A 46,964-nucleotide genomic window follows, 5' to 3' on the forward strand; every position below is an offset into this window, starting at 1 on the left:
AAGTCAAATAAGTTTGACTGCTATTACAATTATACAGTCATCAGTACGGATAATCAAATATCTCGCACTCAGGGTCAAGCAGCTCACGGCGTTTCCTGAATGCGTCAAGAACAGGTCTGTCCATGTACTGGGCGATGCGCAGAACGTGATAGACCTCTTCGCCCTTTATGCGCAGCTTGATGTTAAAGCGCTGTACCGTCATGCCCGAGATATCATCGGTCTCAATGTAAGGCCCCACATAAATTATGTCGCTGTTTCTGAAAACAAACTGGTTTGCGCCCATATCGCAGTAGATAGTGAAAATATCTCCCACATTCAGCATACGCATATCGCCTCGGAATATCTCGCCCTTGTAATAATCTGCGTTGAACTCATCACGGGAGCAGCCGCATTTGTCTATAAGCGCTGTGAGCCTGTCAAGATGACCCGTTTTTCCGACTGTAAGAGCATTGGGAGCAAGCTCCTTTTCAATAAGCTGCTTGGGGTCATTTTCCCCACGGTGAAAGGCATATGCCTCACGAACCTTTTCTGCTGTATATCTGGTCAGTGGATAGCTTGGGCTGTAAAATGTCTTGTATAGGTTTTTGAACATAAATAACATACATATTCCCACTGCAGTGCAAAACAGACCGAAGCCGATGCCGATATACACCGCTTTGATATCCGCATCGCCTGATTCATATACGCATATGCCGATGAAAACGCCGATACCTCCGCAGAGTATCATCAGCGACAGGGCAAGTATTCCCTTGAAAAGCGATGGTCTGTCCTTTAAAAGCACCCTCAGTCCCACGATTGCCAAAAGTATCGTAAGTATCACGCCGCCCACAAGCAGCTCAGAATTGCCCGATGAAATGTACTTTGATATTGATATGATGAGCGACAGCACCGATGCCGTAAAGCAGCCTGTCGGAATGAGCTTGCTGTTCATTTAAAATGTCCTTTCATGGTCACAGTAACAAAAAGCTCCCGAAGCCGCAGGGATTCGGGAGCTGATTTTTCGGGTGTGTCAGGTCATCTGATGTCAACGAAGCCGACCTTGCGGTAAGCCTTGGACATAGTTTTCTGAGCAATTCTTGTTGCCTGCTCTGCGCCCTTGGTGTAGCACTCCTTGATGTATGCCTTGTCAGCGATAAGGCGTGCATATTCGGTGCGTACAGGCTCCAGATGGTCAGCCACAGCCTCGCCTACAGCGGTCTTGAAGTCGCCGTAGCCCTTGCCGTCAAATTCCTGCTCTATCTCGTCATAGTTCTTGCCAGTGACAACGGAATAGATGGTCATAAGATTGTTTATACCGTCCTTGCCCTCAGCGTATCTTACCTTGGAGTCGGAATCGGTGATAGCCTTTCTGAACTTTCTCACAATGGTGTCCTTATCATCAAGAATGTAGATGCAGCCGTTCTGATTTTCGTCGGACTTGGACATTTTCTTGGTGGGGTCCTGGAGGCTCATTACCCTTGCGCCCTTTTCGGGAATGTAAGGCTCGGGAATCTTGAACAGCTCGCCGTACTTCTGGTTGAAGCGCTGAGCAACGTTTCTTGAAAGCTCAAGGTGCTGCTTCTGGTCTGCGCCGATGGGAACCAGGTCAGTCTGATAAAGAAGAATATCGCCTGCCATGAGCACGGGATATGTGAACAGACCTGCGTTGATATCGTCAGGGTGCTTTTCGGACTTTGCCTTGAACTGTGTCATTCTGGAAAGCTCGCCGAACTGGGTGGAGCATGAGAGCACCCAGTTCATCTCAGCGTGGCACTTGTTGTGGCTCTGAATGAAAGCGATGGACTTCTGAGGGTCAACGCCGCAGGCCATGATGAGGGCATATGCCTCGATAGTATGCTTTCTCAGCTGAGCAGGGTCCTGCTTTACTGTTATAGCGTGCATGTCAACGATAGAGTAGATGCAGTTGTAGTCGTCCTGGAGCTTGCCCCAGTTGCGGATAGCGCCGATGTAGTTGCCGAGGGTGAATGTGCCTGTGGGCTGTATTCCGCTGAAAATTATCTTCTTTTCCTGTGTTTCCATGGTTATTTATCCTTTCAAATCAAGATTTATCAGTCAAACATCTCGTGGGTGAGAGCGCCCAGTATCTTGCAGCCCTCAACAAGCTGCTCGTCTGTGGGTGTGGAGAAGTTCATACGGAAGCTGGTGGTGGGCATTGTGTCATCGGTAAGGAATGCGTTGCCGGGAACTACAGCTACCTTTCTCATAACGGCTTCCTTGCAGAATTTCTGCATATCCGCACCATCGGGAAGAGTTCCCCAGATGAACAGACCGCCCTGAGGCTTGGTGACAGTTACCTTGGGGGAGAAATACTTCTCGATGCTTTCAGCCATGATCGTGTATTTTCTCTTGTATATCTCACGGAGCTTTGCAATGTGAGCGTCGAAGTCGTACTCGGTGAGTATTCTGTGGCATATCATCTGAGCAAGGATATTGGAGTGAACGTCCGATACCTGCTTGCATACTACTATCTTGGAGATTATCTCGGGAGCAGCTGCAACGAATCCAACTCTCATGCCGGGGGAGATCACCTTGGAGAAGCTTCCTGCGTAAATAACTCTGCCCTCAGTGTCAAGAGACTTGATCGAGGGAATATCCTCGCCTGCAAATCTCAGTTCGCCGTAGGGGTTGTCCTCAAGGATAATGAAGTCATACTTGCAGGCAAGGTCATAAACAGCCTTTCTGCGGGCAGCGGACATACATCTTCCCGAAGGGTTCTGGAAGTTGGGGATAACATAAAGGAGCTTAACGTTCTTGTTTTCCTTAACAGCATTTTCAAGGTCGTCTGCCTTGATGCCCTCATCGTCCATTTCGATTCCCACAAGCTTTGAGTTGTAGGACTTGAATGCGTTAAGGCAGCCTACAAAGCTGGGGCTTTCGCATAAAAGTGTGTCGCCCTCGTTGAGGAATACCTTGCAGGAAAGCTCGGAAGCCTGCTGACCTCCCGATGTGATGATAAGCTCGTCCTTTTCGGGAACGAAGGAGTGCTGTGAAGCAAGTCTTGCCTTTACTGCATCACGCAGGGGAGCATAGCCCTCGGTAACGCTGTACTGGAGAGCTGCGATGGGGTTCTTTTCCAGTATATCGGCAGTAATGCGGCGGATCTCCTCCACAGGGAAAGCATCGGGGGCGGGATTTCCTGCCGCAAATGAGATTATGTTGGGGTCAGATGTCATTTTAAGTATCTCTCTTATAGCAGAGGGTTTAAGGTTTGATATCTTATCGGAAAATGTGTATTTCATAGAATATCTCCTTTTATCAGTATATGTATAAACAGATTATACCACATATTCCCGAAAAACGCAACATATATTTTTATATGGACTTGCTGTAGGGGCAAATTTTTGATGTTGTGACGTTTCGGGAGTGATAAATTGAAAAAACAAGGCTTTCTTTACGGTTCTGCCGTGTTAATGGTCTCAGCGCTGATAGTGAAGATAATGGGCGCAGTTTTCAGGATACCGCTGGCAAATATGCTGGGCGGTACGGGCATGGGATATTTTTCGGCGGCATACGGCATTTTTATGCCCGTTTATGCTGTGTCGGTAACGGGGCTGCCGTCAGCTGCGGCAAAGGCTGTGGCAGCTGCTGAGGCATCTGGCAGGCACAGCGCAGGGGAGATAAAATCTGCGGCGCTGAGGCTTTTCGGAGCTGTGGGAGCTGTGGGTACACTTATAATAATTATAGGAGCATATCCCTTGTGCAGATTTGTTTCGGGGGATATAAAGGCATTGCCCGCCGTTATGGCAATAGCCCCCTCGGTGCTGGCAGGCTGCCTTGTTTCCGTTTACAGGGGATATTTCGAGGGCATGAGAAATATGTATCCCACCGCCGTTTCACAGGTCATAGAGGGTTTTGCAAAGACCATATTGGGACTAGTCCTCTGCGGCGGCTGCATTTGGTTTGCCAAAAGTTACCCCGAGGATTTCCTCAGGCTCACGGGCTGCACGGGCAGGGGAGTGACGGCTGAGGAAGCGGCTGTGCCATATGCGGCTGCGGCTGCCGTTATGGGCGTAACGCTGTCCTCATTTGCGGGGCTTATCTATATAATGATAAAGGGCAGGGGAAAAGCTGACGTCCGCCGACGCAGGGAGATAGACCGTGAGCTGCTTAGAACTGCCGTTCCCATGGCGGCAGGAGCACTGGTCATAAACCTTACCTCCCTTATTGACCTTGTGACCATTATGCGCTCCCTCAAAACGGTCATTGCAAAGACACCGTGGGTGTTCTCACACCTTCTCGGCTCGGGGATATCTTATAATGATATGCCAAATTTCATTTACGGCAGCTTTACGGGGCTGGCAGTGACGCTTTTCAATCTGATACCATCGCTTACAAATATGCTTGGAAAAAGCATGCTTCCTGCTGCTTCTGCGGCAAAGGCTGCGGGCGATGACAAGCGGCTGGGTGAATGCTCCGCAGGGGTGATATTTGCGGCGGCTGTCATATCCGTTCCCGCAGGTCTGGGCATTTCCGTCCTTGCGGAGGAGATACTTACGCTCCTTTTCTCAGGCCGCACGGTGGAGATAGCCGTGTGCGCAGATGCCATGAGGGTTCTGGGACTTGCCGTGCCCTTTGTCTGCATATCGTCAGCGGCGTTTTCGGTGCTCCAGGCGGCGGACAGGGCGGATATCCCCGTGAAGCTCATGGGCATAGGTGCGGCGGTTAAGCTTGCGGGAAATCTTATCCTCACATCTGTCCCGGGACTTAACGTTACGGGAGCGGCTATAGCAACACTCATCTGTTACATTGTTATCTGCGTCATGTCCCTTTGGGCGCTGGCTTCCCACGGCGGTCTCAGACTGCGGCGGACAATGGGGATTTGTGCAAAAATATTCGCCGCAGGAGCGCTTTGCGCAGCGGGAGCGTTCATCACCGCAAAACAGCTTCCCACAGGCTCTCATATAATGATAAAAACCGCCGTTTCATGCCTTACGGGAGCAATAATTTACATATTAAGCACATATTTTTCGGGCGTAATTACGAAAAGTACGTTAAAAATGCTGATTTCTTGAAAAAATTCAAAAACCCACTTGAATTATTCGGATTTATCGGTTAATATATTAAAAGGACGGTTTCAAGCCGTTTGGGGCTTGAACTTTTCCAATCCCGTGAGAGGAAGTCTTTTAAAAATGGATTTTGAATTCAAGGACAGATATGACATAAACGATCTGCTTAGGATAATGGAGATCCTCCGTTCCGAAAACGGCTGCCCATGGGACAGGGAGCAAGATCATAAGTCCATAAGAAAGGATTTTCTCGAGGAGACATATGAGGTCTGCGAGGCTATCGACCTTGAGGACAGCGAGCTTCTCAGGGAGGAGCTGGGCGATGTTCTGCTCCAGGTGGTATTCCACGCAAGAATTGAGGAGGAACAGGGCAGATTTACATTTGCAGACTCTGTAAATGATGTTTGCCGGAAGCTTATTGTCCGTCACCCCCACGTTTTCGGCGAGGTAAAGGTGAAGGACAGCGAGGACGTTCTCAGAAACTGGAACGACATCAAGCAGAAGACCAAGGGTCAGGAGACCTATACCGAAACTCTCAGGAGCGTTTGCGGCGCTCTTCCCGCTCTTATGAGGGCGCAGAAGATAGGCAAGCGTGCGGAGCGTGCAGGCATGGATTTCCCCGATGCCGAGGCAGCTTTGAAGTCCCTTGAAAGCGAGATAGAAGAGGTAAAGGCAGCATCGGCCGAGAATGAGGCTGAGGAGCTGGGCGATATGCTCTTTGCGGCTGTAAACGTTGTCCGCAAAAAGGGCTATGACGCTGAGGAGCTGCTTACCCGTGCCGCAGATAAATTCGTTGACAGATTTGAAAAGACGGAAAATATGGTTCGCTGTGAAGGGAAGGATATGCGTTCCCTTGACATAGATACGCTGGACGCTTACTGGCAGAAAGCGAAAAATCAATAAATAAGCGTTTTATGCGCTAAATTTTATGGAGGTAAAGACAATGACAAAGGCAGATCTTATCAACGCAATCGCAGAGAAGAGCGAGCTTTCCAAGAAGGATTCCGAGAAGGCTCTTAACGCAGCAGTAGCTTCCATCACAGAGGCTCTCACCAACGGCGATAAGGTACAGATCGTAGGCTTCGGTACTTTTGAGGTAAGAGACAAGAAGGAGAAGGAAGCAATCAACCCCAGAACCAAGGAAAAGGTTCTCGTTCCTGCAAGAAAGTCTCCCGCATTCAAGGCAGGCAAGGCTCTCAAGGACGCTGTTGACGTTAAGTAATTGCAAACATATGCTCTGCGCCGTCTGAATAAAGCGGCGCAATTTTTTTTATGCGGAGGACTAAATATGAGACTGGACAAATATCTGAAAGTGACACGGCTCATCAAGCGCAGAACTGTGGCAAACGAGGCGTGCGATGCCGATAAGGTGCTTGTGAACGGAAAGGCTGCCAGAGCGTCATATGACGTGAAGGTGGGGGACATCATCGAGATCTGCATGGGCTCAAAGCCCCTGAAGGTCGAGGTGCTGAACGTTTCCGAGTATGCCACGAAGGAAAATGCTTCCGATAACTACCGTGTGATCGAATAAAAAAGATGGCTGCCGAGGCAAAGGTTTCGGCAGCCGCCTTTTTATATTATTCACAAGTATGCAAAAAAGAGGGTAAAAGTGACAGTAATCTGCATAATATTTTTCGTAAACCGTTATGCTTTTTAGTGGGGAACGTCAGAAATTTATGACGGGTTTATACCTGATTGCGAAGAATTGTCTGTCACATTGCTATAAAATGAAAATGCTCTCTTGTGCAAAACAACTATTTTTTTCGTATCTTGAATAAAAACCATTGACTTTTTGGTGAAACGGTTGTATATTTAAATCACTGGAAGCGAAAACGTTTAAAGCGTGTTGCGCTTAGTCAAGGTGTTCAGAACCTGTAAGATATGTGTCAGTAATGTGTGCATATTTTACAAACGGCTTCCGGTCAGACTTATGAACCGGGGTATCCTTATTATGGTTTCAATCAAAGATATTGCAGCGGTCTGCGGCGTTTCGATTGCTACTGTCAGCAAAGCGCTCAATGACCACAAAGATGTGAGCGAAACCACAAAGCGGACTGTGCAGGAAACTGCAAAGAAGATGGGATATTTCCCCAATTCCCAGGCAAGGGCGCTGAAAACGAACCGTACATATAACATCGGTGTTCTTTTCACAGAACAGACGAACAGCGGTCTTACCCAGAACTATTTTGCTTCGGTGCTCGACAGCTTCAAGAAAGAAGCCGAGTCCGAGGGGTACGATATTACGTTTATCAGCGGAAATATCGGCGAACGGAAAATGACCCCGTATGAGCACTGCATGTACCGCAATGTGGACGGAGTGGTGGTAGTCAGCGTTGATGATTACGTTGACAAGAGCACTCTTGATGAGCTTTTTGCAAGCAATGTTCCCATTGTCAGCATCGACCATGTGCCTCAGAATCACCTTTCGGTGGTTTCCGACAATGAAACGGGAATGAGGCAGCTTGTGGAGTATATCGCAGGCAAGGGCCATACAAAAATTGCGTATATTTACGGCGATCCTTCAGACGTTACCTTGATAAGAGTAAAGGCTTTCAAGGAAACACTGGTTCGCCTGAATATAAATATCAGGAGCGAATTCCTTTTGCAGGGGCGCTACCATGATACCAAGTGTGCCGAGCTTCTTGTAAAAAAGGTCTTGTCTTGCAGCGACAGACCGACGTGCATCATTCTGCCGGACGATTTTGCAGCATTGGGAGCATTGAATGCATTGGAGGAGCTGGGGCTGTCTGTTCCGGAGGACATCTCCATAGCGGGATACGATGGTATCGTGCTGTCACAGGCTCTGAGGCCGAGGCTCACAACTATCAGGCAGGACACCGATAGATTGGGATCCGAAGCGGCGAAAAGACTTATCTCACTGATAAACAAGGAGATCTCCGCAAATGAGCCTCCGCTCATAATAAAAGGAAATCTGCTTGAAGGAGCATCGGTCAGAGATCTGAACCGATAAAAACCACGCTATTATATTTTAAATTTTAAAATATAATATATCATTAAGGAGGAAAAACCAAATGAAGAATTTAAAGAAGACTCTTGCAATGATTTCATCTGTTGTAATGGCTGGTTCCATGTTCGCTGCTTGCGGCAACGACACAACACCTGCTACCGATTCCGCAGCTGATACTACCACTGCTGCTGCAGATGCTGCTGCTGACGATACTGCAGCTGCTGACGATGCTGCTGCTGATGATACTGCAGCTGCTGATGACACCGCTGCTGCTGATACAGCTGCTGACGGCGACAAGCTCACAGTTCTCTGCTGGAACACCGATGATATCGACCCCATGCTCGCTCTCTTCTGCGAGAAGACAGGTCACTCCAAGGACGAGTTCAATGTAAAGAGCTTTGGTTGCGGCGGCGGCGAGGCTGCTGAGAACTACGATGCTTACCTTGCAGACGCATCCAACGATGCTGATATCATGTTCGTTGAAGCTGACTGGGCTCTCAAGTACATCAATGATGACGACGCTACCAAGCCCCTTTCCGATATCGGATTCACCGATGCTGACTACGCTGACCTCTACGATTATACTCTTGAGATCGGTAAGTCCACAAGCGGCGTTCAGAAGGGTCTTTCCTGGCAGGCTGCTGCAGGCGGATTCTGCTACAGAGAAGACCTCGCTGAGAAGTACCTGAACGTTACAACTCCTGACGATTTCCAGGCTCTCGTTTCTGACTGGGATAAGTTCGTTGATACTGCTGCTAAGGTTAAGGACGCTTCCAACGGCGGAACAGCTCTCACCTCCACAATGGGTGGTGTATGGCAGGTATTCTCCGCTGCAAGAAAGACTCCTTGGGTAGTTGATAACAAGCTTCAGCTCGATGACGAGTGCAAGAAGTTCATCGACCTCGCTAAGTCCATGTACGACAACGGCTACGTTGTTAAGGATCTTGCTCAGTGGAGCACAGACTGGTATGCAGCTGGTCAGACCGATTCCACAATGGGTTACTTCGTATCCACATGGGGCTTCGGTAACTCCATCCTTACTCAGGCTGCCGGCGGCGAAGGCGGAGCTACATACGGTAAGTGGAAGGTAGTAGTTGGACCTCAGCCTTTCTACTGGGGCGGTACTTGGGCAACTGTTGCTACAAGATGCAACAACCCCGAGCTTGCTAAGGAATTCATCTCTTTCTTCACTTCTGACGCTGATACTGCTCGTGCATATGCAGAGTCCAAGGGTGAGTTCGTATCCAACAAGAAGGCAATGGAGGGTATCCTTGCTGACGGTACTTACGCAGGTGAAGGTGTTCTCGGCGGTCAGAACCAGTTCGAAGTTCTCAACGACGTTGCTGCTCAGATCGATATGGCCGGTGGTATCACTGAATACGACTCCACTATCAAGCAGGCATTCAACGACGCTGTAACTCAGTACTGCCAGGGTGCTTACGATTCTGTTGATGCTACTATCGACGGCTTCGTTGACAAGGTTGCAGGTTCTCTCCCTGAACTCGATTACTCTGATTTTGAATAATCGAAAAGCAAACTGTACAACTGCTTAAATAACTTTTTACATCAATGGGGCAGGCAGATTTGTCTGCCCCATAAATGTAAAAAAAGCACTTTATTTTTTATTTTGAGGGGAGAATTTTTATGGTATCAGGCTCAAACATGAAAAGTCGCTCTATAAGTTATGCTAAGTATGGTTACTTGTTCATCCTTCCATTCTTTATAATTTATGCGTTTTTTCAGATATATCCACTGTTCAATACATTTTATCTTAGCACACAGAGCAACGGTTCAGTTATAACCGAGTCGGTAGGAACTGACAACTTCAGAGCTATCCTGACCGGTCAGGGTCAGAAGACTGATGATAACGGAAACGTTTATTATGCCGAAACAAGACAGGCTAAGGCTGTAAGAAATGACTTCTTCAGAGTTATGAAGAACACTCTTATCCTCTGGTTCGGTAACTTCATTCCGCAGATCATTATCTCACTTCTGCTTGCAGCCTGGTTCACAGATGCTTACTTGAAAATAAAAGGTAAGGGATTTTACAAGATCGTTATGTATATGCCGAATATTATAACTGCGGCATCAGTAGCGGCTCTCTTCGTAATGCTTTTCTCCGATTCACAGTTCGGTGCTATCAATAAGATGCTTATGAACTGGGGTGTTGACGGCGCACCTTATCCTTTCGTAACAGGAAAGACCCAGTCCCGTGTAATGATCATGATTATTCAGACATGGATGTGGTTCGGTAATACCACCATCATGCTTATGTCCGGTATCATGGGCATCAATCCTTCACTCTTTGAGGCAGCAAACATTGACGGAGCTTCTGCTTCCCAGCAGTTCTTCCTCATCACTATCCCTCTTCTTAAGCCTATCATGCTCTATACAATGGTTACATCCATGATCGGCGGACTTCAGATGTTCGATATGCCTTATCTGTACAATATGGGTACTTCCCAGAACCCCTATACAGAGACTATCGCAGTATTCATCTACAACCACTTCCACAGCCTCAAGCCAAACTACGGTTATTCGGCAGCGGCTTCGGTACTGTTGTTCATCGTAACTGCACTTCTTGGCTCTATCTGCTTTGCTGTTAACAGAGACAAGGACAATAAGGTAAAGGAGCGCAAGGGCTCCAAGGCATTAAAGTCTAAGTTGGGAGGTCTGTAATCCATGAGTACAACTATGGCAGGAACCAAGAGCAATACCAAGGCCATAAAGATCAGAACAGGTCTTGTAACAGCTGTAATGATCCTTCTTGCGATCATCAGCTTGCTCCCTATATATGTCCTTATCGTAAACGCAACAAGAGCTTCCGTTGATATCACAGGAAGCGGCGTTTCACTTATCCCTCATCTCAAGCTTTTTGAGAACATCGGTACCCTGAACGAATGGGCAAGCTCCAATAAGGTACAGTACAATGCCCTTATCGGTTATAAGAACAGTGGTATCATCGCATTCTCCACAACATTACTTACAGTTCTTTTCTCCTGCATGACAGCTTACGGTCTTGTGGTTTATGATTTCAAGCTCAAGAACGTAGCTTACACCATTATCCTTGCGGTAATGATGATCCCCGTACAGGTTACATCAGTTGGTTTCTATCAGTTCATGTCCAAGCTCGGACTTACCGACAGCTACCTTCCTCTGATCATTCCCGCTATCGCTGCTCCGGCAGTTGTATTCTTCATGAGACAGTCAATGAAGTCCAACTTCCCGCTGGAGATCGTTGAGGCTGCAAGAATCGACGGATGCAATGAGTACAGAACCTTCTTCACCATCGGTATCCCCATGATGAAGCCCGCTATCGCAGTTCAGGCAATCTTCGCTTTCGTTGCTAACTGGAACAACTACTATATGCCCTCTATGATCCTTATTTCAAGAGAGCAGAAGCAGCTCACACTTCCTATGATGGTAAACACCATCATTTCCAACGATAAGCTTGCTGACTACGGTGCTAAGTACGCAGCTATCATGCTTTCCATTATCCCCGTTGTAGTAGTTTACTTCATCTTTTCCAGATTTATCGTTGAAGGTGTTGCACTGGGCGGCGTTAAGGAATAATTCACACAATATATGATTTTATAAAGAGCAGTCAGCTTTGGCTGCTCTTTTTTATTGTGTAAAACTTAACAAAAATATAACGCTAAATTGGCGTACTTGTTTGAAATGCTGAAAGTCTTGCAGGGCTATTGACAAATCTGTACAATAATACTATAATAAATCTATAAAATAATTATGAACTACTGTGGGAATCAATATCATAAGAAGTTTTTAGGAGGAATAATGATGGCAAGGACAACTAAGAAGGCTGCTGTTGAGACTGTTGCTGAGACAGCTGCTCCTGCTGCAGCAGAGGTTCTTACATACGAGGAGATCGTTGATAAGTTCAAGGCAAAGGTTGCCAAGGCAAAGGCTCCTGTAGATGCCAGAGTAGCAGCTCAGGTAAAGCTTTTCGGTTCTGTTGACGGCATCCTTTATATTCTTATTGCAAACGGCATTGCAGTCGTTGAGCCTTTCGATTACCGTGGCGCTGATATCGAGATCGATGCTGATGCTGATGTTTTTGCAGGCGTTATTGCCGGCAAGAAGGCTATTGAGACCGCTATCGCAAACGGTGACATCAAGATGCAGGGTAATGCGGGTAAGGCAATTATCCTTGCAAAGGCTGTTTTTTGATCGGATAAAGCAAAAAGCGGGTACGATATGTGCCCGCTTTTTTTCTTATGTAGGAGGGTGCTGTGCTTTATTGTAAGAGAATAGATGACAGTCACGACCGCAGAGCTGTACAGCACAGCGAGGGGATCAGCCTGCTGATAAATGCAGTGCGCAGTGAATACGGCATTATGATAACCGAGAGCGATATTTCGTATGGCAAGCTTGGAAAGCCATATCTGCCCGAGTATCCTCGTATATTCTTCAGTATCGCCCATTGCAGCGGTCTGGCAGCGTGTTTGGTATCGGATAAGGTCTGCGGCGTTGATGCCGAAGCGCTGCGAAAGGTAAGTGCAGGAGCTGTAAAAAGAGTGTTTTCTCAGGCGGAGGAGAAGCTTATATCCTCTGCTCCCGAGAGCGACAGAGATATTATTTTCATCACCCTCTGGACGCTGAAAGAAGCCTACTCCAAGGCAGACGGCAGGGGACTTGCAGCAATGGGTGAGGCGCACTTTTCACTCAACGGGGATAATATCATTTCCGACACAGCCCTTTATTTCAGGCGATTCTTCCTTGACGGATATGTGATATCTGTCTGCTGTTCGGAGAATACGGATATTCGGCTTAAAATTGTATAACAAAAAAGCTTTACAGGTTTGAGATCTGTAAAGCTTTTTATATCAGTTTGATCTTCTGTTCAGGATCACAAAGCTTATAATGTTGATGATAATTATAAGGCAGGCAATGCTCAGCGCCACAAGCCACTGTAAGGGGTCAAGCGCCATATGAGGATAAATGATGCTGCATATCACTGTTACGATTATGCCAGCTGCAAGGGCTATCAAACCTGTTTTGTAATGTGCAAACGGAATAAATCCGCCCACCAGGTCGTCCTTGTCGGTCAGAGACGATGCCGAAACTATAGCCATCATAAATACTGTGATAAGGAAAAGTCCCGTAAGCAGGGGAGCCGATTCGGTCGCCGTATCAGGCACCGAAAATGCCTGTATTGTGGTATCAACTTCTTCATAATAATCGTACTGATTAACAGTGGAATAATTGCTGTAAACGCTCTGGATAGGGAAGCTGAAAATAAAGAAGAATCCTATTATCACGAACATTATGCTGTTTATGGCGCACATTGACTTGTGCTTTTTGTCCCAGAGGGAAAGCTTTTCTTCGGTGAAGCTCTTGCCGCTGGGGCAGGCTGTCATATCGGAGAGAACCGCCGTCAGCACATATATCACCGCCAGCTGAATGCAGCTGTAAGGCGAACCTGTGCCGCTGACAATACATATGACCGATATTGTTCCCACGGATAATGAGGTTGTGAGCCTGATGACTGCCATATTTCTCAGGTATTTCATAGCCTCCGTGCTGTGGGTCACACGACAGGCTTTTTTGATAAGCTCCTTGCCGCTTGCCTTGAAGGTGCGTCCCGCTATTATGTAAAGCGAAGCGGATATGCTTTCCTTTGATGTTATGCAGGCAAGAAGCGTGCCGATGGATATCGCCTTTGACGAAATGTTCAGCAGCGGTATGTAGAAATCACCTGAGGAGAATACGCCTCCGTCCCTGACATACAGATTTATGAAAGCGTATGCGATGCCTGCCACAGCAGCCACCGTGCTTCCTATTCCGCCGATGTCGCCAAGGCTGCCCATTAGACGTGAATCAAGAGCTTTTTCGTTCTTTATCATCATATCCAGCGAAATTTCTCTTTTTTTCAGAAATGAATACTTGGTGATCCCGAAAAATATCACGATGAGCGCCGCAGCGGTCACATCTATCATATATCCGAGATCTTCGGAACCCATAAAAACAGCCACAGCTGCGGGTATCACAGACACCACCGAAAGCCACGTGTATCTGCTGTAAAATGTACTTGTCAGCGGTGAAAAGCTTTGCTTTTCGCTTTCGCCGTTTGTAGTATTTTCAGGCATTAAAAACGTCCTTTCCTTGTAGAATAAATGCGCATAGAAAAAAGAATTGTCTGAAAAAACAGGCTGTTACCTTGATGCACAGCATATTTATCCAAACATACATAAAAGATTATTTAATTATTATAACGTATTTTTACACTAAAGTCAATGGATTTGGAATAAAATCATTGACAAGCAGGGTAAAAAAGTATATAATTTATCATAAAGATGTCATTTGTAAAATTTGCATTTACAGAAATTTATCAAAATGATATCCGACATAAAGCAAATTATAAGGAGCAGTCTTATGAGTTTCAAAGAGCGTCTGAAAAGTATATCGGAAAATTCAAAGGTATGCAATATTATACTTGCCGTTATAGTAGTCTTGCAGATAATGGTGGTTTCCTACTATTTTATATTTGAAAAGGAAGGCTATCACAGCGATGAGGTCTGGAGCTACGGCCTTGCCAATTCCTTTTATGAGCCTTTTATATACGGCGATACCCTTTCTCAGGACGTTTCCAAGTGCCACAAGTGGGTGGACGGCTCTGACTTTCTACATTATCTGACCGTCCAGAAGGGCGAGCAGTTCAGATACGATTCCGTGTGGTATAACCAGTCCATAGATATGCACCCGCCCCTTTATTTTACATTGCTCCATACCATTTCGTCGTTCTTCCCCGATACATTTTCCAAATGGTTCGGATATGTGATAAATATTGCAGCCATGGCTGTTGGTCAGGTGTTCCTTTATAAGCTTGGAAAAACAGCATCAAGGTCAAAGGTATTCGGGCTGCTCCTGTGCGTGATGTGGGGATTCAGCTGCGGATTTATCAACCTGAATGTGTTCGTAAGAATGTATTCTCTGGTAACAATGTTCGGCATACTTTATCTTTACTATCACTGTCGCCTTTATTACGGAGAAGGCACGGTAAAATCGAATCTTATTAAAATAGGAATATTCGCATTCCTGGGTGCGCTCACTCACCATTATTTCCTTGTGGCTGCTTTCGGAATAGCTGCCTGCTACTGCTTCTATTACCTCTTTAAAAAGCAGTTCAAGATGATGTTTGCGTATGCCCTTACAATGCTGGGCTCTATCGGACTTTCTATTGCGGTTTTCCCCGCAACGATACATCACCTTTTCTTTATGGAGAATACAGAGAGCCGACTTGCCACAAAAATGCCCCTTATCCACAGCTTCAGAAGCTGCGCTTCTATCGTACTCAATGCCATAACCGGCATTAGCATTTCTCCTTTTGCCACATCATGGTATTCTTATGTGGTGGTTGCTGTTGTACTTCTGGCAGCGGTATGTATCCCTCTCGGCTTCCTTTTCCGCAAGGAAGAGTGGTTCAAAAAAGCCATGGGCAAGGCAGGAGACGCATGGAAATATGTAAGAAAGAACTTTGACTTTTTCTTCCTCTTTGCACTTATGGGCACAGCCTTTGAAATGATAGTCGTTTCTTTGAGCGTTAATATCAATGTAATGCTCTTACACACCGACAGATACCTTTTTGTGGTAATGCCTTGGGCAGCATTCGTTATCCTCAGAGCGGTGTGGTACATTGTAACATGGATAAAGCCCATAAAGAAGTTTGTGGGACCGATCACTGCCGTTGCCGTATGCCTTGCCATAGTCAGCAGCAATCTCCTCTGCACAAAGCGCTACCTTTTTCCCAGCCAGATGATGGGCGAGGGTCTGCTGGAGGATACCTGCACGCCTAACAGCGAGTACATTCTCTGCCTTAATTCCGAGTGGGTCACCACCTGCTTCACCGATAAGCTTATGCACAGCAGCAGAGTTTTCCCCACTACCAACTATTCATATAGATTTAATTTTGACGAAATGGCAAAAATGGACCTTACCAAGGACTGCTATATTGTCATTGACGCATCTCAGCTCAAGGCGGCGGACGTTTTCGATGATAAGAACGATGAGGGCAAGGTCACTATCGGCAATGCAACCTTTAATCTTGATGAGGGTGCTTTTGAGGACAGAATTCTTGAGCAGGACGTTATTGACGATTTTGAGCAGAAGGTCTTTCCGGGATACAGGCTCCGGTTCTATTCATCTGAGCGTGTTATGGGTTCTATTATGCACACTTTCAAACTGGTTCCCGAGGACGAATATGTTGACGTGCCCATAATTGACGTTGAGATCGAAGAAGAGCAGAAGGAAAAGGCTGAGAAAAATTGATATTTAAAGAGGTCAATGCTATGGATCCTATACTATACATAATAATTCCCTGCTATAATGAGGAAGAGGTGCTTCCCATTACCTGCGAGATGTTTCTTGAAAAGCTCACTTCCCTTATCGGAAAGGGCAAGATAAGCGATGACAGCCGTATTCTTTTCGTAAATGACGGCAGCAAGGATAAGACATGGGACATTATCTGCGGTCTGGCTGAGCGGGACGTGCATTTCAAGGGCATTTCCCAGAGCCGCAACAGGGGACATCAGAATGCAGTGCTGGCAGGGCTTATGGACTCTATCGACAAGTGCGATATGACAATTTCTATCGACTGCGACGGTCAGGACGATATCAACGCTATGGACGATATGGTGGACGCTTATCTTGACGGCTGTGATGTGGTTTACGGCGTGCGCAGCAAGCGTGATACGGACACATTCTTCAAGCGTGTCACTGCCGAGGGCTTTTACAAGTTTATGTCCGCCATGGGCGTTGAGACCGTCTATAATCATGCGGATTACCGCCTGCTTTCCAACAGAGTCATGAAGGAGCTGAGCAAGTATCAAGAGGTAAACCTCTTCCTGAGAGGTCTTATCCCTCTGGTGGGCTTCAAGAGTACTTCCGTTTATTACGAGCGCAACGTGAGAATTGCGGGAACTACCCATTATCCCCTGAAAAAGATGCTGAACCTTGCCATTGACGGCATTACAAGCCTTAGTGTAAAGCCGCTGAGACTTATAGCTTCTATCGGAGTTATAGTTGCTATCATAAGCTTTATAGGCGTTATCTGGTCGGTAGTTATGGCTCTTATAGGTCATACCGTTGCGGGCTGGGCAAGTATGACCAGTATCATCTGCTTTATCGGCGGAATACAGCTTGTCTGCCTTGGAGTTATCGGCGAGTATGTGGGCAAGATATATATGGAGGTCAAGCACCGTCCCAGATATATCATCAGCGAGCGCACAGATGAAAAACGTTCTTGACACGCTTTAAATAGTGTGATATACTTTTATTGTAAGCCGAGGTCATCTTCGGCTTTACAAATAGTATGCGGTTAGCTCTTGCTAACTGATAACAGCTGAAAGGGGAACATAATATGACGGCAGAAATAATAAGAGGTATCCTGATACCGTTCCTGGGAACATCTCTGGGAGCGGCGTGTGTTTTTTTTATGAAAAATGAGTTCCATATCTCCGTGCGCAGAGCGCTTATAGGCTTTGCGGCAGGAGTAATGACGGCGGCTTCCGTGTGGAGCCTGCTTATCCCGTCCATGGAGCAGTCGGCGGATATGGGCAAGGCGGCGTGGATCCCTGCGGCTGCGGGCTTTATGCTGGGAATTGCGTTCCTGCTTATCCTTGATAACATTATCCCTCATCTGCACATAAATGCCGAGCAGGCGGAGGGGCCTCACAGCAAGCTCAAAAAGACCACCATGCTCGTTCTCGCAGTGACGCTGCACAACATTCCCGAGGGCATGGCTGTGGGCGTGGTTTATGCAGGCATGGCAGCAGGAAACGGAACCATAAGCGCAGCGGGAGCGCTGGCGCTGTCTCTGGGAATAGCCATACAGAATTTCCCCGAGGGAGCCATAATCTCACTGCCCCTTAAAAGTGAGGGAATGTCAAAGGGCAAGGCTTGCTTTTATGGTATCCTTTCGGGAGCGGTCGAGCCTGTGGGAGCGGTGATAACAATACTTGCGGCGGGGCTTATAGTTCCTGTGCTGCCATATCTGCTCAGCTTTGCGGCAGGAGCTATGATATATGTGGTCGTGGAGGAGCTTATCCCCGAGATGTCCGAAGAGCCTCATTCCAACATCGGCACCATATTCTTTGCCGTGGGATTTGTGATAATGATGATACTTGATGTGGCACTGGGATAATATCCATATGTACAAAGCCTGCAATGTGAGTTTGAAATAAGCTCCGTTGCAGGTTTTTTTATTGACATTATCTCCCGATATGATATAATAATGATAAGAACCCGTCTTCACAAGCATATGCGCACGTCTTTTCGGCAAATTTTGCCGCAGACTGCGTTAAAAATCCTTGCCGGGCGAAAGCCCGCCTGCGGATTTTTGCCTACTCTGCAACAAAATTATGCTCGAAAATCCGCACACTTTTCTTATGAAGACAGGTTCTAAAAGTAAACTTGCGGAGGTAAATAATATGTCATCTGAAAAAGCTCTTGTACTTTCAAGCGGAGGTGTTGACAGCACTACACTGCTGGCTATGGCGTGCCACAGATACGGCAAGGAAAATGTGGTGGCTTTGTCTATATATTACGGTCAGAAGCACAAAAAGGAAATGGAAGCTTCGGACGATGTTGCAAAATATTACGGTGTTGAACATATAAAGCTTGACCTTTCAACTATTTTCCGGTATTCCGACTGTTCGCTGCTGGCAAACTCCGATGTGGAGATACCCCACGAGTCATATGCTGACCAGCTCAAAAAGACCGATGGTTCTCCCGTTTCCACCTATGTTCCTTTCAGAAACGGACTTTTTCTTTCCACAGCCGCAAGTGTAGCGCTTTCCAAGGGCTGCACTCTGCTGATGTACGGCGCACATGCCGATGATGCCGCAGGCAACGCATATCCCGACTGCTCTATGGCATTTGTTGAGGCTATGAACACTGCCATTTATGAGGGCAGCGGAAAGCAGCTGAGAATTGAAGCTCCCTTTGCGGGAATGAACAAGGCGGCAGTTGTTGCCGAGGGCAAGAAGCTTGGTGTGCCTTATGAAATGACATGGAGCTGCTATGAGGGCGGCGACGAGCCATGCAAGGTATGCGGAACCTGCCGTGACCGCCGTGCGGCCTTTCTTGCAAACGGAATTGATCTGTACTGATAAAAGCAGGTGATGATATGAACACCGTCTGCATGATGATAAAAAAGCAGACTGTCCCCAATTTCATAAATCTTGAAACAATGCTCAGGACATATGACCGCAGCGCCCTTGTCTGCGGCGCTCCCGCATGGAGATATGCCTATCATATGATACATTCGGCGGATAAGTGGTTCATTGACCCCTTTGACTTCACCGAGCCGCAGTTTCACGAGGAGGGCATGGACAATCCCGATAACCCCTGCGAGGCGGAACTGAGCGATGAGCTGCTTCTGGATTATGCGGCTCATGTCCGTGACAAGACCCTTGCGTATCTGGACAGCCTTGATGATACCATGCTGAATGAGTGCCCGAAGAACTGTCCTTACACCCGTTTGGAGCTGATACTTATGCAGTTTCGGCATCTGTCAGTGCATATAGGCATGATAAACGGGCTTACTATAGAAAAAACAGACAGATTCCCCTTGTTTGTGGGTGCGGACGGCTTTGATAAGCTGGAAAAAGGGCTATTTGACGAATAAAGGAGAATTGCGATGAGCAAATTCAGAACTGTTGTATCAGTAATAATTATGATAATTGCAGGCTTCGTTGGCTTTATTGCAGGTGCTTTCCTTAATGACGCTATGGGCGGAGCAATACTTTTTTCAATGATATCGGGTATCGCCTGCATAATCTATACTTTGGATAATCCCCGAAAATAAACCTTGAAAGGACAGGATCATACAATGGAAAGAATAAACGTATTTGAAAACGGCATTTATATGACCCTTGAGATAACAGACAAAGATCAGCTGAAGCTTCTGCATTTCGGCGCAGAGCCTTTTGACGAAAGTAAGATAAAGGCAAAGGACTATGATAATGCCTTTAATCTTACCGAGATATCACTCTCGGGCTTTGACCGTCCCTATGAGCGCCACGGAATAAAGTACATAGTCACCGCTCCCGGCTATCGCATGAAATATCACGACAGGAAAGACTACAGAAACGACCTTGGCAGGGTGCTTGAATTTGTTACCCGTGACGAGGAGACGGACGTTTTTGTTACCGTGAAAATTCAGTTTTACGACGGCATTTCCGTTGCCCACTTTGTTACCGAGGTGGAGAACAGGGGAGCGGAGGAACAGACCTTGGAGTATGTTTCCCTTTTCAATTACACAGGCATTGAAAAGGAGGGACTTCTTCCCCGTGACGAAAAAATGCTGGTAAAGGTACCTCACAACTCATGGCAGCGTGAGATGGACTGGCAGACCTATACTCTCCCTCAGCTGGGTCTGGGTCAGTCTCAGAAAACCAGCGAGCAGCGCTCCTCAAAGGCTGCAAACTTCACCAACACGGGCAACTGGTCAACCAAGGAATACCTGCCTATGGGATATATCGAGAACACCGAGACGGGCACATCACTCTTTTTCCAGATAGAGCACAACGGCTCATGGCACTGGGAAATATCCGACCAGTCTGCACATATGTACCTTGCTCTCAGCGGCCCCAACGAGCAGCAGTCCCACTGGTTCAAGACACTTAAAACAGGGGACAGGTTCACCACCGTTCCTGCGGCTGTGGGCGTTTCCCACGGTTTTGACAGCAGCATGGCTGAGCTTACCCGCTACCGCCGAATGATACGTCGCAAAAACAAGGATAACGAAAGCCTTGCCATCATCTTCAACGACTATATGAACTGCCTTTGGGGCGACCCTACTGCGGAAAAGGAATATCCCCTTATTGACGCTGCTGCGGAGGCAGGCTGCGAGTATTTCTGCATTGACGCAGGTTGGTACAGCGCAGGCATATGGTGGGATAACGTGGGCGAGTGGCAGGAGTCCCGTGAGCGCTTCCCTGAGGGCATGAAAAAGGTTACGGACTATATCCGCTCCAAGGGGCTTATCCCGGGTGTGTGGCTTGAAATAGAGGTTATGGGCATCAACTGCCCCAAGGCAAAGAATGTTCCCGATGACTGGTTCTTTATGCGCCATGGCAAAAAGGTATATGACCGCTCACGCTATCAGCTGGATTTCAGAAATCCCGAGGTTGTCGCTCATGCCGACGAGGTTATCGACAGGCTGGTTCGTGACTACGGCGTGGGATATATCAAGATGGACTACAACATAGAGCCTGGCATCGGCACTGAGATAAACGCCGAAAGCGTGGGAGACGGACTTTTACAGCACGAGCGTGCATACCTCTCATGGCTTGACCGTGTATTTGAAAGATATCCCGATCTTATCATAGAAAACTGCTCCAGCGGCGGAATGAGAATTGACTATGCAATGCTCCAAAGGCATTCTATCCAGTCAACCTCCGACCAGGACGACTACAGAATGTATGCCACCATTGCCGCAAACTCTCCCACAGGACTTTGCCCCGAGCAGTCGGCGATATGGAGCTATCCTCTCACCGAGGGCGACAGGGAAGAGGTAGTGTTCAACATGGTAAACGCCATGCTGCTGAGAATACACCAGAGCGGACATCTTGTATATATCAGCGACGAGCGCAAGGCTCTTGTAAAGGAAGCACTGGACTGCTACAAGAATATCCGTGGGGATATAAGGACCGCCGTGCCTTTCTGGTGCCTTGGACTTTCGGAGTTCTCCGACCCATGGGTATCGCTGGGACTTAAATGCGAAAACAAGCTTTATCTTGCTCTCTGGAGACGAAACAGCGAAAAGAGCGGCATAGTCCTTGACCTGGCAAAATATACCGATGGCAGAGGTGGAGAAGCAAAGCTTATTTATCCCTCTTTCGGTGAGTGTGAGTTTGAGTACAACTCCGAGCTTTTCCGCCTTACAGTGAATATGCCCCGTGAATATTCCGCAAGGCTTTTTGAGATAGAGCTTGACTGAAAAGGTGTGACAATATGAGAAGATCAGACCGTGAAATAACTTTCATAGAGGAAAAGCTTGCCGTAATCGAAAAAAACAAGGTAATGCGCCTTGCCATGGTCGATAACGGCAGACCCTATGTTGTGCCACTGAACTATGGATATACCTATGAAAACGGCACACTTACCCTTTATTTCCACTGCGCCGCTGAGGGCAGGAAAATAGATATCCTGAAAACCAATTCAGATGTGTGCTTTGAGATGGATGGCGAGCATAAGCTTATTGAGGGAAAAATCGACTGCGCCTATGGATACAGCTTTGAAAGCGTCATAGGCAGCGGAAAGTGTGAGTTCATCACCGATGTCGGTGAAAAAATAAATGCTCTGACCCAGCTTATGAAGCACCAGACGGGTGTGGACAGAAAATATGAGTTTGCCGAAAGCATGGTCGAAAAAATATGCGTCTGCAAGATAACGGCGGACGAATTTACGGCAAAAGCAAGAAAATAAAAAAGTCGGACTGCTGCACACTGCAACAGTCCGATTTTTATATATTTACTCAGAACATAATTACGATTATGCTATAAGCGACATTATAATGCTGTCAATGGCGCTGTATTCATCTTCGGTAAGGTCATAGCTGAAAAGGCTGCCGTCGGTCAGCAAGAAGCAGATGTAGCTGCTGCCAATGTAGATACGCAGAGAATTTCCCTGATCGTCTGCCAGATCTACAATGTATCTGCTGTCGGACGGAACTGCTGTTACTGACGATGCTGTCTGGTCTTCGGTGTAGATGTAAAGCTCTTTTTCAAGGCTGTCCAGATCCTTTATGCCTCTTACCTTTCGGGAGGAGTAGGAGGTCACGCTGCCGTTTTCATCGTCATATCCGCTGACAGAGGGGATTATCACTGCGGAGGAAGATGCTGCCTTAAAGCCGCTTACTGCTTCCTTGGCGGAGAAGTTTTCTGCCCTTGAAAAATCGGATACCAAAGCTGCGCCCATATCGTCGCCGCTGCCGCTGACACCTTCGCCTGCTTCGGGAAGCGAGGGGGATAACTCACTGTCGTCTTCGGTCTCATCTTCGTTGTCGTGGATATCGGAACCTGTGTAGCTGCCTGCGGGGGGAGTGTATTCTGCGCTTTCCAGCTCAAGCTCTTCTTCGACAGCTTCTTCAGGCTCGGCTTCCTGAGCTACGGCATGTGTTTCAGCGGGTGGCTGAGGCACGGGTTCAGCCTTTTTGGCAGGTTCGGACACCTGTGCGTCATGGAACTCGCCGACAACACTTGCTGCTGTTGTAACGGGAGCTTCAAAAACAGCTATAGATGCTTCGGTAACTTCGGAAGCAGTCTCGTCATGTACGGGTTCGGTAAAATCGGGTATGGGAATGCTGTCTGCACTTGCGATGCTATATTCGTCAACTGATTCTGCCTCGGGAATGTCTGCCTCGGGAATGTCTGCTTCGGGTGCTTCCTGAACGGGAGCCTCTTCTGCGGGGATATCTGCGGTTGTTTCCAAAGCCTGAGTTTCTATTGTGTCTGTAACGATAACTGCGGGGTCTGAATCCTTGTCAAAAACACCTGTCCTGTTGAGCGAGAAAGCAACGGCTACGCAGGCTGCTGCGGCAGCTATTACCGATAAGCTTCTGTAAAGCCTGATATAACTGCGCTTCGGAGCATTTTCCGAGTCTCTCAGTTCTATCATCATTTTCTCGGTCCGCTCCTTGAAATCAGGGGAGATCTTCATTTCCTCCACAGCGGACTTGTATTTATTAGAAAAATCTGACATATTAAAAATCATCTCCCAGCTTTTTCTTTAAAAGCTCACGCCCTCGTGCCAGCTGAGTGCCCACGGTGGCTGAACTGATATGTTTTGTGGCGGCTATCTCCTGGATACTCAGTCCGCTGTAATAAAACAGGTGGATCACTGTGCGGTATTTTTCGGGAAGACTGTTCACAGCTTCCAGAACCGCACGCTTGGTATCATCGAGACCGCTGTCCTCCGTCTGTAATGCGGAGTCTGACAAATTATCCTCTAAAGGTACTGTTTTACTGACCCAGCCTGATTTCAGGTGATTTTTGCACTTGTTCACCGCCGTTCGCAGCAGCCAAGCCTTTTCGTGGTTATTGTCCGTAAAGGCGGGCTTTCGTCTGATAAGCTCAAGAAAAACGTCCTGAGCGATATCCTCGGCATCGTGCATAGTCTTCACATATGAATAACACAGCCTGATTATCAGGTCGGAGTAGGTATCAAGCACATATCGGATGTATTCGTCATCAAAGGTACCGTTTGAACCCGAATACATTGTTCCCGTTTTCCTCCTTATTCAGATTTTTGAGGTATGCAGATAGTCTGCACAAGTGCTTCTATATTATAAACAATTCAGAAGCACGATATTTTTCATTTCATACAAAAAATATTATATCAGATACAGGAAATTTTTGCAAGGGCTTGATTTTTTCCGATGGGTATAAAAGTGGGGCTGTTACAGCATGACGCTGCAACAGCCCGAGACTATATTACTTAACGGGAATTGTAAGGTCGCCTATCACCACTGCCGAAATATTGTCGGGGTCGATCACATCAAGACACAATATATCAAAATGCTGGCTGTAGTATCCTGCGTCGTTTTGGGCAGGAACTTTAGTGCTGTAGGACGAAACAGAGTCAGGCGATATGGTCTGCCCGTCCGTCATAACTATGGAGGTATCGGCTCCGAAAATAAAGTTATTGCTGTTATCCTTTGCAAGATAATTTACTCTTACAGTCAGTGCGGATATGCTCAGACTTTCGATTATTATATTCTTTTCGGCAGTATAAGGCTTGCTGCGGTCACGCAAAACAGCAGGACTGCCTATCTGTATTTCCTTTGTAAGCTTTGGCACATCTTCATTTACGGTCATATCCGCACTGCCTATTTCGGTATGGCTGTCAGAGCCTGAAAATGCAAGGATTATATTGTCCCCGGCGTTTATGCCAAGAGCGGTTGATATTATCATACAGTGTGTTCCGTCGGAAATAATGCTGTTTTTCGTACTGTATCCAAATCGGGTTGTATCGTCGTTTATCTTTGCGGAATGGTAGAACAGCCGTTCTGTTATCTCTTCATCAAACGTTCCCGAAAGCTCGTAGTTTATTATAAGCGACTGACCGTCAGATACCGCATCAAGCAGCCTGAAATCCATATCAGACGGCGCATTTTCGCCCTTGTTCAAATGAACATCTTTCATGCTTACATCGACCTGTGCAAAGGCATCTTCGGAATATGAGGCAGTACCCAACAGATCGTTCAGCCAGCCAAACTTTACCGCCGATACCACTGTTGTGCACATTACCGCAGCCGCACATATGGCAGCAATGACCGTGCCGTATCTGTGTGAGTGTTTTACGGTGCTTTCCGCACGTCTTTTGGCGGAAGCTGCGATATCCTTGTCTGTAGTAATGGTGTCCATTTCTGCTTTTATAATATCTTTCAGTTTATTCATAGTCATATTCTCCCTTCAAAAGCTCTTTCAGCGCCTTTCTGCCACGGGAAAGCCTTGTCGTCACTGTTGACTGCGGTATCTTCAGGAGACGGCTTATCTCACTGCTGCTCATATCGTCGTAATAGTAAAGCATTATTACCGTGCGCAGCTTTGTCGGCAGAGAGTGAACGGCTTTTATGATGTCCGAGCGGTCGCTGAAATCAAAATCCACTGCTGCCGCATCAAGCTCATTTTCGCTGTTGTCAGATATGAATTTGCGCCGCCTGAGCTGCTTCAGAGCTGCATTTACGGTAACTCGGATAAGCCATGCCCTTGCGTGTTCATCGCTTTCAAACTCGGGCTTTCGGCGGTAGAGCTGATAAATTGCTTCTTCGGCAGCGTCCTCCGCATCATGCTTTGAGCCGAGCAGCATAAAGGCGTTGGCATAAAGCCGCTGCATATTATCTTTTGCTATGCTGTCAAGATCACTGCACCCCATTTTTTCACCTCCGAGCGTGCATTTGAAAGTACTTTCATAATATAAATCCTTGAAGGGAGTGATTTGTCTCATTTTTTATAAAAAAACGGGAGCAATTTTTTTGATTGCTCCCGTTGGATATTATATTTGCAGAATTTACTTTACAGCCTCAAGAAGCTCAGCTGTCTTGTCAGTCTTTTCCCAGGCAACGCCCAGATCCTCACGGCCCATGTGACCGTATGCAGCCAGCTGTCTGTACTGAGGACGGCGGAGGTCAAGGGTCTTGATAATAGCAGCGGGACGAAGATCAAATACCTTGTGAACAGCCTCGCTGAGCTTGTCATCGGAAACCTTTCCTGTACCGAAGGTATCGACCATTACGGAAACAGGCTTTGCAACGCCTATAGCATATGCAAGCTCGACCTCGCACTTGTCGGCAAGACCTGCGGCAACGATGTTCTTTGCAACATATCTTGCAGCATAAGCGGCACTTCTGTCAACCTTTGTGGGGTCCTTTCCGGAGAAAGCTCCACCGCCGTGACGTGCATATCCGCCGTAGGTGTCAACGATTATCTTTCTTCCTGTCAGGCCGCTGTCGCCCTGAGGGCCGCCGATAACGAATCTGCCTGTGGGATTTACGAAATACTTAGTGTCAACAAGCAGCTCAGCGGGGATAATGGGCTTGATGACCTTTTCGATGATATCTTCTCTTATCTTGTCAAGAGATACCTCGGGAGCATGCTGAGAGGATACAACAACAGTATCAACTCTTACGGGCTTGCCGTCATCGTATTCAACTGTTACCTGAGTCTTTCCGTCTGGACGGAGATAGGGGAGAACGCCTGTCTTTCTTACCTCGGTCAGCTTCTTTGCAAGCTTGTGGGCAAGAGAGATGGGCATAGGCATAAGCTCGGGAGTTTCGTTGCACGCATAGCCGAACATCATGCCCTGATCGCCTGCGCCTGTCTCGTTGTCATCATGAACATTGCTGTCACGGTACTCGAGAGCCTCGTTAACGCCCATTGCGATATCGGGGGACTGCTCGTTTATGGAAGTGATAACGGAGCAGGTGTGACCGTCAAAGCCGTACTTTGCACGGTCGTAGCCGATGTCGATAACTACCTGTCTTACGATCTTGGGGATATCAACGTAGCAGCTTGTGGAGATCTCACCCATGCACATTACGAGACCTGTGGTGGTAGTGGTTTCGCAGGCAACTCTTCCCATTGGGTCCTCTGCCAGTATAGCGTCAAGAACAGCGTCAGAGATCTGGTCGCAGATCTTATCGGGATGTCCTTCTGTAACTGATTCTGATGTAAAAAGATACTTTGACATTTAAAATCCTCCTATTTTGGCTTTTATAATTTTCGGAAACTTCTTCCGCCTATTAACGTTAGCATTATTTTTCATCAAAAAAGCGCCTGTGAAAAGCTTCACAAGCGCCTTATCATTTCGATTCTGATTTTTTCAATGTGATGAAAAAAATCCTCATCTCTCGGAATTCTCCGCAGGAATTAGCACCTTTTTCGTTATATCCCGAAGGATAAACAATCAGGTTGCCGGGCTTCACAGGTCCAGTACCTCCGCCGCTCTTGATAAGGCATTATCATTATAGCATATAGTTCAGTCAATGTCAAGGGGTTACAGAAAATAACAATTATCAAATATGTTACGAAAAAATCCGCTCCTGAAATTATCAGAAGCGGATATAGCTTAGTGAGGGATAATGCTCAGGAGAACGCCCGCTGCAACTGCGGAGCCGATAACACCTGCAACATTTGGTCCCATAGCGTGCATGAGCAGGAAGTTTGTGGGGTCTGCTTCTGCGCCGACCTTCTGGGACTGCCTTGCAGCCATAGGAACGGCAGAAACGCCTGCGGAACCGATAAGGGGATTTACCTTGCCCTTTGTAACAAGGCACATGAGCTTTCCGAAGAGTACGCCGGAAGCAGTACCAACGCCGAATGCTACTACGCCAAGAAGGATTACCTTCAGGAATGCAACGGATATTACCTTTTCGGCAACGGTAGTTGCACCAACGGAAACGCCAAGGAAAATTGTGATGATGTTCATCAGCTCGTTCTGAGCAGTCTTTGTGATACGATCAACAACGCCGCTCTCCTTGAACAGGTTGCCCAGCATCAGCATACCTACCAGAGGAGCTGCGGAGGGAACCAGAAGCGCAATAATAATTGTAACTGCAATGGGGAAGATTATTTTTTCGGTCTTGGAGACCTGTCTGAGCTGGGTCATTCTTACAAGACGCTCTTTCTTAGTGGTGAGCAGTCTCATTATAGGAGGCTGGATAAGGGGAACCAGAGCCATATAGGTGTATGCCGCAAGGGCGATAGTTCCGACTTCTACCTGATAGCCGCCTGATTTCAGCAGAAGGCTGGATACGTAAATGGAAGTAGGACCGTCCGCACCGCCGATGATAGCGATGGAGCCTGCTTCGTTAGCATTGAAGCCCAGAGCAGCCGCACCTATAAAGGTGAGGAAGATACCTGCCTGAGCGGCAGCACCCAGAAGGAAGCTCTTGGGGTTTGCAATAAGGGGGGCAAAGTCGGTCATACATCCGATGCCGAGGAAAATAAGCGCAGGATATATCTGCAGCTTAACGCCCAGATACAGCATATCAAGCAATCCGCCGTTATGAAGTATATCGCCGAAATTCAGCTCGTGGCCTGCGTCGATATTCCACAACTCGGGGTGATAAAGACCTGTGTTGGGAAGGTTTGTAAGGAGCATACCGAATGCAATGGGGAGCAGCAGCAGAGGCTCGAACTTGTGCCTGATGGCAAGGTACATGAACACAAATGAAATAAGTATCATTACCACATTCTGCCAGCCAAGAACGGCAAGACCTGACTGTGCTGCCAGATCCTTTATGGTATCAATAAAAAGTGAAAACATACAGACATCCTTTCTTCAGAAGATCACGCTTAAAAAGCACGTGTACTTTCGCCTGCGGCAGCTCTTGCCCAGGCATTTGAACGCTTGGAGACAGCCGAGCGCTTTATGCTGTGTATTCTGAGAGGAGTACCGTATTCCTCACTCATGGCAGCCACTGCTGCGGCAATGACGGCGATAACTTCGCTTTCGTCATCAGCGGCGGGTGCAGCTGTTATATTGACGGGTGCGGGCTTGCTGCTTTCAGCGGCAGGAGCTTTCTTAGCATTTCCACCTGATTTTTTTGCGTTTAATTTGTCGAAGATCTTACCCATTATCCATACAAGGAAGATAAGAATGATAAGAGCAGCGAAAACTATTGCCAGACCTGAGATAACTACAGCTCCGACATAACTCCACTCCATCTGCATATTATTTCATCCTTTCTGTGAAAGCGAGAACACGCTTCCAAAATAAATACTTATCTTATTATACAATATTTGACTTAAAAATGCAAGAATTTTTTGGCTGATTTGATTTCATTATTTTTAACATATAAAAAATTTTTTGAAATCATCACCTGTTACCCAACTGCATAAAAGTGATATATATTGTAGTATGTGCATATTTATATCAAGGACGAAAATTTTCGGAGATATTTCAGAAGAAATTTCTGTACAGCTGTGTGCATGAGGAAGCGGCGACATGCCGAAACTCACGAAAAGGCTTAAACGAAATATGAGTTACCGAGCTGCAAACTAAAAATTTATTGCTGTATATTCCAGCGAGGTGGCAACAGCGACACGCTGCTTGACTTTTAGGGAGAAAAAAGGTAAAATATCAGTAGAAATAAAATATAAGCAAAGATCTTTTCGGAGGTAATTATTATGTCATTTAAAGAAGTATCGGTTTACGACCTTTCCTTTAATCCCTTTACCAAGATAGGCAAGGAGTGGATGCTCATTACATCGGGCGATGAAAATAAGTGGAATACCATGACAGCCTCATGGGGATTTGTGGGCGTTATGTGGAATAAAAACGTTATTGAGACGGTTATCCGCCCCACACGCTACACCATTGAATTTGTGGAGAAGAATGACCTTTTCACCGTAAGCTTTTTCGACGAGGAATACCGCAAGGCACTACAGTTCTGCGGCGCTCATTCGGGAAGAGACTGCGACAAGGCAAAGGAAACAGGTCTTACACCAATTTTCACCGACGGCACAACAGCCTTTGCCGAGGCTTCCATGTATTTTGTCTGCCGCAAGCTTTACGCACAGGATATGGATATCTCACTGCTTGACAAGGAGTGCCATAAGTGGTACGATAAGGACGCAGTGCATAAGGCGTTCATCGGCGAGATAGTTAAGGCATACGTAAAAGAGTAAACTTATGACCCTGTACAGCTGTGCAGGGTCATTTTGTCTGCAAAGAGCATTACGCTTCTGCGCATTTTACAAATTCACACTTCTCAGGGTCAAGATTTGGGTGTGTTTTCAGATACCGCCTTACATATGTCAGCGAGTAGAATTTTTTTGCCAGCCCCTTGTTTACCACCAGAAGCTTGCTGCTGTAAACAAATTTCTTTTCTCCGTCAACGTCCACCTGAATGATATAATACATATTATGTCTGCCTTTCTGAATATATTATGTAGATTATACCATTTTGCCGTCTGATTTGCAATGAAAAGCGTCCTATTGGCCGATTATTGGCACTAAAAGAGTTAAAGGGCGTTAATTTTTCATAAATTTCCTATAATATGAACATTTTAAAAATAAAAAAGAAAAGCCCCGATTAGCGTCGGGGCTTTGGCATATGCGGACAGGCCGCACAGCCTTAAATAAAACAAGGAAGATTACGAGTTGTTCTGCTGTCTGCATCAGCAAAACGAGGATATATCAAAATTCCAAAAGTGGAATATGATGTCTTAAACTTCGGGGAGACCAAATTCAAATCCCGCCGCACGGATATTGTCTATCACTTCTGGGAGAATCTGGCAGTTGGTCTCGGAAACGCTGTGGAGAAGATAAATTGCACCCTTGTGAGCTGCTCCCGATACCCTTTCAAGGCTCTGCGCCCTGTCAGGCTGGTCGTTTACGTTCCAGTCACAGTATGCAAAGCTCCAGACAAGCGTTTTGTATCCGCAGCTTTGTACCTGAGCCAGCGCTTTTTCCGAATACTCGCCGCAGGGCGGTCGGAAATACTTCATCTCATAGCCGTAGGTTTCCTTAACATAATCATGGAGCGACATTATCTCTTCCCGTGCCTCCTCATCGGAAAGCTTTGGGAGGGAAGCATGCTTCATGCCGTGGTTGCCGATGATGTGCCCCTCATTGATCATTCGCTGCACAAGCTCCTTGTTCCTCTTGGCGTAGTCACCAGTGAGGAAGAAAACCGCCTTGACGTTTTTCTCTTTCAGAGTGTCAAGTATTGGTGCTGTGAAGCCGTTTTCATAGCCCTGATCGAATGTCAGGCATATCTTGTCGCCGTCGGTAACGGCATATGCACTATAGCTGCCGAACTGTTCATTGAACATCATTGCACCAACGGGGCAGTTATTTTCATCTACCTCACGACCCTGACCGTATCCGCAAAGGGTATTGTCAGGCTCCTGAGCCGAAACAGCACTGCATGGCAAAAGCATCATTACCGCAGACATAAGGGCTGCTGTCGCCGAACGTATCTTCAATACGCATACCTCCTTTCAGGCAGGATATCTATCATAATAACGCATAAGCGTTTGATAGAAGTATTCCCGCAGGAGGGGACGGATAACCTCGGAGCATTTTGCTTTTACAAGATTATTATACCATCTTTAACGTAAAATACCACTACAATTCGGTTACATTTTGGAACAGATAATTTTGCCTGTTTTAATGCCGTTTTATGGTAAAAACAAAAACGGCGCATGAAAACCATGCGCCGCAAGCTTTCTTTTACGCCCCGAGATAGGACTTAACAAGCACCTGCAAAAGCTCATCTCTGTCAATATGACGGACAAGGCTTCTCGCATTGTTGTATGTAGTTATATAGGTAGGGTCTTCGGAAAGAATATAGCCTACGATCTGATTTATGGGATTGTAACCCTTTTCTTTAAGTGCATCGTAAATAAGCGTAAGCGTCTTTTTAAGCTCAGCCTCTTTATCCTCATACACGGAAAAAGTCATGGTCTGCTCATTATTCACAGGTCAGCACCCCTTTCTCAAATCTAAAAAATTTTATACTTGTATTATAACCTAAATTTCTGCAAAATACAAGAGCTTTTTATAAATTTCATATTTTTTTAATGCGCTTCTAATTCTTTCCGCATTACATTATATTCGCCTTGACGGCAGATATTCATATAACTTCTTTAAGAATAAGATATGCTACCGTTGCAAGGGAGTGAGCCTCAACATAATCACGGTCGATGATATAATTGCCTGTTTCAAGCATCTTTTTAAGCTCGGAAACTCTCTCAAAGCCCTCAAGAGCCTTCTGCTTGTCGGGGATAACGAAATAGGACTTCTGCATGATGTGGCGTATCTCTGTTCTGATGCCGTGGGGGATAGGCACTGCGTTGGGATCCTCACTGAATACGCAGGTCTCGGGCATATCGTCCTTTTCAAACTTCCTTGTGATATCCTCAGCGGCTCTGTGACCGAATACCAGCGCTTCAAGCAGGGAGTTGGAAGCAAGACGGTTGTTTCCGTGAACGCCTGTGTGAGAGCACTCGCCGACAGCGTAAAGACCGTTTACGGAGGTCTCCGCATTGATATTTACGTTTATGCCGCCCATAAGGTAGTGCTGGCAGGGGAAAATGGGGATAAGATCCTTAGACATATCAATACCCTGGGTCATAAGGAAATCGTATATCATGGGGAAGCGGTTGCTCAGGTATTCCTTGCCCTTGTATCTGATATCGAGATAGAACTCGTCGCTGTTTGTCTTTCTGCTTTCGAGAATAATGGAGCGGGAAACAACATCTCTGGGAGCAAGCTCAAGGCGTTCGTCATAATTGTGCATGAAGCGTTCCTTGTTGCAGTTGAGCAGATATGCGCCCTCGCCTCTTACGGACTCGGAAATAAGGAAGCACTCTCTTGACTCCTTGTTGTTGTATGCGGTGGGGTGGAACTGGATAAGGGAGAGATTCTTTATCTCAGCGCCCATTTCGTATGCAATAGCGATGCCGTCTCCTGTTGCGATGGCGGAGTTTGTGGTGTAGTCATATACTCTTCCGATGCCGCCTGTTGCGAACACTGCAAACTGACAGGTGTATTCGGTATGAACACCGTCCTTCAGGATATCAACCGCAAAACCGCCGTTTACCTTCTTTGCACGGCAGAGAAGAGCGTTGTCAAGAACGGTAACATTGCTGCGCTTCAGAACGGCAGCTCTTATCTTTGCAGTTACCTCTGCACCTGTGGAGTCCTTGTGGTGGAAGATCCTTCTGCGGCTGTGACCGCCCTCGAGGGTGCGGTTAAGCTCACCGTCAGCGTCCCTGTCGAAATCCACGCCGATGTCAAGAATGTGCTGTATCTCCTGAGCAGCCTCGGTAACAAGCACCTTTACGGAGTCGGGGTTGTTCTTGAAGCCGCCTGCAATGAGAGTGTCGTTTGTATGAAGAGTGATATTGTCGTCGTCCACGGGCTTGTAAACAGCAGCGACGCCGCCCTGTGCCAGTGCGGAATTGCACAGCTCAAGCTCACGCTTGCTTATAACAAGCACCCTGAGGCTTTCGGGCAGGCAAAGAGCGGTATAAAGTCCGCCTACACCTGTACCTGCGATAATTATGTCATAATTATTGGGAAGTTCCATGATCTTCATCTCGTTTTCAAGAGAAAACGATACTCCTTTCAATATGGTAAAAGCTGTAATACTGAGCACCGAAGTTTTATTGATGATCGGTATAAAACGACAGCTGCCTATAATTGTTGATATTATACCATATAAATAGATTTTTTTCAATTACATTTTACACGTACTTTTATTTCCATTTAACGGAACAAATATGCAATTTGCTGAATTATCCGGATAATATCTGTCAAAACTTCTGTAATACTAATCCTCAATCAACCTATAGAACGATCAAAGATTAGTATAATGACATTTTTGAAAGGAACGTGTACATCATGAGCGAAAATATTCTTCATTTTGAGGAGAACAGCAGGCTCGTTCCCTCTGCGTCGGGACAGCTGGATACAATGGGTGCGGCAGCGGCGGGAGCTGCCGTGGGAGCAGCCATGGGCGGAGAAAAGGGACGGATATGCGTTGCTCACAGTCCCTCGGCAGGAGCGGCGTCCCTTGCCATGGCTTTTGCTGCGGGAGCTGCGTCATCGGGCTGTGAATGTGTTTTCATGGGCAGCTGTGCCGCCACCTCTGCGGCGTATGCGGCAGGGATAACAGGCTGCAGTGGCGGCTGTTATGTTCATACGGAGATAACCGCTTCTCTGGGACTTTTTGCGGGGGACGGCCTTGACCTTTACCGCAGCACAGAGGAGCAGATAGAGCATGAGCTGACCGTTTCGCATTTGCTTCCCTACAGCCATTACGGCACTGTCACGAATTTTGACGGGGCTGACCTTATCTATGCCGCAGCAGTATCGGAGCAGGTCATGCCCTTTGAGGGCATTCGTGCGGATTTCTACAGTTCTTCCGAAAGGATACTTTCCGTCTGTGAAAAAATACTTGAGGGCAGAAACGACAAGAACGGCGAGCGGATAGCCTTTCGTATCAGCGGAGACGGCAGGCGCATTTCCGCCTATTCTGAGGAAACGGGCTATGTTTTCCGTGACAGGCTGGTCATGATATGCTGCATGGATATGTTCGACAGGGGAGAGGACTGCGCTGTCTGCGGTTCTGTGCCCAGAGCGCTGGAACAGCTGGCGGAAAGCTGCGGCAGGAAGATCATCAGCTGCGGGAAGAACGTCTGCGATGATGAAAGCTCGCCCTCGTCACAGTGCCTGGAAGCAAGGCAGCTTGCCTCAAAGCAGCTTTTCATGCACGACGGCATAGCTCTGGCATTCAATGTGCTGGAGGTGCTAAGGCGCAGGAAGATGACTCTTAAAGAAGCTGTCTCACAGCTGCCGAAGTTTGCGGGGGTCAACAGATATATCCCCGTGGATAAGCCCTCAGAGCTGCTGGAGAGGCTCAGCGTATCGACAGGGGGAGTGCTTACTGACGGCGACGGCGGCAGAGTTACCGTCCGCCCCGTAAGGACAGGCAAGGGCATTATGCTCAATGTGGAAAGCTACGCCCTTGAAGCCGCCTCCGAGCTGTGCGACTTCTACTCCGAGGTGATAAAGCGCAACGCATATTGAAACACCTTACAAATAAAAAGCGGCTCCTTTGTGCGGTATTGCCTATAGTTTTTTGCGGATATATGTGATATAATAATATGGGTTTGTTTCGATAAAAATAAGAGACCCGCAGAATATGTGTAACGCAAAGAGAGTGTATGCCATGGATTACAAGGTAAACTGGGACAGCGGCGGAGTTTTCGCCGTTCCCGATGCTGCCGCCGAAGCACTGAGACTTGCTTCTGGCAAGGCGCTGAAAGTTCTTATATATATGCTTAAATACCGCCGTCTCCCCGATGACCCCGACGAGATAGGAGTGACCGCCGAGGATATTGACGAGGCTCTTTCCTACTGGTCATCGGTGGGGGTAATTTACAGGAGCGGCAATGCTCCTCAGGCAAAAAGTCAGCCTGCGGCGCATGAGCCTGTCAGGGTGCTGGCTCCCAATCCCGAAACTGCTGTTCCTGCGGCTGCAATACCGGCTGCCGCTGTGCCTGCTGCGCCCGAAAAAGAGGTCATCAGACCGAGAAAATCACTGCTTCCCACTGAGATAGCGGAAAGAATAGCCGAATCTCAGGAGATAGCGCTGCTTTTCAAAAGCGCCGAGGGCAGCCTTAAAAGGGTGCTTACCTTTGACGATCAGCGGACTATCCTGTGGATATACGACCATCTGGGAATGTCTGCGGATATCATAATGATGCTCATAGCCTACTGCTGCTCTGTCGGCAGGACGAATATGGGCTACATAGAAAAAGCTGCCCTTGACTGGCATGAAAAGAACATTGCCACTCACGAGCAGGCGGAAAACGAGATACTGCTCATGCAGAGATCCTTTACCTTTGAGGCAAAGGTGCAGTCACGCCTAAAAATGCAGAACAAGCTCACCGCTTCCCAGAAAAAGTACATTGACGAGTGGGCACGCATGGATATGTCTGTTGACCTTGTGGAGCTGGCTTATGACAAGACCGTTGACGCAACGGGCAAGCCTGCGTTCCAGTACATGAACAAGATACTTGTGAAGTGGCATGACAATAACATTACCGATATGCAGTCGGCAATAGAGTTCGATGAACGCACCAAGCCGTCAAGATGTCAGGCACCCCGTCAGGCGGCGCAGGGAAGAAGCACGGCTGCGGAAAAATCAGCGCCATCCTTTGACCTGTCAGCCATAATGGAGCACGCCAGAAACAGCAAGCCTACTGTATAAATAAAGAGGAGTACACAAATGACACGTACAGAGATACGTCAGAAAGCCAACAGCGAAATGGAAAAGCGCCGTCTCAGGGCGGAAGCCGAGGCGGAGGCAAGGACTGCGGAGATATACAAAAAACTCCCGCAGGTGGCGGAGATACGCCGAATGCTGGCAGGAACAGCTTCCGAGCTTTCTCAGCTTATAATCAGGCGGGGCAATAACTATAAGGAAAGCTTTGAAAAGATAAAGCAGAGCAATCTTGAGGGCAGCCGAATGATAAAGTCCATTCTCAGGTCAAACGGCTATCCCGAGGATTATCTTGAAGTCCACTACAGGTGCAGCGCCTGCAATGACACGGGCTATACGGATATGGGAATGTGCGACTGTATGAAGCGCCTCATCAACAAAATAGCTTCCGAGGAGCTTAATCGCAGTGCAAATATGCCCGATGCGGATTTTGCCCATTTCAGCCTTGATTATTACAGGGGCATCACCGTTGACGGCGTGGACTGCTACGCCAAAATGGCGGATAACCTTGATTTCTGCATCAAATACGCCAACGGCTTTTCCCATAATTCCAAGAGCATTCTTATGCTGGGCAAAACAGGCGTGGGAAAGACACATCTTTCCATGTCCATTGCAAAAGAGGTCATAAAGGGCGGCAGCAGCGTTATTTACGGTTCAGTGCTGAACCTGCTCCGTGAGATAGAAAAAGAGCATTTCGGAAGAGCCGAGGGGGACAGTGACACACTTTCCGCTCTCTGCGGCTGCGACCTGCTCATTATGGACGACCTGGGAGCGGAGCCGAGAACGCCTTTTTACGAGTCTGCGGTTTACAATCTCATAAACAGCAGAATGAATATGGGACTGCCCACAATAGTCAGCTCCAACTACTCCGTGGAGGAGCTTTACGACCATTACAACGAGAGGATAATCTCACGGCTGTTCGGCTTCTACGAGGTGCTGATTTTTGTCGGAAAAGACATAAGACAGCTGAAAAGACTTGAAAAATAGGGCATTTGACGGAATGCGGCATATGGGGGCAAATGCACAGATGGGTCGAATACTTCTGCGCCTTTACGCATAAAATGGCGAATAACTTTGAGTTACCGAGAGACATCTTGAAATACATAAATTTATCTCAGAAATGCAAAATATCAGCCGAATATTTATGGATATAAAATGTCCGAAATGTATTGATTTTTGCCAAAAGACGTGGTAATATATTGAACAAGGACTTATTTCCGGTGTCAGGAAATAGCGAGACATATATATTAACACTATAATTGCAAAATGAAAGGATGACTCCACGATGAACGAAAAGATCAAGGTAATTATCGGAGACGAGAGCAAGGAATTTGGCTGTATGCTGGCAAACTCACTGAGAGGAAGAGGCTTTTTTGCCGTTACCCGTGACAATGACGGTCTGCTCCTGCTGGAAGCTATCAGAAGTGAGGAACCGGATGTTGTTATAGTTGACAGCATTATCCCAGGAATAGATGCAGCCGAGCTGATAAAGCGCTGCGACAGCTTTGTACATAAGCCCTTTTTCATCGTTACCTCCGCATACAGGAACGTTTTTGCGGAGCGCCAGATAATGTCCATGGAGAACGCATATTTCATGCTCAAGCCCTTTGACTGCGATATGCTGGTGAACGTTATCAGAAGTGCGGCGGCTATGGAAATGGCTCCCGGCGACCCACGCCTCAGCGAGGATATGGAGATGGTAGTTACCGAGATAATCCATCAGATAGGCATTCCCGCTCATATCAAGGGCTATCATTATCTCAGGCAGGCAATACTTCTGAGCTACGATGACCCCGATATGCTGGAGAGCGTTACAAAGCTGCTTTATCCCACAGTTGCAAGGCATTTTAATACCACTGCCTCCAGAGTGGAGAGAGCTATCCGTCATGCTATCGAGACCGCATGGGACAGGGGAGACCTGGATACTATCCAGAATCTTTTCGGCTACACCGTGAGTGTGGGTAAGGGAAAGCCCACAAACAGTGAGTTCATCGCACTTATCACCGATAATCTCAGGCTCAAATATAAGTCCGCTCAGGCAAGAAACAGCGCCGCTGCGGTGAAATAATGTTTATGAAAATTCAAGGGGCTGTTTCACACGATGCAGCAGCCCTTAGTTATATAAGCTTGTAAAAATATCCGCACAAATAAGCACAAAGGTAAAAAGTTTAGTCGCCGACAGGCGAAGGTACACACAAATCAGTAAAATTGATATGTAATTAAAGGGCTGCTGAAGCGTTAAACTTCGGCAGCCCTATTCTTATATTACCAGTATGTAAATGCAAAGCCCGCAAGTGGCGACAGAACTATCATTATCACCGAAAATGTGAAGGATTCAAGTGATGTGAGGGTCGCACGCTGTTCCGAGGGGAACATATCCTGCAAAAGCACATTCGTCCGCACCTGAAGAGCATCATCAGCCACAGCGGCAATAAATCCGCCCAGCGCCATTACTGCGTACATCGGCGAATGCTCCGCAACAATGCCTGCAAGCACCATAACAGATGATATGCAGAAAACGCACCTGTAGCTCAGCTTCGGAAGCTTTGTTATCAGCTTGGAGCCGATTATACCGCCAATTTCCATAAACAGCAGGGCTGCACCCAGCAGGCGGTGGGGGATACCCCTTTCGGGGAGCTTTGCCTGCAAAAAGAAAAGAAGCAGGGTATCAGCCGCACCAATAAGGGAATTTACTATCATAAGCTTCATTGCCCTTTTGGCGCTTTTCATAAATGTAAAGCTTTCTTTAAGGCATATTGCCAGCCTTGCGGCTATGCTTCCGCTTTGCTCAGGTGCGGGAGCATACATCTCACTGAGGGACATGAGGACGGCAATCTGTATCACGCCTGTGATAAGGTCTGTGCCGTATGCAAGCCTGTGACCGATGAAAAGGGCGAAGCCTGCGCACAGTGTGGATATTCCGCTGCAAAGCCTGTATATCACCAGCTGATCGGATTCAAACCGCTCAAAACGGCTCTCTGCATTTGCGGCTTTCAGTGAGTCATAAGCCAGAGCGTCCCCTGTGCCTGAGGAAAAATTGTAGCTCAGTGCGTGGAATGCAATGGACAGGCAAACGGTGAAAAGGTTATCCGAAAGTATCATAATTATGTTGCCTATCATTCGCATGATACTGCTTACGATAAGCATTTTCTTCCGCCCGAAAACGTCTGCCAGAACTCCCGAGGGTATCTCGAAAATAAGGCTTGTGATGTGGAACACTGTCTCGGCGATGCCGATATCCACAAGGTTGTAGCCCCTTGCCGCAAGTATTGCTACCCATGCTCCCGTAAGGGACAGATTTCCCAGCACAGATGAGGCGTAAAGCTTACGTATTTGTTTTTCGATATTAAGCATAAAAAAATCTCCTTAAACTGAATTTAGTGATAGTTTAAGAAGATAATGCGCACTATTTATTTGTAAAACTGCTCTGTTTTAAGTCAGATAAGAGCCTGTTTATGACAAATTTTCTTACAAAAGGGCGCACTATCCCCGTAAAAGGGAAAAACGGAACCTTTCTGAAGCTGTACATTTGTCATTTTCCAAAGCATGATACTGACCTCTTTTATCATTGGTGAATGGTTTACTTTTTTACTATATCACACCCGACTGCGTTTTGTCAAGGGGTGTATCCTTGGAATTATGCTCTTTTTCTCAAAAAAATTTCCCAAAAGTAGTGACAAATGCAGAAAAATGGTTTATAATATAAGTTATGAATATCATAATTGGAGGCTAATATCATGTCAAAGAAACCCTACTACATTACGACCCCTATCTATTATCCTTCGGGCAATCCTCATATCGGTCACTGCTATACCACAGTTGCCTGCGATTCCATTGCCCGTTACAGACGAATGCAGGGCTATGATGTGATGTTCCTTACCGGTACGGACGAGCACGGTCAGAAGATCGAGCAGAAGGCTGCTGAAAAGGGTGTTACTCCCAAGCAGTATGTTGACGAGATCGTTGAACATTTCAAGAAGCTTTGGTCCTACATGAACATCAGCTATGACCGCTATATCAGAACTACCGACGATTATCACGTAAAATCCGTTCAGGCTATCTTCAAGGCTCTTTATGACAAGGGTTATATCTATAAGGGCGAATACAAGGGCAAGTACTGTACTCCCTGCGAAAGCTTCTGGACCGAGTCCCAGCTGGACGAGGACGGCAAGTGCCCAGAGTGCCACAGAGATGTTGTTGAGGCCAAGGAAGAGGCTTACTTCTTCAAGATGTCTCCCTTTGCTGAAAGAATCGAGAAGCTGCTCCTTGAAACCGATTATCTCCAGCCCAAGACCCGTGCTACTGAGCTTGTAAACAACTTCATCAAGCCCGGTCTCGAGGATCTCTGCGTTTCACGTACCTCCTTTAAGTGGGGCATTCCCGTTCCCTTTGATGATAAGCACGTTATATATGTATGGGTAGATGCCCTTTCCAACTATATCACCGCTCTGGGATATGCAAACGACGCCTACAATGATTATGACAAGTTCTGGCCCGCAGATGTGCATATGGTAGCAAAGGATATTATGCGTTTCCACGCTATCATCTGGCCCGCTATCCTTATGGCTCTTGATCTTCCTCTGCCCAAGCACCTTGCTGTTCACGGCTGGATAACCTTCAACGGTCAGAAGATGAGCAAGTCCATCGGCAACGTTGTTGACCCAATGGTTCTTGGCGAGAGATATTCTCCCGATGCTATCAGATACCACATTCTCCGTGAAATGGCTCTCGGTGCTGACAGCTCATTCTCCAACGAGATAATGATAAACAGAATTAACTCCGACCTTGCAAATGACCTGGGCAACCTTGTTTCCAGAACCGTTGCAATGGTGGAGAAGTATTTCGGCGGCACTCTTCCTGCCGACAAGAAGTCCGACCCTATGGACGATGAGCTTATCTCCATGGCAACAGCTCTCCGTGCAAAGGTTGACGAGTGCATGGACAACACCACCCTGAACATCGCTCTTGCTGAGATATTCAAGGTAATTTCCCGTGCAAACAAGTACATTGACGAGACTGCTCCCTGGGTGCTTGCAAAGGACGAGGCCAACAAGCCCAGACTTGCAGCTGTTCTTTACAATCTCCTTGAAGCTATCAGAATTTCCACATCTCTGCTTTCCGCATTTATGCCTACCACCATGCCCAAGGTATGGGAGCAGATAGGTGCGTCCGCCGATGATGTTTCCTACGAAAATGCAGCTAAGTTCGGCGTTCTTCCTGCCGATGTCACCGTTCACAGAGGAGAAGTTCTCTTCCCCAGAATCGACGTTGACAAGGAGATAAGCGAGCTTAATGCTCTTATCGAAGCTCAGATGAAAAAGACTCAGGCTGAGCAGGATAAGGACGGCGCAAACCTTGAGCCTCTTTCCGAGACTATAAAGATCGACGATTTCTTCAAGTCCGACCTGCGTGTTGCAGAGGTCAAGTCCTGCGAGAAGATACCCAAGGCAAAGAAACTCCTGAAGCTCATGCTTGATGACGGCTTCGGCGAGAGACAGGTAGTATCGGGCATTGCCAAGTGGTATGCTCCCGAGGATCTTATCGGCAAAAAGGTAATTGTTGTTGCAAACCTTGCTCCCGCAAAGCTCTGCGGGGTTGAGTCCAACGGAATGATAGTTGCCGCAAGTGTCGGAGAAGATGCAAAGGTAATTTTCGTTGACAAGGATATCCCAAACGGCTCTAAGCTTTCATAAGTTTATACAGAAATAACAAAAGGGCATTGCCATTTTCGGCAATGCCCTTTTTTCATGGGTGCTGTTACAAATGCAGTTTTAACACCTGCAAGCGGGGGCAGCACATAGAAAAAGGGTGTACAGATCACTTTGTACACCCTATGGATATCAGCGTATAAATTACTTGAAGTAACGGTTGAGGAGACCCTGGAATGCCTTGCCGTGTCTTGCCTCGTCCTTTGCCATTTCATGGACAGTATCATGGATAGCGTCCAGGTTAAGCTTCTTTGCTCTGGAAGCAAGGTCAAGCTTGCCCTGAGTTGCGCCGTGCTCAGCCATAACTCTCATTTCGAGGTTCTTCTTGGTGGAGTCGGAAACAACGTCGCCCAGAAGCTCTGCAAACTTAGCTGCGTGCTCAGCCTCTTCGTAAGCGATTCTCTTGTAAGCCTCAGCGACTTCGGGGTAGCCCTCTCTGTCAGCAACTCTGGACATTGCAAGGTACATACCTACCTCTGTGCACTCGCCCATGAAGTTCTGGTTGAGGCCGTCGATGATCTCCTTGTCGTCAACTTCCTTAGCGATGCCGACAATGTGCTCGCAGGCAAACTTCAGTCCGTCATCGGAAGCAACCTCAGTGAACTTGGAAGCAGGAGCTCCGCACTGGGGACATTTTTCGGGTGCGGCCTCACCCTCATATACATAGCCGCAGATAGAACAGACAAACTTTTTCATATTTTTTACCTCCGTAATATTATTATCATTATTTTTATCCGATTTGGTATCGGGTTTCTTGCTGTGATATAAATATACCACATTGGTGTAGTTTTGTCAAGGCTTTTAGAAACTATTTTGCCGCTTTTATAAATTTTCAACGTATTGCACAATTTTAATACCTGCACAATAGTAAATGTGCTTAAATCAAATCCCTGCTTTCTTCATAAAATCCTCCGACTGCATAAGACCTGAGCGGTTGTATCGGTCAAGGATAATTAGCCTGTCGCCTGTGCCGCAGGGGATAGTGTTCCCACGCTCGCAGCAGGTAAGGACTATCCGATAGCCGTATTCTTTCAGCAGGTCATACCCCTCCGACGAGATGTAGCCGTAGGGATAGGCATATACAATGGGGTAGATGCCGCACTTTTCCGATATTTCATCACGGAACAGTGTCAGGTCATGGGAAAAGTTTACCTTGTATTCCTCCTCGGTCTCGCTGCTTTTTCGTGACGCACCGTTTCGGCAGCCCAGACTGTGCATATCATAGGTGTGGCAGCCGATATCAAAGTGTCCTTCCTTGTCAAGTTCAATGATATCATCGTGCGTCAGATAGGCATAATAAGGATTTGGGTCATTTTCTTTCTCGGCGTTTAATGTGTATGCCCCTACCACGCTTACTGTGGCATACATATCATATTTTTGCAGCAGCGGCAGAGCATAGGTCATATTATTCAGATGCCCGTCATCAAAGGTGAGCAGTATGGGGCCTTCTGGCAGGGGAGTGCCATTATCCACATAGTCGATTATCATATCGGGAGTAACGGTGTTCATGCCCTTGCTTTTGATGTAAATAAGGTCTTTTTCAAATTCATCGGGCGTGATAACGTAGTCGCCTGTCCGTGACGGGTCTGAAAGCACGCTGTGATACATTATCACGGGAAGAGACTGCTCCATTTGAACACTTCCCTCAGATGAAGCCGTTATTGCCCTGCTGCTGTGGTCTGATATGAAAAACACCGCCGCAGATAATACGACTGCCGCAGATATCACGGCAGCTGCGGATATTTTTACGCATTTGTACATACTAAAAAGCTCCTTGCGCATTAGAATCACAATAGGATTATATGCACAGGGAGCTTTAAATATCAGTTGGAAAACAAGTTACTTTGCAAGCAGTTTTTCAGCAGATGCAAGCTTTACGCAGATGCAGAAAAGCTCCATAGCCTTTGTAAGATCTTCCAAAGTGGGGAAAGAAGGAGAAAGACGGATGTTCTTGTCGTTGGGGTCCTTCTTGTAGGGGAAGGTTGCACCTGCTCCTGTGAGGACGACGCCGCCCTCCTTGCAGAGACGTGCAACTTCCTTTGCACAGCCGTCAAGGGTATTTACGGAAATGAAGTAGCCGCCCTTAGGCTCGTTCCATGTAAGGATATCAAGGTCGCCCATCTGCTCGGTGAGTATTCTGATAACGGTATCAAACTTGGGAGCAAGGATAGCCTTGTGCTTTTCCATGTACTTTCTGAGGCCGTCAGCATTGCCAAAATATCTTACGTGGCGGAGCTGATTTACCTTATCGTAGCTGATGTTCTGCATTCCCAGAAGCTTGGAGATATGCTTTACATTGTTCTCGGAAGCTGCGATAACTGCAACGCCTGCACCGGGGAAGGTTATCTTGGAAGTGGAAGCGAACTCGAAGATCATATCCTCGTTGCCGCACTTCTTTGCTTCATCAAAAATGTTAAGGAGACTGTCGTGGTCGTCCTTCAGGTGATGTACGCAGTAAGCGTTATCCCAGAAAATTCTGAAATCCTCGGCAGCGGGCTTGAGAGCTGCAAATCGCTTTACTGTTTCATCGGAATATGTGTATCCGTCGGGGTTGGAGTACATAGGTACGCACCAGATTCCCTTAACGGCGGGATCATTGTTTACAAGCTCCTCTACCATATCCATATCAGGACCCTGAGGAGTCATGGGAACATTTATCATTTCGATGCCGAAAGTCTCGGTGATGCCGAAATGTCTGTCATAGCCGGGAACAGGGCAAAGGAACTTTACCTTATCGCACTTGCCCCAGGGCTTTGTGCTGCCATATACGCCGAACTGCATTGCTCTTGCAACGGAATCATACATAAGAGTAAGGCTGGAGTTACCGCCTACGATTATCATGGAGGGGTCAACGCCCAGCAGGTCTGCAAAAAGCTTCTTAGCCTCGGTGATACCTGTAAGGAAGCCGTAATTGCGGACATCAACGCCGTCAGCGTCGATAAGAGAAGAGCTGCTGTTGAGAACGTCGAGCATTGGCATGCTCATATCAAGCTGCTCCTTGCAGGGCTTACCTCTTGACATATCAAGCTTAAGTCCCTGTGATTTGAAATCGTCGTACTGCTTCCGGCACTCGTCCCTGAATGCCTTGAGCTGCTCTGCAGTCATATCCTTCAAAGCCATAACTAAATCTCCCTTTCAATCTCTGTTGATCATCTGCGGCACACACCGCAGTCCACTATATATAATATAACATTTTTTCGGGTTTTGCAAGTGTTTTATAAAACTCCGTCAGATTGTTTTCAAAAAATACACAACTGTCCGTGTGTGACGGACAAAATCACTGCTTATACTAATAATCATTTGTTCTTAGGTTAAATGGTTATTAGTATTAGGAACGCAGTAAAGATTGGTCTCCCAGGCGGGAATATACATAAGATGACGTATGTACAGCTTCAGATCCGGGTTTATCTCATGCACTAGCAGCGGCAGATCAAAAATGTCCTCCGTCCTGTGATAAAGGGCACAGATAAGCTTTGAGCCGTTTTTCAGTGACTGGGCACAGCCCTCCAGCGCATGGCGTTCAGCGCCCTCCACGTCCATTTTTATAAATGTTGCATTTTCCGAAAGACTGTCGCCCCTGAGAGCCGCCACCTGCTTGAGCTTAACGCCTCCGCCCTCGGTGAGCTTGGAGTTCCTTCCCGAGCGGTCGGAAAATGTGAGAACTGTGTCATCGCTCCATGCGGCAGCGTTGAACAGGTCTATGCGCTCCATGCCGTCGGTGCTTTTGGTAAGCTTGCGGAAGTTCCTTGTATCAGGCTCCATGGCGAATATCCTGCGGTATTTTCCCCCTGTGATATCGGCAAATTCCAGCACGGTGTCGCCGTTGTAAGCGCCCATGTCGATGTATTCCTCGTCATCGCCAAGCCTGATAATATCGGTGAAAATCCTTTCACGGGGGAATGTGCAGGCGTTAAGATATTCTATCTTGCCGCTTATCCTGAAATTAACCACATCGGAAAAGGTCTGCTTTGATATGTCGTCCGCCAGCAGGTCATACACCTTTTGAAGCTTGTCGGCATTTTCCATGCAGTAGCTGTAGGTGAACAAACCGTCCCCCACAACGGGAACATCGGGCGCAAGGAGAGTGTGGCGCTTTGCCATATCGTTTATCCTGTTGTACAGGCTTTCGTAGCCCGCACCGAAAGCAAGCACTATTATAAAATCATCAATGAGTGCCTCTATCTGAGAGAGGGAGTGAACAAGATGCCCTTTGAAATAATGTCCTCTCACAAATTCATCGCTGGCAAAAAATCCTGCTGTGGGGATATTGTACATATCGAAAACACGGAGTATCTTTTCCGCACCGTCGCCCATGCCATAGATGAAGATAGGCAGCTCGGTGGAGCGCAGAAATTCCCAGCAGTCGGTCTTTTCTTTAATAAAATCAAGCATTGCCGTCATCTCCCATGATATCATCATGGTGACAGAGCACGTCGTTCATGTCACGACCCCTGATGCCGTAAGCGTCACGCATCTTATCCACTTGAGCGTCCAGCAGCTCCATCATCTTTCTGGGAGCCTTGACAGATTTTACTGTCTTTACTGGAGTATCCACGTCTTTCACGTTGATGACCACAGTGCCGCAGCCGAAAAGCCGCTGACCGAGGGGAAGCATGAGCTTCTTGTCTATCACACGGTAAAGGTCGAACTCGTCCTCTACTATATTTAAAAAGCCTGTTCGGGTGATGAGTTTTTTCTCAGTGAGATAATATCTTGTAAAGGAAAGGGGCAGACCGAATATCGTACGCTTCTTGTCAGTCCAGAGATAATCAAAATCAGCTTTCATAGCAGTTGTTCCTTTCATATTTATTACAGTAATTATAACACAGTTATTATGCTTTTGCAAGAAAATTCTTGTCGGGGCATATCATACTGATCACCAATAAAACTATAGACAAAAAATCTTCACATAACCCATACACGCAAGATTATGCTCGATTTTTTGTATAGTTTTTAATTGATGCTTAGTATCAGATGTTTTTTAAGAATGACATATATATTTTACCGCATATGAAAGT

At 47.0% G+C, this 46,964-nt stretch carries 45 protein-coding genes and 1 riboswitch; of the genes, 24 read left to right on the forward strand and 21 right to left on the reverse strand.

Annotated features, from left to right (window positions below):
• Nucleotides 1–40 precede the first annotated feature (40 nt).
• The 3 genes from OCV68_RS01660 to OCV68_RS01670 form a co-directional block, all read right to left on the reverse strand.
• Nucleotides 41–931 carry a hypothetical protein gene (locus OCV68_RS01660; protein ID WP_262570266.1) on the reverse strand — a complete coding sequence of 297 codons (891 nt, stop codon included), beginning with the start codon at nt 929–931 and terminating at the stop codon, nt 41–43.
• Nucleotides 932–1,014: 83 nt separating this feature from the next.
• Entirely contained in the window at nt 1,015–2,019 is a 1,005-nt protein-coding gene (gene trpS, locus OCV68_RS01665) for a tryptophan--tRNA ligase (RefSeq protein WP_022474154.1), read from the reverse strand.
• A gap of 29 nt (nt 2,020–2,048) precedes the next feature.
• Entirely contained in the window at nt 2,049–3,239 is a 1,191-nt protein-coding gene (locus OCV68_RS01670) for an aminotransferase-like domain-containing protein (RefSeq protein ID WP_022474155.1), read from the reverse strand.
• Between the two features lie 132 nt (nt 3,240–3,371).
• Between OCV68_RS01670 and OCV68_RS01675 the strand changes: the two genes are divergently transcribed.
• The 10 genes from OCV68_RS01675 (at nt 3,372) to OCV68_RS01720 (ending at nt 12,776) form a co-directional block, all read left to right on the forward strand.
• On the forward strand, nt 3,372–5,012 hold the full coding sequence (locus tag OCV68_RS01675) for an oligosaccharide flippase family protein (RefSeq protein WP_147621801.1): 1,641 nt from the start codon (nt 3,372–3,374) through the stop codon (nt 5,010–5,012).
• Between the two features lie 117 nt (nt 5,013–5,129).
• Nucleotides 5,130–5,909: a nucleoside triphosphate pyrophosphohydrolase gene (gene mazG, locus OCV68_RS01680; protein ID WP_022474157.1), complete on the forward strand. Its 780-nt coding sequence runs from the start codon at nt 5,130–5,132 to the stop codon at nt 5,907–5,909.
• A 25-nt stretch (nt 5,910–5,934) separates the two neighbouring features.
• Complete coding sequence (locus OCV68_RS01685) at nt 5,935–6,228, forward strand: HU family DNA-binding protein (protein ID WP_262570270.1); 294 nt, start codon at nt 5,935–5,937, stop codon at nt 6,226–6,228.
• 66 nt (nt 6,229–6,294) lie between these two features.
• Entirely contained in the window at nt 6,295–6,537 is a 243-nt protein-coding gene (locus tag OCV68_RS01690) for an RNA-binding S4 domain-containing protein (RefSeq protein WP_022474159.1), read from the forward strand.
• A gap of 420 nt (nt 6,538–6,957) precedes the next feature.
• Entirely contained in the window at nt 6,958–7,977 is a 1,020-nt protein-coding gene (locus tag OCV68_RS01695) for a LacI family DNA-binding transcriptional regulator (protein WP_147621800.1), read from the forward strand.
• Nucleotides 7,978–8,038: 61 nt separating this feature from the next.
• The gene (locus OCV68_RS01700) at nt 8,039–9,499 is read left to right on the forward strand and encodes an ABC transporter substrate-binding protein (RefSeq protein ID WP_262570271.1); all 1,461 of its coding nucleotides are present in this window, start codon (nt 8,039–8,041) and stop codon (nt 9,497–9,499) included.
• A 176-nt stretch (nt 9,500–9,675) separates the two neighbouring features.
• Nucleotides 9,676–10,653 carry a carbohydrate ABC transporter permease gene (locus OCV68_RS01705; protein WP_262570272.1) on the forward strand — a complete coding sequence of 326 codons (978 nt, stop codon included), beginning with the start codon at nt 9,676–9,678 and terminating at the stop codon, nt 10,651–10,653.
• 3 nt (nt 10,654–10,656) lie between these two features.
• Nucleotides 10,657–11,547: a carbohydrate ABC transporter permease gene (locus OCV68_RS01710; RefSeq protein ID WP_262570274.1), complete on the forward strand. Its 891-nt coding sequence runs from the start codon at nt 10,657–10,659 to the stop codon at nt 11,545–11,547.
• Nucleotides 11,548–11,772: 225 nt separating this feature from the next.
• Nucleotides 11,773–12,162 (forward strand): SCP2 sterol-binding domain-containing protein, encoded by a 390-nt coding sequence (locus tag OCV68_RS01715; RefSeq protein WP_022474164.1) that lies wholly within the window; start codon nt 11,773–11,775, stop codon nt 12,160–12,162.
• A 62-nt stretch (nt 12,163–12,224) separates the two neighbouring features.
• Entirely contained in the window at nt 12,225–12,776 is a 552-nt protein-coding gene (locus OCV68_RS01720; protein WP_262570277.1) for a 4'-phosphopantetheinyl transferase family protein, read from the forward strand.
• 42 nt (nt 12,777–12,818) lie between these two features.
• Here OCV68_RS01720 and OCV68_RS01725 read toward each other — a convergent pair whose 3' ends face one another.
• Nucleotides 12,819–14,081, reverse strand: a complete 1,263-nt coding sequence (locus tag OCV68_RS01725) for a hypothetical protein (protein ID WP_262570279.1) — start codon at nt 14,079–14,081, stop codon at nt 12,819–12,821.
• Between the two features lie 286 nt (nt 14,082–14,367).
• On the opposite strand from OCV68_RS01725, the gene OCV68_RS01730 reads away from it, so the two are divergent.
• From OCV68_RS01730 to OCV68_RS01765, 8 genes are all read left to right on the forward strand, one after another.
• A complete protein-coding gene (locus tag OCV68_RS01730; RefSeq protein WP_022474167.1) occupies nt 14,368–16,260 on the forward strand; it encodes a hypothetical protein in 1,893 nt (630 codons plus the stop codon).
• Nucleotides 16,261–16,280: 20 nt separating this feature from the next.
• Nucleotides 16,281–17,237, forward strand: coding sequence for a glycosyltransferase family 2 protein (locus OCV68_RS01735; RefSeq protein ID WP_147621793.1), 957 nt, complete (start codon nt 16,281–16,283; stop codon nt 17,235–17,237).
• Between the two features lie 113 nt (nt 17,238–17,350).
• Nucleotides 17,351–18,133, forward strand: coding sequence for a ZIP family metal transporter (locus tag OCV68_RS01740; RefSeq protein ID WP_147621792.1), 783 nt, complete (start codon nt 17,351–17,353; stop codon nt 18,131–18,133).
• Between the two features lie 286 nt (nt 18,134–18,419).
• Entirely contained in the window at nt 18,420–19,100 is a 681-nt protein-coding gene (queC, locus tag OCV68_RS01745) for a 7-cyano-7-deazaguanine synthase QueC (protein ID WP_022474170.1), read from the forward strand.
• Between the two features lie 17 nt (nt 19,101–19,117).
• Nucleotides 19,118–19,618, forward strand: coding sequence for a DinB family protein (locus OCV68_RS01750; RefSeq protein WP_262570283.1), 501 nt, complete (start codon nt 19,118–19,120; stop codon nt 19,616–19,618).
• Nucleotides 19,619–19,630: 12 nt separating this feature from the next.
• The gene (locus OCV68_RS01755) at nt 19,631–19,798 is read left to right on the forward strand and encodes a hypothetical protein (protein WP_178086057.1); all 168 of its coding nucleotides are present in this window, start codon (nt 19,631–19,633) and stop codon (nt 19,796–19,798) included.
• Nucleotides 19,799–19,822: 24 nt separating this feature from the next.
• Nucleotides 19,823–21,934 carry a glycoside hydrolase family 36 protein gene (locus OCV68_RS01760; protein ID WP_262570285.1) on the forward strand — a complete coding sequence of 704 codons (2,112 nt, stop codon included), beginning with the start codon at nt 19,823–19,825 and terminating at the stop codon, nt 21,932–21,934.
• A 14-nt stretch (nt 21,935–21,948) separates the two neighbouring features.
• Nucleotides 21,949–22,422, forward strand: a complete 474-nt coding sequence (locus OCV68_RS01765) for a pyridoxamine 5'-phosphate oxidase family protein (protein WP_262570287.1) — start codon at nt 21,949–21,951, stop codon at nt 22,420–22,422.
• A gap of 66 nt (nt 22,423–22,488) precedes the next feature.
• Here the strand turns inward: OCV68_RS01765 and OCV68_RS01770 are convergent, their stop codons facing one another.
• The 7 genes from OCV68_RS01770 to OCV68_RS01800 all read right to left on the reverse strand — a co-directional run bounded on the left by OCV68_RS01770 (nt 22,489) and on the right by OCV68_RS01800 (nt 29,171).
• Nucleotides 22,489–23,697, reverse strand: a complete 1,209-nt coding sequence (locus OCV68_RS01770; protein ID WP_262570288.1) for a hypothetical protein — start codon at nt 23,695–23,697, stop codon at nt 22,489–22,491.
• Nucleotide 23,698: 1 nt separating this feature from the next.
• Nucleotides 23,699–24,214, reverse strand: a complete 516-nt coding sequence (locus tag OCV68_RS01775; RefSeq protein ID WP_262570289.1) for an RNA polymerase sigma factor — start codon at nt 24,212–24,214, stop codon at nt 23,699–23,701.
• Between the two features lie 214 nt (nt 24,215–24,428).
• Nucleotides 24,429–25,394, reverse strand: a complete 966-nt coding sequence (locus tag OCV68_RS01780; protein ID WP_262570291.1) for a hypothetical protein — start codon at nt 25,392–25,394, stop codon at nt 24,429–24,431.
• Complete coding sequence (locus tag OCV68_RS01785; RefSeq protein ID WP_022474178.1) at nt 25,387–25,872, reverse strand: RNA polymerase sigma factor; 486 nt, start codon at nt 25,870–25,872, stop codon at nt 25,387–25,389. Before OCV68_RS01785 ends, OCV68_RS01780 begins: the two co-directional genes overlap by 8 nt.
• 135 nt (nt 25,873–26,007) lie before the next feature.
• Nucleotides 26,008–27,186 carry a methionine adenosyltransferase gene (gene metK, locus OCV68_RS01790; protein WP_147621784.1) on the reverse strand — a complete coding sequence of 393 codons (1,179 nt, stop codon included), beginning with the start codon at nt 27,184–27,186 and terminating at the stop codon, nt 26,008–26,010.
• A gap of 150 nt (nt 27,187–27,336) precedes the next feature.
• Nucleotides 27,337–27,453, reverse strand: a riboswitch (SAM riboswitch).
• A 111-nt stretch (nt 27,454–27,564) separates the two neighbouring features.
• Nucleotides 27,565–28,764 (reverse strand): sodium ion-translocating decarboxylase subunit beta, encoded by a 1,200-nt coding sequence (locus OCV68_RS01795; protein WP_262570293.1) that lies wholly within the window; start codon nt 28,762–28,764, stop codon nt 27,565–27,567.
• Nucleotides 28,765–28,793: 29 nt separating this feature from the next.
• Complete coding sequence (locus tag OCV68_RS01800) at nt 28,794–29,171, reverse strand: OadG family protein (protein WP_262570295.1); 378 nt, start codon at nt 29,169–29,171, stop codon at nt 28,794–28,796.
• 456 nt (nt 29,172–29,627) lie between these two features.
• Here OCV68_RS01800 and OCV68_RS01805 point away from each other — a divergent pair, with 456 nt between their 5' ends.
• Nucleotides 29,628–30,128 (forward strand): flavin reductase, encoded by a 501-nt coding sequence (locus OCV68_RS01805; RefSeq protein ID WP_262570297.1) that lies wholly within the window; start codon nt 29,628–29,630, stop codon nt 30,126–30,128.
• Between the two features lie 49 nt (nt 30,129–30,177).
• Here the strand turns inward: OCV68_RS01805 and OCV68_RS01810 are convergent, their stop codons facing one another.
• The 4 genes from OCV68_RS01810 to OCV68_RS01825 form a co-directional block, all read right to left on the reverse strand.
• A complete protein-coding gene (locus OCV68_RS01810) occupies nt 30,178–30,363 on the reverse strand; it encodes a hypothetical protein (protein WP_022474183.1) in 186 nt (61 codons plus the stop codon).
• A gap of 305 nt (nt 30,364–30,668) precedes the next feature.
• Nucleotides 30,669–31,430, reverse strand: a complete 762-nt coding sequence (locus tag OCV68_RS01815; RefSeq protein ID WP_262570299.1) for a polysaccharide deacetylase family protein — start codon at nt 31,428–31,430, stop codon at nt 30,669–30,671.
• Nucleotides 31,431–31,677: 247 nt separating this feature from the next.
• Complete coding sequence (locus tag OCV68_RS01820; protein WP_147621854.1) at nt 31,678–31,908, reverse strand: IreB family regulatory phosphoprotein; 231 nt, start codon at nt 31,906–31,908, stop codon at nt 31,678–31,680.
• A gap of 172 nt (nt 31,909–32,080) precedes the next feature.
• Nucleotides 32,081–33,538, reverse strand: coding sequence for an L-aspartate oxidase (locus tag OCV68_RS01825; RefSeq protein WP_262570300.1), 1,458 nt, complete (start codon nt 33,536–33,538; stop codon nt 32,081–32,083).
• 314 nt (nt 33,539–33,852) lie between these two features.
• On the opposite strand from OCV68_RS01825, the gene OCV68_RS01830 reads away from it, so the two are divergent.
• The 4 genes from OCV68_RS01830 (at nt 33,853) to spo0A (ending at nt 38,306) form a co-directional block, all read left to right on the forward strand.
• The gene (locus tag OCV68_RS01830) at nt 33,853–35,040 is read left to right on the forward strand and encodes a phosphohexomutase domain-containing protein (protein ID WP_262570302.1); all 1,188 of its coding nucleotides are present in this window, start codon (nt 33,853–33,855) and stop codon (nt 35,038–35,040) included.
• Between the two features lie 115 nt (nt 35,041–35,155).
• On the forward strand, nt 35,156–36,226 hold the full coding sequence (locus OCV68_RS01835) for a DnaD domain-containing protein (protein WP_262570304.1): 1,071 nt from the start codon (nt 35,156–35,158) through the stop codon (nt 36,224–36,226).
• Between the two features lie 18 nt (nt 36,227–36,244).
• A complete protein-coding gene (locus OCV68_RS01840) occupies nt 36,245–37,225 on the forward strand; it encodes an ATP-binding protein (protein ID WP_262570306.1) in 981 nt (326 codons plus the stop codon).
• A gap of 298 nt (nt 37,226–37,523) precedes the next feature.
• On the forward strand, nt 37,524–38,306 hold the full coding sequence (spo0A, locus tag OCV68_RS01845; protein WP_022475914.1) for a sporulation transcription factor Spo0A: 783 nt from the start codon (nt 37,524–37,526) through the stop codon (nt 38,304–38,306).
• Between the two features lie 197 nt (nt 38,307–38,503).
• On the opposite strand, the gene OCV68_RS01850 is transcribed toward spo0A, so the two are convergent.
• On the reverse strand, nt 38,504–39,592 hold the full coding sequence (locus tag OCV68_RS01850) for an MFS transporter (protein ID WP_022475913.1): 1,089 nt from the start codon (nt 39,590–39,592) through the stop codon (nt 38,504–38,506).
• A gap of 383 nt (nt 39,593–39,975) precedes the next feature.
• On the opposite strand from OCV68_RS01850, the gene metG reads away from it, so the two are divergent.
• On the forward strand, nt 39,976–41,931 hold the full coding sequence (gene metG, locus OCV68_RS01855) for a methionine--tRNA ligase (RefSeq protein WP_262570309.1): 1,956 nt from the start codon (nt 39,976–39,978) through the stop codon (nt 41,929–41,931).
• A gap of 159 nt (nt 41,932–42,090) precedes the next feature.
• Here the strand turns inward: metG and OCV68_RS01860 are convergent, their stop codons facing one another.
• The 5 genes from OCV68_RS01860 to OCV68_RS01880 all read right to left on the reverse strand — a co-directional run bounded on the left by OCV68_RS01860 (nt 42,091) and on the right by OCV68_RS01880 (nt 46,732).
• Nucleotides 42,091–42,642, reverse strand: coding sequence for an NADH peroxidase (locus tag OCV68_RS01860; protein WP_022475911.1), 552 nt, complete (start codon nt 42,640–42,642; stop codon nt 42,091–42,093).
• A 186-nt stretch (nt 42,643–42,828) separates the two neighbouring features.
• Nucleotides 42,829–43,707: a polysaccharide deacetylase family protein gene (locus OCV68_RS01865; RefSeq protein WP_022475910.1), complete on the reverse strand. Its 879-nt coding sequence runs from the start codon at nt 43,705–43,707 to the stop codon at nt 42,829–42,831.
• Nucleotides 43,708–43,785: 78 nt separating this feature from the next.
• Nucleotides 43,786–45,066 (reverse strand): PLP-dependent aminotransferase family protein, encoded by a 1,281-nt coding sequence (locus tag OCV68_RS01870; RefSeq protein ID WP_022475909.1) that lies wholly within the window; start codon nt 45,064–45,066, stop codon nt 43,786–43,788.
• Nucleotides 45,067–45,252: 186 nt separating this feature from the next.
• On the reverse strand, nt 45,253–46,338 hold the full coding sequence (locus tag OCV68_RS01875; protein ID WP_262570314.1) for an FkbM family methyltransferase: 1,086 nt from the start codon (nt 46,336–46,338) through the stop codon (nt 45,253–45,255).
• A complete protein-coding gene (locus OCV68_RS01880; RefSeq protein ID WP_262570315.1) occupies nt 46,331–46,732 on the reverse strand; it encodes a PH domain-containing protein in 402 nt (133 codons plus the stop codon). The genes OCV68_RS01875 and OCV68_RS01880 overlap by 8 nt, the downstream gene beginning before the upstream one ends.
• Nucleotides 46,733–46,964 lie beyond the last annotated feature (232 nt).

The sequence above is a fragment of the Huintestinicola butyrica genome (genome assembly GCF_025567215.1).
In the GTDB taxonomy this organism is placed as follows: Bacteria; Bacillota; Clostridia; order Oscillospirales; family Ruminococcaceae; genus Huintestinicola; species Huintestinicola butyrica.

What these genes read in the sequence shown, in the direction of transcription:
- OCV68_RS01660 (WP_262570266.1), bottom strand. Translation starts at nt 931, where the DNA reads ATGAACAGCAAGCTCATTCCGACAGGCTGCTTTACGGCATCGGTGCTG.
- trpS (WP_022474154.1), bottom strand. Translation starts at nt 2,019, where the DNA reads ATGGAAACACAGGAAAAGAAGATAATTTTCAGCGGAATACAGCCCACA.
- OCV68_RS01670 (WP_022474155.1), bottom strand. Translation starts at nt 3,239, where the DNA reads ATGAAATACACATTTTCCGATAAGATATCAAACCTTAAACCCTCTGCT.
- mazG (WP_022474157.1), top strand. Translation starts at nt 5,130, where the DNA reads ATGGATTTTGAATTCAAGGACAGATATGACATAAACGATCTGCTTAGG.
- OCV68_RS01685 (WP_262570270.1), top strand. Translation starts at nt 5,935, where the DNA reads ATGGAGGTAAAGACAATGACAAAGGCAGATCTTATCAACGCAATCGCA.
- OCV68_RS01690 (WP_022474159.1), top strand. Translation starts at nt 6,295, where the DNA reads ATGAGACTGGACAAATATCTGAAAGTGACACGGCTCATCAAGCGCAGA.
- OCV68_RS01695 (WP_147621800.1), top strand. Translation starts at nt 6,958, where the DNA reads ATGGTTTCAATCAAAGATATTGCAGCGGTCTGCGGCGTTTCGATTGCT.
- OCV68_RS01700 (WP_262570271.1), top strand. Translation starts at nt 8,039, where the DNA reads ATGAAGAATTTAAAGAAGACTCTTGCAATGATTTCATCTGTTGTAATG.
- OCV68_RS01710 (WP_262570274.1), top strand. Translation starts at nt 10,657, where the DNA reads ATGAGTACAACTATGGCAGGAACCAAGAGCAATACCAAGGCCATAAAG.
- OCV68_RS01715 (WP_022474164.1), top strand. Translation starts at nt 11,773, where the DNA reads ATGGCAAGGACAACTAAGAAGGCTGCTGTTGAGACTGTTGCTGAGACA.
- OCV68_RS01725 (WP_262570279.1), bottom strand. Translation starts at nt 14,081, where the DNA reads ATGCCTGAAAATACTACAAACGGCGAAAGCGAAAAGCAAAGCTTTTCA.
- OCV68_RS01730 (WP_022474167.1), top strand. Translation starts at nt 14,368, where the DNA reads ATGAGTTTCAAAGAGCGTCTGAAAAGTATATCGGAAAATTCAAAGGTA.
- OCV68_RS01735 (WP_147621793.1), top strand. Translation starts at nt 16,281, where the DNA reads ATGGATCCTATACTATACATAATAATTCCCTGCTATAATGAGGAAGAG.
- OCV68_RS01740 (WP_147621792.1), top strand. Translation starts at nt 17,351, where the DNA reads ATGACGGCAGAAATAATAAGAGGTATCCTGATACCGTTCCTGGGAACA.
- queC (WP_022474170.1), top strand. Translation starts at nt 18,420, where the DNA reads ATGTCATCTGAAAAAGCTCTTGTACTTTCAAGCGGAGGTGTTGACAGC.
- OCV68_RS01750 (WP_262570283.1), top strand. Translation starts at nt 19,118, where the DNA reads ATGAACACCGTCTGCATGATGATAAAAAAGCAGACTGTCCCCAATTTC.
- OCV68_RS01755 (WP_178086057.1), top strand. Translation starts at nt 19,631, where the DNA reads ATGAGCAAATTCAGAACTGTTGTATCAGTAATAATTATGATAATTGCA.
- OCV68_RS01760 (WP_262570285.1), top strand. Translation starts at nt 19,823, where the DNA reads ATGGAAAGAATAAACGTATTTGAAAACGGCATTTATATGACCCTTGAG.
- OCV68_RS01765 (WP_262570287.1), top strand. Translation starts at nt 21,949, where the DNA reads ATGAGAAGATCAGACCGTGAAATAACTTTCATAGAGGAAAAGCTTGCC.
- OCV68_RS01770 (WP_262570288.1), bottom strand. Translation starts at nt 23,697, where the DNA reads ATGTCAGATTTTTCTAATAAATACAAGTCCGCTGTGGAGGAAATGAAG.
- OCV68_RS01775 (WP_262570289.1), bottom strand. Translation starts at nt 24,214, where the DNA reads ATGTATTCGGGTTCAAACGGTACCTTTGATGACGAATACATCCGATAT.
- OCV68_RS01780 (WP_262570291.1), bottom strand. Translation starts at nt 25,394, where the DNA reads ATGAATAAACTGAAAGATATTATAAAAGCAGAAATGGACACCATTACT.
- OCV68_RS01785 (WP_022474178.1), bottom strand. Translation starts at nt 25,872, where the DNA reads ATGGGGTGCAGTGATCTTGACAGCATAGCAAAAGATAATATGCAGCGG.
- metK (WP_147621784.1), bottom strand. Translation starts at nt 27,186, where the DNA reads ATGTCAAAGTATCTTTTTACATCAGAATCAGTTACAGAAGGACATCCC.
- OCV68_RS01795 (WP_262570293.1), bottom strand. Translation starts at nt 28,764, where the DNA reads ATGTTTTCACTTTTTATTGATACCATAAAGGATCTGGCAGCACAGTCA.
- OCV68_RS01800 (WP_262570295.1), bottom strand. Translation starts at nt 29,171, where the DNA reads ATGCAGATGGAGTGGAGTTATGTCGGAGCTGTAGTTATCTCAGGTCTG.
- OCV68_RS01805 (WP_262570297.1), top strand. Translation starts at nt 29,628, where the DNA reads ATGTCATTTAAAGAAGTATCGGTTTACGACCTTTCCTTTAATCCCTTT.
- OCV68_RS01810 (WP_022474183.1), bottom strand. Translation starts at nt 30,363, where the DNA reads ATGTATTATATCATTCAGGTGGACGTTGACGGAGAAAAGAAATTTGTT.
- OCV68_RS01820 (WP_147621854.1), bottom strand. Translation starts at nt 31,908, where the DNA reads ATGACTTTTTCCGTGTATGAGGATAAAGAGGCTGAGCTTAAAAAGACG.
- OCV68_RS01825 (WP_262570300.1), bottom strand. Translation starts at nt 33,538, where the DNA reads ATGGAACTTCCCAATAATTATGACATAATTATCGCAGGTACAGGTGTA.
- OCV68_RS01830 (WP_262570302.1), top strand. Translation starts at nt 33,853, where the DNA reads ATGAGCGAAAATATTCTTCATTTTGAGGAGAACAGCAGGCTCGTTCCC.
- OCV68_RS01835 (WP_262570304.1), top strand. Translation starts at nt 35,156, where the DNA reads ATGTGTAACGCAAAGAGAGTGTATGCCATGGATTACAAGGTAAACTGG.
- OCV68_RS01840 (WP_262570306.1), top strand. Translation starts at nt 36,245, where the DNA reads ATGACACGTACAGAGATACGTCAGAAAGCCAACAGCGAAATGGAAAAG.
- spo0A (WP_022475914.1), top strand. Translation starts at nt 37,524, where the DNA reads ATGAACGAAAAGATCAAGGTAATTATCGGAGACGAGAGCAAGGAATTT.
- OCV68_RS01850 (WP_022475913.1), bottom strand. Translation starts at nt 39,592, where the DNA reads ATGCTTAATATCGAAAAACAAATACGTAAGCTTTACGCCTCATCTGTG.
- metG (WP_262570309.1), top strand. Translation starts at nt 39,976, where the DNA reads ATGTCAAAGAAACCCTACTACATTACGACCCCTATCTATTATCCTTCG.
- OCV68_RS01860 (WP_022475911.1), bottom strand. Translation starts at nt 42,642, where the DNA reads ATGAAAAAGTTTGTCTGTTCTATCTGCGGCTATGTATATGAGGGTGAG.
- OCV68_RS01865 (WP_022475910.1), bottom strand. Translation starts at nt 43,707, where the DNA reads ATGTACAAATGCGTAAAAATATCCGCAGCTGCCGTGATATCTGCGGCA.
- OCV68_RS01870 (WP_022475909.1), bottom strand. Translation starts at nt 45,066, where the DNA reads ATGGCTTTGAAGGATATGACTGCAGAGCAGCTCAAGGCATTCAGGGAC.
- OCV68_RS01875 (WP_262570314.1), bottom strand. Translation starts at nt 46,338, where the DNA reads ATGCTTGATTTTATTAAAGAAAAGACCGACTGCTGGGAATTTCTGCGC.
- OCV68_RS01880 (WP_262570315.1), bottom strand. Translation starts at nt 46,732, where the DNA reads ATGAAAGCTGATTTTGATTATCTCTGGACTGACAAGAAGCGTACGATA.